This window comes from Eubacterium sp. AF19-12LB (assembly GCF_003479125.1).
GTDB lineage: Bacteria > Bacillota > Clostridia > Lachnospirales > Lachnospiraceae > Eubacterium_U > Eubacterium_U album.
Genome location: NZ_QUGP01000006.1, coordinates 173,014 through 230,684 on the forward strand (window position 1 = coordinate 173,014; position 57,671 = coordinate 230,684).

At 31.4% G+C, this 57,671-nt stretch carries 49 protein-coding genes and 1 pseudogene (2 of these 50 only partly in view); 9 read left to right on the top strand and 41 right to left on the bottom strand.

The genetic code is table 11. The features are described 5' to 3' along the window. From malQ to DWX29_RS07940, 5 genes are all read right to left on the bottom strand, one after another. Positions 1-1,059, bottom strand: partial view of a 4-alpha-glucanotransferase gene (gene malQ / locus DWX29_RS07920; RefSeq protein ID WP_118565570.1) — the 5' portion only. 432 nt of this gene lie to the left of the window's left edge; 1,059 of the gene's 1,491 nt are visible here — the first part of the coding sequence; it begins with the start codon at positions 1,057-1,059; the stop codon falls past the left edge of the window. Positions 1,060-1,079: 20 nt separating this feature from the next. Beyond that, entirely contained in the window at positions 1,080-2,006 is a 927-nt protein-coding gene (locus tag DWX29_RS07925; RefSeq protein ID WP_336305939.1) for a carbohydrate ABC transporter permease, read from the bottom strand. Beyond that, positions 2,006-2,932, bottom strand: coding sequence for a sugar ABC transporter permease (locus DWX29_RS07930; RefSeq protein ID WP_167553901.1), 927 nt, complete (start codon positions 2,930-2,932; stop codon positions 2,006-2,008). Before DWX29_RS07930 ends, DWX29_RS07925 begins: the two co-directional genes overlap by 1 nt. 137 nt (positions 2,933-3,069) lie before the next feature. After that, a complete protein-coding gene (locus tag DWX29_RS07935) occupies positions 3,070-4,359 on the bottom strand; it encodes an ABC transporter substrate-binding protein (RefSeq protein WP_117909789.1) in 1,290 nt (429 codons plus the stop codon). 401 nt (positions 4,360-4,760) lie between these two features. Beyond that, positions 4,761-7,013 carry a glycogen/starch/alpha-glucan phosphorylase gene (locus tag DWX29_RS07940; protein WP_118565571.1) on the bottom strand — a complete coding sequence of 751 codons (2,253 nt, stop codon included), beginning with the start codon at positions 7,011-7,013 and terminating at the stop codon, positions 4,761-4,763. A gap of 130 nt (positions 7,014-7,143) precedes the next feature. Between DWX29_RS07940 and DWX29_RS07945 the strand changes: the two genes are divergently transcribed. Next, positions 7,144-8,022: an AraC family transcriptional regulator gene (locus DWX29_RS07945; RefSeq protein ID WP_118565572.1), complete on the top strand. Its 879-nt coding sequence runs from the start codon at positions 7,144-7,146 to the stop codon at positions 8,020-8,022. Positions 8,023-8,027: 5 nt separating this feature from the next. Here DWX29_RS07945 and DWX29_RS07950 read toward each other — a convergent pair whose 3' ends face one another. Next, entirely contained in the window at positions 8,028-8,918 is an 891-nt protein-coding gene (locus DWX29_RS07950) for an AraC family transcriptional regulator (RefSeq protein ID WP_243053246.1), read from the bottom strand. Between the two features lie 195 nt (positions 8,919-9,113). Here DWX29_RS07950 and DWX29_RS07955 point away from each other — a divergent pair, with 195 nt between their 5' ends. Next, positions 9,114-10,787 carry an alpha-glucosidase gene (locus tag DWX29_RS07955; RefSeq protein ID WP_118565573.1) on the top strand — a complete coding sequence of 558 codons (1,674 nt, stop codon included), beginning with the start codon at positions 9,114-9,116 and terminating at the stop codon, positions 10,785-10,787. A gap of 183 nt (positions 10,788-10,970) precedes the next feature. Here DWX29_RS07955 and DWX29_RS07960 read toward each other — a convergent pair whose 3' ends face one another. The 5 genes from DWX29_RS07960 to DWX29_RS07980 form a co-directional block, all read right to left on the bottom strand. Further along, positions 10,971-13,052 carry a heavy metal translocating P-type ATPase gene (locus DWX29_RS07960; protein ID WP_118565574.1) on the bottom strand — a complete coding sequence of 694 codons (2,082 nt, stop codon included), beginning with the start codon at positions 13,050-13,052 and terminating at the stop codon, positions 10,971-10,973. Positions 13,053-13,194: 142 nt separating this feature from the next. Beyond that, positions 13,195-13,506: a DUF6110 family protein gene (locus DWX29_RS07965; RefSeq protein ID WP_022087928.1), complete on the bottom strand. Its 312-nt coding sequence runs from the start codon at positions 13,504-13,506 to the stop codon at positions 13,195-13,197. 319 nt (positions 13,507-13,825) lie between these two features. Next, positions 13,826-15,691, bottom strand: coding sequence for a heavy metal translocating P-type ATPase (locus DWX29_RS07970; RefSeq protein WP_118565575.1), 1,866 nt, complete (start codon positions 15,689-15,691; stop codon positions 13,826-13,828). Between the two features lie 134 nt (positions 15,692-15,825). Further along, complete coding sequence (locus DWX29_RS07975) at positions 15,826-16,044, bottom strand: cation transporter (protein ID WP_022087926.1); 219 nt, start codon at positions 16,042-16,044, stop codon at positions 15,826-15,828. Positions 16,045-16,099: 55 nt separating this feature from the next. After that, positions 16,100-16,462, bottom strand: a complete 363-nt coding sequence (locus DWX29_RS07980; RefSeq protein ID WP_022087925.1) for a metalloregulator ArsR/SmtB family transcription factor — start codon at positions 16,460-16,462, stop codon at positions 16,100-16,102. Between the two features lie 399 nt (positions 16,463-16,861). On the opposite strand from DWX29_RS07980, the gene trkA reads away from it, so the two are divergent. Both trkA and DWX29_RS07990 read left to right on the top strand, forming a co-directional pair. Beyond that, on the top strand, positions 16,862-18,220 hold the full coding sequence (trkA, locus tag DWX29_RS07985) for a Trk system potassium transporter TrkA (RefSeq protein ID WP_022087924.1): 1,359 nt from the start codon (positions 16,862-16,864) through the stop codon (positions 18,218-18,220). A gap of 9 nt (positions 18,221-18,229) precedes the next feature. Beyond that, positions 18,230-19,669, top strand: coding sequence for a TrkH family potassium uptake protein (locus tag DWX29_RS07990; RefSeq protein ID WP_022087923.1), 1,440 nt, complete (start codon positions 18,230-18,232; stop codon positions 19,667-19,669). Between the two features lie 179 nt (positions 19,670-19,848). Here the strand turns inward: DWX29_RS07990 and DWX29_RS07995 are convergent, their stop codons facing one another. Continuing rightward, positions 19,849-20,091: a DUF3006 domain-containing protein gene (locus DWX29_RS07995; RefSeq protein WP_147339812.1), complete on the bottom strand. Its 243-nt coding sequence runs from the start codon at positions 20,089-20,091 to the stop codon at positions 19,849-19,851. A gap of 346 nt (positions 20,092-20,437) precedes the next feature. Between DWX29_RS07995 and DWX29_RS08000 the strand changes: the two genes are divergently transcribed. Next, complete coding sequence (locus DWX29_RS08000) at positions 20,438-21,298, top strand: patatin-like phospholipase family protein (protein ID WP_118565576.1); 861 nt, start codon at positions 20,438-20,440, stop codon at positions 21,296-21,298. An 898-nt stretch (positions 21,299-22,196) separates the two neighbouring features. On the opposite strand, the gene DWX29_RS08005 is transcribed toward DWX29_RS08000, so the two are convergent. From DWX29_RS08005 to DWX29_RS08040, 8 genes are all read right to left on the bottom strand, one after another. After that, positions 22,197-23,480, bottom strand: a complete 1,284-nt coding sequence (locus DWX29_RS08005; RefSeq protein ID WP_022087920.1) for a GHKL domain-containing protein — start codon at positions 23,478-23,480, stop codon at positions 22,197-22,199. Then, positions 23,480-24,160 carry a LytTR family DNA-binding domain-containing protein gene (locus tag DWX29_RS08010; RefSeq protein ID WP_022087919.1) on the bottom strand — a complete coding sequence of 227 codons (681 nt, stop codon included), beginning with the start codon at positions 24,158-24,160 and terminating at the stop codon, positions 23,480-23,482. Before DWX29_RS08010 ends, DWX29_RS08005 begins: the two co-directional genes overlap by 1 nt. 310 nt (positions 24,161-24,470) lie before the next feature. Beyond that, a complete protein-coding gene (locus tag DWX29_RS08015; protein WP_022087918.1) occupies positions 24,471-24,728 on the bottom strand; it encodes a heavy-metal-associated domain-containing protein in 258 nt (85 codons plus the stop codon). Between the two features lie 447 nt (positions 24,729-25,175). Then, a complete protein-coding gene (locus DWX29_RS08020) occupies positions 25,176-25,976 on the bottom strand; it encodes an ATP-binding cassette domain-containing protein (protein ID WP_022087917.1) in 801 nt (266 codons plus the stop codon). Then, a complete protein-coding gene (locus DWX29_RS08025) occupies positions 25,976-26,911 on the bottom strand; it encodes an ABC transporter permease (protein ID WP_022087916.1) in 936 nt (311 codons plus the stop codon). The genes DWX29_RS08020 and DWX29_RS08025 overlap by 1 nt, the downstream gene beginning before the upstream one ends. A 12-nt stretch (positions 26,912-26,923) precedes the next feature. Beyond that, positions 26,924-27,940 carry an ABC transporter substrate-binding protein gene (locus DWX29_RS08030; RefSeq protein ID WP_118565577.1) on the bottom strand — a complete coding sequence of 339 codons (1,017 nt, stop codon included), beginning with the start codon at positions 27,938-27,940 and terminating at the stop codon, positions 26,924-26,926. A gap of 630 nt (positions 27,941-28,570) precedes the next feature. After that, entirely contained in the window at positions 28,571-29,296 is a 726-nt protein-coding gene (locus DWX29_RS08035) for a hypothetical protein (RefSeq protein WP_022087914.1), read from the bottom strand. 25 nt (positions 29,297-29,321) lie between these two features. Beyond that, positions 29,322-30,404: an iron-containing alcohol dehydrogenase family protein gene (locus DWX29_RS08040; protein ID WP_118565578.1), complete on the bottom strand. Its 1,083-nt coding sequence runs from the start codon at positions 30,402-30,404 to the stop codon at positions 29,322-29,324. Positions 30,405-30,652: 248 nt separating this feature from the next. Between DWX29_RS08040 and DWX29_RS08045 the strand changes: the two genes are divergently transcribed. Further along, complete coding sequence (locus DWX29_RS08045) at positions 30,653-31,594, top strand: AEC family transporter (protein WP_118565579.1); 942 nt, start codon at positions 30,653-30,655, stop codon at positions 31,592-31,594. 218 nt (positions 31,595-31,812) lie between these two features. On the opposite strand, the gene DWX29_RS08050 is transcribed toward DWX29_RS08045, so the two are convergent. The 12 genes from DWX29_RS08050 to DWX29_RS12800 all read right to left on the bottom strand — a co-directional run bounded on the left by DWX29_RS08050 (position 31,813) and on the right by DWX29_RS12800 (position 44,318). Further along, positions 31,813-32,226: an EamA family transporter gene (locus DWX29_RS08050; RefSeq protein ID WP_022087911.1), complete on the bottom strand. Its 414-nt coding sequence runs from the start codon at positions 32,224-32,226 to the stop codon at positions 31,813-31,815. 12 nt (positions 32,227-32,238) lie between these two features. Then, positions 32,239-33,150, bottom strand: coding sequence for an SEC-C metal-binding domain-containing protein (locus DWX29_RS12945; protein WP_118565580.1), 912 nt, complete (start codon positions 33,148-33,150; stop codon positions 32,239-32,241). A 1,368-nt stretch (positions 33,151-34,518) separates the two neighbouring features. Next, positions 34,519-35,748 (bottom strand): GHKL domain-containing protein, encoded by a 1,230-nt coding sequence (locus DWX29_RS08065; RefSeq protein WP_158574520.1) that lies wholly within the window; start codon positions 35,746-35,748, stop codon positions 34,519-34,521. 118 nt (positions 35,749-35,866) lie between these two features. Next, a complete protein-coding gene (locus tag DWX29_RS08070; RefSeq protein WP_022087906.1) occupies positions 35,867-36,601 on the bottom strand; it encodes a LytTR family transcriptional regulator DNA-binding domain-containing protein in 735 nt (244 codons plus the stop codon). A gap of 193 nt (positions 36,602-36,794) precedes the next feature. Further along, positions 36,795-38,678, bottom strand: a complete 1,884-nt coding sequence (locus DWX29_RS08075) for an ABC transporter ATP-binding protein (RefSeq protein WP_118565582.1) — start codon at positions 38,676-38,678, stop codon at positions 36,795-36,797. Then, positions 38,672-40,561: an ABC transporter ATP-binding protein gene (locus DWX29_RS08080; RefSeq protein WP_118565583.1), complete on the bottom strand. Its 1,890-nt coding sequence runs from the start codon at positions 40,559-40,561 to the stop codon at positions 38,672-38,674. The genes DWX29_RS08075 and DWX29_RS08080 overlap by 7 nt, the downstream gene beginning before the upstream one ends. A gap of 198 nt (positions 40,562-40,759) precedes the next feature. Beyond that, positions 40,760-42,019, bottom strand: coding sequence for a GHKL domain-containing protein (locus DWX29_RS08085; protein ID WP_118565584.1), 1,260 nt, complete (start codon positions 42,017-42,019; stop codon positions 40,760-40,762). Next, positions 42,016-42,723, bottom strand: a complete 708-nt coding sequence (locus tag DWX29_RS08090; protein WP_022087902.1) for a LytTR family DNA-binding domain-containing protein — start codon at positions 42,721-42,723, stop codon at positions 42,016-42,018. Before DWX29_RS08090 ends, DWX29_RS08085 begins: the two co-directional genes overlap by 4 nt. 551 nt (positions 42,724-43,274) lie before the next feature. Beyond that, complete coding sequence (locus tag DWX29_RS13050) at positions 43,275-43,400, bottom strand: hypothetical protein (protein WP_260978319.1); 126 nt, start codon at positions 43,398-43,400, stop codon at positions 43,275-43,277. Continuing rightward, positions 43,390-43,776, bottom strand: a complete 387-nt coding sequence (locus tag DWX29_RS08095; RefSeq protein WP_118565585.1) for a hypothetical protein — start codon at positions 43,774-43,776, stop codon at positions 43,390-43,392. Before DWX29_RS08095 ends, DWX29_RS13050 begins: the two co-directional genes overlap by 11 nt. Before the next feature lie 154 nt (positions 43,777-43,930). Then, positions 43,931-44,119: a TetR-like C-terminal domain-containing protein gene (locus tag DWX29_RS12795; RefSeq protein WP_199663682.1), complete on the bottom strand. Its 189-nt coding sequence runs from the start codon at positions 44,117-44,119 to the stop codon at positions 43,931-43,933. Between the two features lie 4 nt (positions 44,120-44,123). Beyond that, complete coding sequence (locus DWX29_RS12800; protein WP_199663683.1) at positions 44,124-44,318, bottom strand: hypothetical protein; 195 nt, start codon at positions 44,316-44,318, stop codon at positions 44,124-44,126. Between the two features lie 179 nt (positions 44,319-44,497). On the opposite strand from DWX29_RS12800, the gene DWX29_RS08105 reads away from it, so the two are divergent. Then, entirely contained in the window at positions 44,498-45,871 is a 1,374-nt protein-coding gene (locus DWX29_RS08105; protein ID WP_117909735.1) for a sodium-dependent transporter, read from the top strand. A gap of 442 nt (positions 45,872-46,313) precedes the next feature. Here the strand turns inward: DWX29_RS08105 and DWX29_RS08110 are convergent, their stop codons facing one another. The 5 genes from DWX29_RS08110 to DWX29_RS08130 form a co-directional block, all read right to left on the bottom strand. Next, on the bottom strand, positions 46,314-46,571 hold the full coding sequence (locus tag DWX29_RS08110) for an HPr family phosphocarrier protein (RefSeq protein WP_117909733.1): 258 nt from the start codon (positions 46,569-46,571) through the stop codon (positions 46,314-46,316). 16 nt (positions 46,572-46,587) lie between these two features. After that, the gene (locus DWX29_RS08115) at positions 46,588-46,893 is read right to left on the bottom strand and encodes a PTS sugar transporter subunit IIB (RefSeq protein WP_243003026.1); all 306 of its coding nucleotides are present in this window, start codon (positions 46,891-46,893) and stop codon (positions 46,588-46,590) included. Between the two features lie 82 nt (positions 46,894-46,975). Next, positions 46,976-48,292, bottom strand: coding sequence for a PTS transporter subunit EIIC (locus tag DWX29_RS08120; RefSeq protein WP_117909731.1), 1,317 nt, complete (start codon positions 48,290-48,292; stop codon positions 46,976-46,978). Further along, the gene (locus tag DWX29_RS08125) at positions 48,279-49,688 is read right to left on the bottom strand and encodes a glycoside hydrolase family 1 protein (RefSeq protein WP_117909729.1); all 1,410 of its coding nucleotides are present in this window, start codon (positions 49,686-49,688) and stop codon (positions 48,279-48,281) included. The genes DWX29_RS08120 and DWX29_RS08125 overlap by 14 nt, the downstream gene beginning before the upstream one ends. Beyond that, on the bottom strand, positions 49,681-50,001 hold the full coding sequence (locus DWX29_RS08130) for a PTS lactose/cellobiose transporter subunit IIA (RefSeq protein ID WP_117909728.1): 321 nt from the start codon (positions 49,999-50,001) through the stop codon (positions 49,681-49,683). Before DWX29_RS08130 ends, DWX29_RS08125 begins: the two co-directional genes overlap by 8 nt. Positions 50,002-50,166: 165 nt before the next feature. On the opposite strand from DWX29_RS08130, the gene DWX29_RS08135 reads away from it, so the two are divergent. Beyond that, entirely contained in the window at positions 50,167-52,062 is a 1,896-nt protein-coding gene (locus DWX29_RS08135; protein ID WP_117909726.1) for a PTS sugar transporter subunit IIA, read from the top strand. An 825-nt stretch (positions 52,063-52,887) separates the two neighbouring features. Here DWX29_RS08135 and DWX29_RS08140 read toward each other — a convergent pair. The 4 genes and pseudogenes from DWX29_RS08140 to DWX29_RS13125 all read right to left on the bottom strand — a co-directional run. Further along, positions 52,888-55,338, bottom strand: coding sequence for a metallophosphoesterase (locus tag DWX29_RS08140; RefSeq protein ID WP_118565586.1), 2,451 nt, complete (start codon positions 55,336-55,338; stop codon positions 52,888-52,890). Positions 55,339-55,580: 242 nt separating this feature from the next. Continuing rightward, the gene (locus DWX29_RS13115; RefSeq protein WP_347497661.1) at positions 55,581-56,249 is read right to left on the bottom strand and encodes a hypothetical protein; all 669 of its coding nucleotides are present in this window, start codon (positions 56,247-56,249) and stop codon (positions 55,581-55,583) included. 6 nt (positions 56,250-56,255) lie between these two features. Continuing rightward, complete coding sequence (locus tag DWX29_RS13120; RefSeq protein WP_347497662.1) at positions 56,256-56,453, bottom strand: hypothetical protein; 198 nt, start codon at positions 56,451-56,453, stop codon at positions 56,256-56,258. A gap of 48 nt (positions 56,454-56,501) precedes the next feature. After that, positions 56,502-56,681: pseudogene (locus DWX29_RS13125) on the bottom strand (5-methyltetrahydropteroyltriglutamate--homocysteine methyltransferase); the annotation flags it as partial. Positions 56,682-56,934: 253 nt separating this feature from the next. Here DWX29_RS13125 and DWX29_RS08150 point away from each other — a divergent pair. Further along, positions 56,935-57,671: the 5' portion of a sulfite exporter TauE/SafE family protein gene (locus DWX29_RS08150; RefSeq protein ID WP_118565587.1), read on the top strand. It continues 40 nt past the right edge of the window; the window shows 737 of its 777 coding nt (coding positions 1-737); the start codon lies at positions 56,935-56,937; the stop codon falls past the right edge of the window.

A 57,671-nucleotide genomic window follows, 5' to 3' on the forward strand; every position in this document is an offset into this window, starting at 1 on the left:
GTCTTTAACCAACTGTCTTACTGTATCAGTTATGTATCCTAAATCTTCTGCTATTATATTTACATCACCAAGACAATATTTAATTGCATTAAATAAGTCAATCCCAGGTCCCTTTTCCCAATGTCCGTTTGTTGCATCTTCATCCTCAGCTGGAATTGAATAATACTCATCAAACCCTCTAAAATGATCAATCCTTACAACATCGTATAGTTTGACACTTCTTTCTATACGCTTTATCCACCAATCATAATTTGTTTGCTTATGATAATCCCATCTGTATAATGGATTTCCCCATAATTGTCCTGTTGCTGAAAATCCATCAGGAGGACATCCTGCAACTGCAACCGGTTTTCCATTTTCATCCATTTGAAATAATTCAGGATGTGCCCATACATCAGCACTGTCATAAGCCACATATATTGGAATATCTCCAATAATCTTTATGCCATTTTCGTTAGCATACTTTTTTAATTTATACCATTGCCTGTAAAACTCATATTGAATGAATTTATAAAATTCAATTTCATCCTTTAATTCATTCTGATAATATTCCATTGAATATTCCCATCTGAGTTTTATATCTTCAGCCCATTTATCAAAGCTTTGACCATTAAATCTGTCTTTTATGGCCATAAACATTGCATAATCATTTAACCAATAACAATTCTCGCTTTTAAATTTGTCAAAATCTTCTTTTTCACTTATATTGCTCTTTTTATAAGCCTTCTTTAAAAGTTTAAATCTACCGTTATACAATTTTTCATAGTTAACTTTGTCTATTCTGTTACCAAAGTCCACCTTATCACATTCTTCCTCAGTTAACAGTCCTTCTTCAATCAATTCCTCTAAACTGATAAAATAAGGATTTCCTGCATAAGTAGAAAATGACTGATAAGGTGAATCTCCATAACTGGTTGGACCTATAGGCAATATTTGCCAATATTTCTGATGGGCATTTTTCAAAAAATCTACAAACCTATATGCTTCTTTTGAAAAACTTCCAATACCATATTTACCCGGCAAACTGGAAATCGGTAATAAAATTCCACTAGCCCTCATAGTTCCTCCTTAAATATCATTTAACCTTTTACTGCTCCTGCAGCCACACCTTTTATAATATGCTTCTGACATGTCAGATAGAATATAATAACAGGTATAATACTTAATATAATAAGTGCCATTATAGCTCCTAAATCAACTGAACCATAACTTCCCTGTAAGTACTGGATATGAATAGGAATTGTTCTATATTTATCTAAGTCAAGAACTAAATATGGAAGTAAGTAATCATTCCAAATCCACATTATTTCAAGAATTCCAACTGATATAAGCGTTGGCTTTAACATTGGGATAATGACAATAAAAAATGTTCTTATTGGTCCACATCCATCAATTGCTGCTGCTTCTTCAATTTCAAGCGGTAAACCTTTTATAAATCCTGTAAACATAAATACTGCCATTCCTGCTCCAAATCCCAAATATATAATTGGAATTGACCAAGGTGTGTTAAGTCCCAATGAATCTGCTGTATTTGACAATGTGAACATTACCATCTGGAATGGTACTACCATTGAAAATACAAACAAGTAATATACTATCTTACAAACCATGCTGTCAACTCTTGCTATGTACCATGCTGCCATTGATGTACAAATCAAAATCAACGCTGTTGATAAAACTGTAATTACAAAACTATATAATACCGATTTAAAAAACGGATAATTTCCAAATGTAAAACCTTTGATATAGTTTGCCCAACCTACTAACGCCTCACCAGTAGGCCATGCAAATGTGTCTGTTTTTACAAAGGTGTTAGCTTTGAAAGAGTTCATTAACACAATAAATATAGGACTAACATAAACTAAAGTTACAATTGTCATTATTGCAGTCAACAGTTTTCCATGTTTTAATGGAATTTCACTTGTCTCTTTCATTTTTTTCTTTTTCGGTGTAGCTTTCACTGTAGAATCTTTAATTGTTGAATTCACTGTTTTCTCATTGTTCATTACTGCTGCACCTCCTTAGATCTTGTTGCCTTAAGCTGGATAATTGATATACCTGCAACTAAGATAAAGAATATAACGGCTTTCGCCTGGGCAACTCCCTTACCTGTAAGAGACTGTCCGTAAAATGTGTTGTAAATGTTAAGTGCCAACATTTCTGTTGTCTTTATAACTGAACCATCCTTTAACTGTTCAAACGGCTGTCCGTTTGTTAAAGCTAAGTTCTGATCAAAAAGTTTAAATCCATTTGTTATTGTTAAGAATAAACAAATTGTAATTGATGGCATAATATTTGGGATTGTAACTCTTGTCAATGTCTGCCATTTTGTTGCTCCATCAATTTTTGCTGCTTCAATTAATTCTCCCGGAACTGCCTGCAAACCTGCAATATATATAATCATCATATATCCTACCTGTTGCCAGCACATAAGAATAATTAATCCCCAAAAGCCATATCTTGTTTCCATAAGAATTGAAGTATTAATTTTTCCTAAAACGCCATTAAAAATCATACTCCAAATATAACCAAGAACAATACCACCTATAAGGTTAGGCATAAAAAATGCTGTTCTGAATAAGTTTGCTCCCTTAATCCCCAATGTTAATAAATATGCTATTAAGAAAGCTAAGACATTTATTATAAATAGGGATACTATTGCATACAAAGCTGTATACCAAAATGCATGTATAAATGACGCATCATTAAATGCATCCATATAATTTCTAAAACCTACAAAAGAAGCATCACCTATTGTAACAAATTCACAAAATGATAAATAAATACCTCTCAAGAAAGGATATATAAATCCAATGCAAAATGCTAAAAATGTAGGTGCTAAAAATAGAAGAAAGCATCTTTGAATAGGTTTGCGAAGAAGTTTAGAATTTACAGATGTTCCACCATTATGTTTTTTCTTTTTTCCTTTCACTTCAATCTCCTCCTAATTCTTATTCAAAATAGAATTTTCAATATTTTTCTATTTTTTAATAAAGGGGCAGACACTGCCTGCCCCACAATGTGTTAATAATTTAATTATGATTTTATACTTATCAATCTAAAACCTTATTACTTGTTAGCTGCTTTGTACTGAGTAGCCCAGCCCTGAACGAATGCTGTCTTAACATCATCCCATGATCCGCCTGCATCATATTTGTTCATTGCTGCTACAAGACTTGCTCTCCATTCATCTACATTTGGTGTGTAGTTAAATGTCCAGTCTACGTTGTAATTTCCTGCTTCAAGTAAATCATTTGCATTCTTTAAGAATACGTTACCACTGTCTGCTGCTTTCTTGTAAGGAATAGCACCGAACTGTTCTGCCATAACTTTTGTTCCTTCTTCTGATGTTACCAACCATTTCATAAATTCAAGTGTTGCCTTCTGATCTTTTTCTGAAGCTTTTGCATTAACTGCCCAACAGTTTTCTGTTCCTGAGCAAAGACCAGCTTTTTCTTCTCCTTCAACTCCACAGTAAATTGGAATCATCTGCATATCATCATCTGAAATTGACTTTTTCAACTTATCATATTCCCATGTACCATTCTGGAAGAATACTGCTTCTCCATTCTTGAATTCTGCTTCAGCATCATATCCACCTGTTGCTAAAGAATTCTTGTCATATTTACTATTGTTAATATATAAATCCCATACTTTTTTGTAATTGTCTAAGTATGTTCCTTTAATTTCTGAAGGAGCTTCTGTCCATCCTTCATCTCTTCCTTCATAGAATAAAGGCATATTTGCTAAATGTCCTGTAAATCTCCATGATGATGAATCATCCATGCCTGATGATGTAAATGCATCAAATCCAAGTTTATCAGCTCTCTTATGAATATCTTCTGCAACTGATTTTAATGAAGCAAAATCTTTAATATCTGTTACTTCATAACCTGCTTCCTTAAGCAACTTCTTGTTTACGATAATTCCATAACTTTCATAACAGTAACCAATTGAGCAAACCTTTCCATCTGCATCTGTTAAGTTGAATGCATCTGTATTCAATTCATTATAAACATCTGTATCCTTAAGATCTAAGCAATAATCATCCCATGTCTTTACTGCTGCCTGATTTCCAACTACGAATAATGTTGGGGCTGCTGATTTTCCCATTTCAGATGTCAATGTTGAATTGTAATTTCCTGAAGCTGCTGTAACTACTTTTACTTTAACTCCTTTTTCTTTTTCATAAGTCTTAGCTATATCCTGTAAAGCTTCATCCGCTTCAGGTTTGAAGTTTAACCAGTAAACTGATCCTTTAGCACTTGACTTATCACTGCTTGAACTGTTTCCACATCCTGCAAATAAACCTGCTACCATTGTTGCGCATAATGCTACGCTAAATAATTTTCTACGCATATTTCTTTCTCCTTTTCAAATAAAAAAATAACTAAAGGTCTCCGTTGTTTCCTTCTCAAAGTTTTTCATTTAACTTCGTTTTGGAAACGTTTCCCATGACTTGATACTAGCACTTTTCGGAAACGTTTTCAATGGTATTCTGACCATTTTCGGTCTTTTCAGCCTTTTAGCTAATTTTTTGTGTATTTTTTGTGCATTTTCCACATCTATTGCAACGTTTTTATATCTTTTTTATACATTTACCACAGTTTTTCTGCATTTTGTCACTCTTGTTAAACACTTTCTTTTTTGCCATTTTGCTGTCTATTTTTCTGACAAATACGCAATAAAAAAGTACCGTAAAAAAGTTTTATAACCAACCATTTTACGGTACTTTTATTTCTATATATTTCTATATATTTTTATAATTTCCAAATATCTCTGTTATATTCTTCTATTGTTCTATCTGATGAAAAATATCCTGCCTTAGCAATATTAACAAGCATCTTCTTTGCCCATTCGTATCTGTTTTCATAATCAGCATATGCCTGCTCTCTTGTCTTTACATAATCATTGAAGTCTGGGAATGTCATAAACCAGTCTTTCCATATAAGTTCATGAGAAAGTCTTTCTAAACGTTCCTTATCACCTACTGCCATAAGTTCCTTACCTGTTATAAAGTCTACAGCTTCTTTTATTTCTGCATTTTCATTATAATATTGTGCTGCATTATAACTTCCTTTTGCATATCTTTCTACAACAGTTTCACTTAAATCGCCAAAAATATAGATGTTATCATCGCCTACAAGTTCATGTATTTCTACATTTGCACCATCTTCAGTTCCTAGTGTAACTGCTCCATTAAGCATAAACTTCATATTGCCTGTACCACTTGCTTCTTTTGATGCAAGTGAAATCTGTTCTGAAATATCACATGCCGGAATTAATTTTTCTGCCCATGTAACATTATAATTCTCAACCATAACTACATTAAGATATGGATTAACCTCAGGGTCATTGTTTATTAGTTCCTGCAAGCAAAGAATAAGGTGTATAATATCCTGTGCAATGATATATGCCGGAGCTGCTTTTGCTCCGAAAAATACTGTTATTGGAGTTGTTGGCTTTTTACCTGCTTTAATTTCTAAATACTTGTGAATCACATATAAAGCATTTAACTGTTGACGTTTATATTCGTGAAGTCTTTTAATCTGAATATCAAATATTGAATTTTCATTAATTGAAATATTCTGTCTATCACGTAATACATTTTTCAATTCCATTTTCTTAGTGTCTTTTATTTCAAGTATTTTATTTAACACTTCTTCATTATCTTTATATTCTAAAAGTTTCTCTAATTGTGTAGCATCCTTTTTATATCCGTCTCCTATAAGTGATATGATAAGTTCTGTAAGCTGCGGATTACTATGAAGTAGCCATCTTCTAAAAGTAATTCCGTTAGTTTTATTATTGAACTTTTCCGGATAAATCTTATAAAAGTTATTTAATTCAATATTTTTTAAAATCTCTGTATGAAGTGAAGCAACACCATTAACACTTGAAGAATAATGAATATCTATATGAGCCATATGAACTCTTTCTTCTCTGTCAATAATGTAAACTGAGCTGTCATCATATTTTCTTCTTACCTTATCATCCAATACTTCAATAATTGGCATAAGCTGAGGTACTGCCTTTTTCAAATAAGAAATAGGCCACTTTTCCAAAGCCTCTGCAAGAATTGTATGATTTGTATATGCACATGACTTAGTAACTGCTTCTATCGCGTCGTCCATTTCTAATCCACGTTCTACCAACAAACGAATAAGTTCAGGAATAACCATTGTTGGATGTGTATCGTTTATCTGGATTACAGCATAGTCTGATAAATCATAAAGTTTGCACCCTTTTTCAATACATTCATCTAAAATAAGTTGCGCCGCACTTGATACCATAAAATACTGCTGATAAATTCTTAAAATTCTACCTGCATCATCACTATCATCAGGATAAAGGAATAACGTAAGATTCTTTTCTATATCTTCTTTATTAAAATTAATTCCGTCTTCTACAATGTTTTCATCAACACTTTCAATATCAAATAAATGAAGCTTATTTGTTGTGCTGTTATATCCTGTAACATCAATATCATACATTCTTGAAGTAACAGTCATTCCTTTAAATTTAACCTTATATGTTACATCTGTCTTATTTAACCAGCTTTTCTTAGTAAGCCATGGATCGGGTACTGTAGTCTGGGCATTATTTTTAAATATCTGCTTAAACAAGCCAAAATGATAATTTAATCCTACTCCATCCCCGTTAAGGCCTAATGTTGCTATTGAATCTAAAAAGCATGCCGCAAGTCTTCCAAGCCCACCATTTCCAAGAGACGGCTCTTTTTCAAATTCTTCTATTTCACATAGATTTTTCCCATTATCTGCAAGTTCTTTTTTTACATCATCATAAATTCCAAGATTTATAAGATTATTTGATAACAATTTTCCTATAAGAAATTCCGCTGAAATATAATATAGTTTCTTCTTAGAATTTTTATGTTGTTTACTTTCAGCCATATTTTTGACTAAAGTAAGCAATGAATAATAAATCTCTTCGTTTGTACATTCTGAAATTGATTTATTATATTCTGTTTTAATAATTTCCGAAAGTTGCATTTTTGTACCTCCTAAAATATTATGGTTTTATTTTTGTGTTTATATTATAATATTGTCATCTTATAATTTATTGCATTATTCTTTCGATTATTTGCACAATACTATCCTTTTTTTATTTTGGAGGTTATTTATGAATAAAGATCAATACAAGATATATCACGAAACTAAAACTCATACACCGGACGATTTCCCATACAACACATATCTCTGTTCTATTCCTTTAGATTTCAAATCTGTTAATTTGCATTGGCATAATGAAGTTGAAATTATAGTAATAAAGAAAGGTTGTGGAATAGTTAATGTTAATTTAGTATCATACTCAGTTGAAGCCGGAAATATAATTTTTGTATTTCCAGGTCAATTGCATTCAATAAGTCAGAATGAAGATAATATTATGGAATATGAAAATATATTATTTAAATCGAGTCTTCTTAAATCTTCAGGATATGATTTATGTAATGATAAATTTGTTCAGTCCTTACTTTCAGGGAGTTTAAATATATATCCTGTTATTAATGATTGTTTTGAATATTATAAGCCTGTTATTACCCAAATTAATGAAATTGACAGATTATGTGATTTTCGTCCATATGCATATCAGTTATCAGTCAAATCTCATCTGTTCCAAATATTTTATATTTTAATTTCAAGCTGTGGCTTAAACGAAGTTAAACCCATCAGCAAAAAGTCTCTTGATAAGGTAAAGTCTATTCTGACTTATATTGCAGATAATTTTCAAAGTAATATTACTATAGAGGAAATTGCAGGTCATTGCTTTTACAGTAAATCCTATTTCATGAAATTTTTTAAGGAAACTATGGGTATGAGTTTTATACAATATCTTAATGATTATCGTTTAGAAGTTGCAGCTAAATTATTAACCACAACTTCTGATGATATTATTGATATCTCTGTTAATACCGGATTTGAGAATTTATCTTATTTTAACAGATGCTTTAAGAAAAAATACGGCACTACTCCGGGAAGATATAGAAATATCAATTCTTAAATACTTTAACTATATTTTTTCAAATCATTTATAAAAGAAAGAGGTGTCATGCGATACTTTTTCTTAAATGCCCTATGAAAATATGAAAGATTGTGAAATCCTACAGATAATGAAACTTCCATTATTGATGAGTTTCCCTTTTCAAATAGTTCGACTGCTTTTTCAAGTCGCAAATTATTAATGTATTCAACACAAGTCATATTCATATGTTTTTTAAAAAATCGCATAAAATGATAATCACTAAAATAACAAAGTTTAGCTAATTGTGACACGGTAATTGTTTCAGAATAATGAAGTTCAATATAATCAAGTACATTTTTTATCTTGTCCGACACCTTTTCTGTCTCCAGCACCGCTACCTTTTTACTATATTGAAGCAATAAGAATATTGTTTGTAAAAATAATGATTTCAATGCAAGTTCATAACCAATTATTGATTCGTCATATGTTGTATTAATCTGATTAAATATTTTTCTAAGAGATACATATGCCGGATAATTTGGTTTTATAACGTATGGCATGGAAAACTCCTGATTCATAATAGGCGCAAGATACCTTGTCGAGCATATATCTGTAGAATTTCCTCCTAAAAATTTCAGGTGAAATACATATGTTTCAGAACTTACTTTTTTATTATTTCCTAATGTTATTGAATGTAAAAACAATGGAGGAACAAATAAAATATCTCCTTCTTCTACTTCATATTCAACTAAATCAATCTTATATATACATTTTCCACTTGTAATCAACGTAAGTTCCGCCTCTTCGTGCCAATGGTTAGTTACTCCCATGTATTCTGAAGAAAGATTTGTTATATATTTTTGTACAGGAAAAAAACTTTCTCCATGTTTAGCATCTTCTTTTTGATCTATCGCAAGTGTATGTACCTTTTTCAAATTTATTACCTCTTATCATTACTCATATATTTTATTTTCAATAGCAGTATTGTGTTATATATTGTTAAAATACTGCAAGATAATTTCATTTTTTATTTTTATAATAGCAGTATAATACATATATTTCAATGTATTTACATTATATGAGTGAAAGAATTTACTAAGCATCAGTTTTAGTAAAAATGAGGTATTTATATGAATAAAAAATGGTGGCATGATAAGGTTGCTTATCAGATTTATCCTAAAAGTTTTCTTGATACTAATGGGGATGGAATTGGTGATTTAAAAGGTATAATATCTAAACTGGATTATTTAAAAGAATTAGGAATTGACATTATATGGCTTTCTCCTATTTACAAGTCACCTTTTATTGATCAGGGCTATGATATTTCTGACTATTATTCTATTGCCAAAGAATTCGGAACTATGGAAGATTTTGATGAATTACTTTCTGAAGCAAAAAAACGTAATATGTACATTATAATGGATTTAGTTATAAATCACTGTTCTGATCAACATGAATGGTTTAGGAAAGCTTTAGCTGACCCTGATGGCGAATACGCTGATTATTTCTATTTCAGAGAAGGCAAAAATGGTAATCCACCTAGCAATTATCGTTCATATTTTGGTGGTAGTTGTTGGGAACCTGTACCTGGAACTGATAAATATTATTTACATATGTTTGCAAAAGAACAGCCCGATTTAAATTGGGAAAATCCAATTCTAAGACAAAAACTTTTTGATATGGTAAACTGGTGGCTTGAAAAAGGTCTTGCCGGGTTTAGAATTGATGCAATTATGAATATCAAAAAAGACCTTGATTTTCCTGATTTTGGACCTGACGGTCCTGATGGCTTGTCAGGATGTTGGCGCATGATAGAGAGTGTTGATGGAATAGGCGAATTGTTAGACGACTTAAAGAAAAACACGTTTGAGAAATATGAAGCATTTACTGTTGCCGAAGCTTTTAATTTAAACAAATCTGAACTTAATAAGTTTATTGGCGAAAACGGATATTTCTCAACTATTTTTGATTTCAGTGCGCAGTGCCTTAGTGACAGTAAGCATGGTTGGTATTATTCACCTGACATCACTTTTAAGAAGTGGCGTGAAACCATCATTAACTCACAACTTGATGTCCAAAAGGTTGGATTTGAAGCAAATATTATAGAAAACCATGACGAACCTCGTGGAGTATCAAGATTTTTACCTGAATATGCCAGAAACGCTGATGGTACAAAAATGCTAGGGACAATAAGTGTTTTGCTTCGTGGAATTCCATTTATTTATCAGGGGCAGGAAATTGGAATGCAAAATGCCATTTGGAAAAGCATTGATGAATTTAACGACATAAACACAATAGACCAATATTACATTGCAAGAAAAGCCGGACTTAATAACAAAGACGCGTTAGCTGCTTGCTGTAAAATGAGCCGTGACAATGCAAGAACACCTATGCAGTGGAGTTCTTGTAATAATGCAGGCTTTACAAGTGGTACACCTTGGTTAAAAGTAAATTCAAATTATAAACTAATTAATGTTGAAAACCAGGAAAAAAATCCTGACTCTGTGCTTAACTACTACAAAAAATTAGTGTCAGTGCGCAAATCTCCTGAATATATAGAAACATTTACTTACGGCGAATTTATTCCTGCATATGAAAACACTGAAACAGTTATGGCTTATTATCGTGTATTTAATAACAAACGTATACTTGTTATTGCAAACTTTGGAAAGGATACTGCTACCGTTCCCGTTGAATATTCCTTTAAACACATTATTCTTTCTAATAAAGGCAGGAGTTCTCTACCGACTACCTCTATTAGCCTTGAAAGCTGTGAAGTTCTTGTTTTAGAGTGTGATAATTAAACTGTAATAATAAAAAGGATTGGTTTATATAATTTTCTTAAAGTTCATCATTCAAGGTTCTAAACTTTACTTCTTAAGATTTAGAGCCTTGAATTTTTCACTTTTATAAAATACTATATACCAATCCGTATCCATCACAGTTGTAAACTTTTGACCAAACATAATTGTTATTGTTTTAACTTATTAGTCATCTAATAAATTCTGCATACTGCGCAAACTTATTAATAAAGTTGATGTATTATGCAAAAGTGCTGCTAATGTAGGCTGAATAATTCCTGCCACTCCAAGAACAATTAATCCTGTGTTAAATATTGCTATATCTTTGTAGTTTTTATGAATTTTCTTCATTAGCCCATTACTAATTGCCTTTAATGTTACGATTTCATATAAACTGTCAGCACCTATTGTAACATCTGCTATTTCACGTGCAATTTGAGCGCCATCACTTATTGCAATTCCTACATCTGCCGCTGATAACGCCGGTGAATCATTTACACCATCACCTATCATTATAACTTTTCGGCCAAGTGACTTTTCCTTTTCTACAAATTTAGCTTTGTCTTCCGGAAGTACTTCTGAATAATATTCATCCACACCAACACGTTTTGCTATAACTGAAGCTGTTCTTTCACTATCACCTGTCATCATAACGACCTTACTTAATCCTGCTTTTTTCAACGAATTAATTACTGCTTCTGCTTCATCCCTTAATGGGTCTTCTATGCAAATTACGCCTGCAAGTTCATTTTCAATTGCAAGATACAGATGAGAACACTGTAATGGCAAATTATTAAACTTTTCTTCCATTCCTTTTGGGACCACACATTTTTCATCTTCAAACACAAAATGCGAACTTCCTATAATTGTTTTTCTTCCGTTATAAAACGTAGAAATACCATGAGCAACTATATATTCAACTTTTGTATGTTCTTCTTCATGTTCAAGGCCTTTCTTTGCTGCTGCATCTACAACAGCCTTAGCCATAGAATGTGGAAAATGTTCTTCTAAGCACGCTGCAATTTTTAACAATTCATCCTGAGACTGTCCGTTGAATGAAATAACATCTACAACTGTAGGTTGTGCCTTTGTAAGTGTGCCTGTTTTATCAAACACAATACTGTCTGCTTCTGCTATTGCTTCAAGATATTTACCACCCTTTACGGTTATGTTATAAATACTTGCCTCTCTAATGGCTGACAATACAGATATCGGCATCGCAAGCTTTAATGCACACGAGAAGTCAACCATAAGCACTGACAATGCCCTTGTTACATTTCTTGTAACAAGCCATGTTACACCTGTTCCAAGCAAAGTGTATGGAACAAGTCTGTCTGCCAAATGTTCTGCTTTTCCTTCTACCTGTGACTTGAGTTTTTCTGACTCTTCAATCATCGTTACAATTTTATCAAATCTTCCTGAACCACTTACTTCTTTAACACAAATTGTAAGTTCTCCTTCCTCAACAACTGTTCCTGCATATACCGAACTGTCTTTTTCCTTTTGTACCGGAAGTGATTCTCCCGTCATTGACGCCTGATTTACCATAGCTTCTCCATCTGTAACAGTACCGTCAAACGGAATAACATTTCCCATATGTACTATAACTTTGTCCCCTGCCTTTATCTTATTTGAATCTACAAGGATTTCTTTTCCATCACTGCCAACAAGCCATACCTTATCAATGTTAAGTGACATACTTCTTGCTAAATCATCAACAGATTTCTTGTGAGTCCACTCTTCAAGAATCTCACCTATTCCAAGTAAAAACATTACCGAGCCTGCCGTTTCCATATCTCCTCTAAGCATAGAAACTGTTATTGCTGTCGCATCCAATACCGGTACTTCAATTTTTCCTTTAAGAAGTGTCTGTATTCCATGTTTAATATATTTTGTCGATTTAACAACTGATATGGCTGCTCTTATAGGATATGGAATAAATAACTTTGAACTATATCTAAGAACTACTTTATTTATAAGTTTTTCTTTGTATTTTTCATTCAATTCTCTTCCTGAATTTTCAAGAAAAATCTTTGGTACTTCTACATTCTCATAAGAGAATGTCTTAATCATTTTAATTATTTCTTCCCTGTCTACCTGATAACATACAGTTACATCACCTGTTCTGTTTTGAACATTTACATGAGTAATATTCTTTCCCATAGAAAAATAATATTGTAGTATGTCTGCCTGTTCATATGACATTCTATTTTGAATGACGTGAAAACGTATACGACCTTTTATTTCATGCATTATTTTAACTTTCATTTTTGTGCCTCCATACAACTATAAAAAGCAACTTAAGCAGTTATTCCCTGCCCTCGCTGCTTTCATAGTACCTATTTCGATATAAAGTTATTTTTATCTGCATTTATGTAATTTAATAAGTTATAAACTATTAACTTCAAATTTACTCTGCATCTTCTGTTGTATCTTCAACTACATCTTCAAATTCATCTTCAATATTTTCTGCTTCCTCTGCTGCAGCTCTTTCTTCATTAATCTGCTGAGCTTCTGCATAAATATCTTCTGCATTTTCCTGAATTGTTGTAGCTGTCTTCATAACACAATCTTTAGCTCTAAGAGCTGCTGCTGTACAGTTTGTATATACTTTTTTAGCATCCTTACTTCCTAAAACTTTTACACCTGCTGTTCCAAACAATACACCTGCTGCAAAAATTCCTGTTTTCTTAATATCAATTTTCTTTAATATGTCTAACATTTTTCTCCTCCTAATTCTACTGCTACCTTAAGACTTCAAAACTATTGTAAAACTTATTAAAATTTAGCAATCCATTTTATTGCCCTATTATGCAAAGCATTACTAAAACGTTTCAACCATCTATCTGTAGTTATTTGTTTCTAACTCATTTTATAGCACACTTGTTTTTTTGTGTCAATAAATGGTAATAAATTATTAATTACAAATTTGCACCATATTATTCCTGTATAATTTTTATATACTTATTTTTTTATATATTATCTTTAAACTCAAAAAACATGGTCAAAATTTAACCGGTCAAGTTTTTCATTTTATTCATCTATTCTTCTTTTAATGTTCGCATCGAGTTAAGTATTGCTATAACCGATACGCCTACATCTGCAAATACTGCTTCCCACATATTTGCAACGCCAAAAGCTCCTAATATAAGCACTAATGCTTTAACTCCTAACGCAAATACAATGTTTTGCTTTACAATAGAAAGTGTTTTTCTTGATATTTTCACAACTGAGGCAATTTTTGTAACATCATCATCCATTAATACAACGTCCGCTGCTTCAATTGCCGCATCACTTCCCATACTTCCCATTGCAATACCTATGTCAGCTCTTGTGAGTACAGGAGCATCGTTAATTCCATCACCAACAAATGCTACTTTATCCTTTTCGTTCTTTTGTTCAAGAAGTTTTTCTACACGGTCTACTTTGTCTGCCGGTAACAATTGAGCATGATACTCATCAATTCCAAGTTCATTTGCCACCCTTTCAACTATTTCCTTCTGGTCTCCGCTAAGCATTACTGTCTTTTTAACACCAACATGTTTCATATCAGCAATAGCTTCTTTAGCGCCCTCTTTTATTTCATCAGAAATTACTAGTGAGCCTGCAAATTTGCCATCAATCGCTACATAAATTATTGTCCCAATTGCATCACATTTTTCATAGGAAATGTTTTGTTTATTCATCAGTTTTTCATTGCCAACAAAAACATCTTTTCCTGCAAACTGTGCATGTATTCCATGCCCTGCAATTTCTTCAACATTCTGAAGTTTTGATGTATCTATTTTTTCTCCATATGCATTTTTAATAGACTCAGCAATAGGATGTGTCGAATACGATTCACTATATGCTGCTACTTCCAACAATTCCTTTTCACTACATCCGACTGCATTTATCCCTGATACTTTAAACTCACCTTTAGTTAGAGTTCCTGTCTTGTCAAATACTATTGTTGACATTTCTGCCAATGCTTCTAAATAATTGCTTCCCTTTACAAGTATTCCAATTCTAGAAGCAGCTCCAATTCCACCGAAAAATCCCAACGGAACTGATATAACTAAAGCACATGGACATGAGATTACAAGGAATATACAAGCCCTCTGAATCCAATCCCCCCACTGTCCACCACAAAACAAAGGCGGTATTATTGCCAAAGCAACTGCACCAATAGTAACTACAGGTGTATAATACTTTGCAAATCTTGTAATAAAGTTTTCAACTCGAGCTTTCTTACTGCTTGCATTTTCTACTAATTCAAGAATCTTAGCTACTGTAGAGTCATCAAATTCCTTTGTAGTTTTTACTTTTAAAGTCGTACTTCCGTTAACACAGCCACTTATGATTTCATCACCTGCACTAACCTTTCTTGGAACAGACTCACCTGTTAAAGCTGCAGTGTCAACAAATGACTCTCCTTCAACTACAACTCCATCAAGAGGTACTTTTTCACCCGGTTTAATTACTATAATACTTCCTACCTCAACATCATCCGGATCGACCTGTTCTAATCCGTTTTCAGTTTCAATATTTGCATATTCCGGGCAAATATCCATCATATCTGAAATTGACTTTCTTGATTTACCAACGGCATATGCCTGGAACAATTCACCTACCTGATAAAACAACATAACTGCTACTGCTTCTGAATATTCACCAACTCCAAATGCACCAAATGTAGCAATCATCATCAAAAAGTTTTCATCAAACACCTGTCCGTGACTTATATTTCTAAACGCTTTAAAAACAATGTCATATCCAATAATAATATATGGTACGAGATAAATAACAAATAATATCCACTTATTTACATCATCAAACTTTCCTGTTTTATCTAATACAAGAAGAACTACAAATAAAATTAATGTTGCTATTATTCGTCCTAACACCTTTTTTTGCTTTTCACTCATAACATGCTCCATTCTTCCGTATTTATTTTACGGATGTATAATCAAAAACTGTCTTTTCTAATTTCTATTTATAAAGCCGGTAACTTTCTTTGACTTATGCATTGAAAATCTGCCGGCTTTATAACTATGGACAATTATAATAAAATCTTGCAGTCAGGTTCTACCTTTGCACAAACCTTTACTACTTCTTTCATAATGCCATCAAATCTTGCATCGTCTGCATCAACCATCATCTTCTGTGTCATAAAGCTTACAGATGCATCATTTACTCCATCAATTTTCTTAATTAAATCTTCCATCTTTGCTGCACAATTTGCACAATCCAAATCCTGTAATTTAAATTTCTTCTTCATAATTAACATCCTTTCCACTAATGCTTTAGTACTAACTCTCTAATCTCTAATATATTTATTTTTCTTCTATATGTTCAATTCCCTGGGAAATTATCGTTCTCACATGACCATCTGCAAGTGAATAGAAAATTGATTTACCTTCTCTTCTATTCTTAATAAGTTTAGCCTGCTTTAAAATTCTCAACTGATGAGATACGGCTGACTGAGTCATATTCAAAGTTTCTGCCAAATCACATACACATACTTCTGATTCAAATAATACAAAAAGTATACGAATTCTTGTAGAATCGCCAAATACTTTAAATAACTCTGCCAAATCATATAATTCATCCTCATCAGGCATATTATCATTAACGATTTTCAACAAGTCTTCATGAGTCTTACATTCATCGCAACATTCTACATTGTGATTTATCATTCTAATTCCACCTTTCTCCAAACATATGAATAATTGTTCATATGTTTATAGTATATTTTTTTTTCATTTCTGTCAACATATTTTTTTCTTTAATGCTATTAAATAATCTACTATATTAATATTGATTTTCTGCTCACTCCCGTTATTTTCACAATAGTTCTTTTCTTTCCTTTTCAGTCGATTTTTTTGTTTATCTAATATCCTATACTTTCCAATCTAACTATGTTATAATCTTTGACGCAAGGAACTTATAATTATTCAAACTAATTATAGGTTTCTTGTATTAAGTTTAAACATTTTTGTTGATAGTTTTAAACTAATATTAAGAAAGGATTTTAAATACAAGTCATTGTCTAATCTTTGATTTGTGTCTTGTTTTTACAAGGTTTGGTACGGAAAATGAATATAATCATAGTTGGCTGTGGTAAAGTTGGAAAAAATCTGGCTGCACAGTTGAGCAAAGAGGATAATAGTATCTGCGTTGTTGACATTGATGGAAATGTTGTTCACAAGTTAGCTGACACTTATGATGTTATGGGAATTATCGGTAACGGTGCAAGTTATAGCGTTTTACAGGAAGCCGGTCTTGAATATGCTGATTTATTAATCGCTGTAACTAAGTCTGACGAAGTAAATCTTTTATGCTGCATGATTGCAAAAAAAGGAAGCAACTGTAACACAATTGCCAGAGTCAGAAATCCTATATATAACAAAGAACGTCATTTTCTTCAGGAAGAATTAGGATTATCCATGATTATTAATCCTGAATTTATTTCAGCAACTGAAATTTCACGTATTTTGTGTTTTCCAAATGCAATTGATGTTGATCTATTTTCAAAAGGACGAGCTGAAATGATTCGTTTTAGAATTCCTAAGGATTCTGTTCTTGATAATGTACATATAAAAGATTTATCATCCCGTATATTTGCAGGTGTTCTTATATGTGCTATTGAAAGGGATAATGAAGTAACAATCCCAACAGGTGATTTTGTTTTAAAATCAGGAGATGTTGTATCAATGATGTCTTCTAGACAGACAACCATTGACTTCTTCCATTTTATTAATTTCCATACTCACGAAGTTAAAAATGCGATGATTGTTGGTGGTGGAAAAATTGCTGTATATTTAGCACAAATGCTTTTGAAGTTAAAGATTTCAGTAAAAATAATCGAACATGACCCTGCACGTTGCCAGGAATTGTGTGAAATGCTACCTAATGCTACTATCATTTGCGGTGACGGAACAGACAATACTCTTCTTATTGAAGAGCGAATTGATCAGACTGATGCATTAGTTACATTAACTAATTATGATGAAGAAAATATACTTCTTGCTTTATTTGCTCAAAAGAGAGTAAAAACTAAAGTTGTGTCAAAAATAAATCGTTCACAGTTAACTGAAGTGGTTCATAATTTAAATTTAGACAGTGTTATTTATCCTAAAAATCTTTGTACTGAACGAATTTTACAATATGTACGTGCAAAGCAAAATGCCATTGGAAGTAATATCGTTACTCTATATAGATTATGTGACGATAAGGTTGAAGCTTTGGAATTTAACATTGCCGAGAAATCAAAACTGACAGGTGTTCCTTTGAAAGACCTTAATATAAAAAAGGGTGTATTAATTTGTTGTATAACCCGTGATGATAAATTAATTATTCCGGGTGGAGATGATGTAATTGCTCCTGGTGACTCAATGATTATAGTTACAACTCTTTTAGGCTTAAAAGACGCTAGGGATATTTTGGAGGATTAACATAAAGTCATGAATTATTCAATTATACGATATATTTTAGGAATTGTATTAAAACTTGAAGGCATATTAATGTGTCTGCCTTTGATTGTGGGCATAATTTATTCTGAAAAATCAGCATACTCTTATGTAATTACCATTGCTATGTGTCTGATTATTGGTACTATTCTTAGTCACAAGAAACCAAAAGATACAGAATTTTATGCAACAGAAGGTTACATAACAGTTTCATTAAGCTGGGTAATTTTAAGTATATTTGGTTGTCTTCCATTTGTTATAAGTGGAGAGATACCTTCAATGGTAGACGCCTTATTTGAAACCATCTCCGGTTTCACAACTACAGGAGCAAGTATTTTATCTGATGTTGAATCTTTATCCTATTGTAATAATATGTGGAGATGCTTTACGCATTGGATTGGTGGTATGGGAGTTCTGGTTTTTATACTTGCGATTCTCCCAATGCGTGGTGGACAGCGAATGTATCTTATGAAAGCAGAGAGTCCCGGACCTTCTGTTGAAAAACTTGTACCAAAAGTTAGAAATACTGCAATGATTTTATATGGGATATATACTGTTATGACTTTTATTGAAGTACTACTTCTTCTTATATCAGGTATGCCGTTATTTGATGCTTTAACTACATCTTTTGGTACTGCCGGTACAGGTGGATTTGGAATAAAAAATGACAGTATAACCGGATATAACTCATCGATTCAGATTATAGTAACTGTTTTTATGATATTATTTGGTTTAAACTTTAATATATACTATCTTATTTTATGTAAAAAATTTAAACAGGCACTACATTCTGAAGAATTAAAAGCTTACCTTTTAGTAATTTTTGCAACTATAGGAATTATTACTTTTAATATTCGTAGTTTTTTCCCAACTATAGGTGAAGCATTAAAACATGCGGCATTCCAGGTTGGTTCAATTATTACTACAACAGGATTTTCGACCACAAATTTTGATTTATGGCCACAAGTATCCAAAACAATTCTTATTATGCTAATGTTTATGGGTGCCTGTGCCGGAAGTACAGGTGGTGGTATTAAGGTTTCACGACTTTTAATATTAATCAAAACATTAAAAAAAGAATTATTTACTATTGTTCATCCTCGCGGAGTCAAAAAAATAACTATGGACAAACGACCTATTGAACATGAAACAGTACGTTTAACAAATATTTTTATGGTTGCATACATATTTATTTTGGCATTTTCAATTTTACTTATCGGCATTGATAATTTAGACTTCACAACTAATTTCACAGCCGTAGCTGCCACATTAAATAATATTGGTCCCGGATTAGAACTTGTTGGACCTACCCGTAATTTTGGAATATTTTCTGATTTTTCAAAATTTATTTTAATGTTTGATATGTTAGCCGGACGACTTGAAATTTTCCCTATGTTAATGCTTTTTGCACCAATTTCGTGGAAAAGACAATAGTTCGAAATGTATGTTTTAAAATAAATTGAATTTGCAGTTAAACATTCATAGAACGTATAAGTATTACGTTTAATATCCTTATACAAAACAGGCACTACATACTGAACAGACCCCCAAAAAGTTAAAATTCCAGTTATAACTTTTTAGAGTCGGCTCACTTGCAGTGCCTGTTTTTATTATCAACTGTATATCGACGGTTCAACAATAACTTTTTCTTCTTTTTCATTCATTTTTTCCATACGATGTTTTCTAAGAAATTCTTCATCTGTGTCCATAGAATATTTTCCCGTTATTCCCTTCTTTATTACATTTCCTTCTGTTGCTTCTTCCGGAATCTTCTTTTTCTGAATAACGTACTCTTTTCCATTCGTGTCTTCACAAACTACCATTGCGTCCTCAAATCTCATTATTATCAGCTTCACTTTTTAGTCCGTCCCTTCCTGCATTTCAAAACACAATGATTAGAATTACCTTTGTGTTTTGCAACATCTATACTATAAATTTACCTATTAATTGTAAATATCTTATAGAATAAATTACTATTGCATAAATTAAATCTCGACATTTTACAATTAATTATAGTAAGTATACTATTTTTTATATTCATTTTCAAGAACGGCATAATCAGGAACAATATGTTTATTAGCATTTTTACTTTTAATAATATAAATTTTTTCTCTTTTCAAAAATTATAATAAACATTACATTTCAGTTCTTTTTTGCTTTTTTAAACATATATTTAATTTATACTTAGTATAAGGATTTAAAATGGATTACGGATTAGCTTTATCTGGTGGTGGTGCAAGAGGAAGCGCTCACATCGGAATTTTAATGGCTCTCGCTGAAGAAAATATGTTGCCCTCTTCAATCGCAGGAACGAGTGCCGGAAGTATTATCGCAGGCTTATATGCTGCAAATATTTCTATTGATACCATGCAAAAAATTGCCCAGATTTTAACTTCTCACCCAACTACTATATTAGACCCGGATATTATTGGAATGCTTTTATTTTTTCCTCAATTTTTAACTTGTCGCAAGCAGCATTTAACGGGGTTATTAAAAGGGCATAAACTTAATAACTTTCTTTGCTCTTATACTGATGGTAAAGAAATTTCTGACTTAAATACTCAACTTGTAATTCCTGCTGTAGATTTAATTTCTGGCAATACGATTGCTTTTACTAATTCCAAAGTAAAATCTCCTCTAGAAAATGTAGTGTGGAAAACTAACGGAAAACTATGTGACATTATTACCGCAAGTTGCTCTGTCCCCGGAATATTTCGTCCTGTCAAAATGAGCAAGTACTACCTGGTTGATGGTGGTGTCACCCACAACCTTCCGGTAAATCTTTTAATGTCCACAGGCGTTGACAAAATTATTGCTGTTGACATTGGTGTAGATTATAAAACTCCTCACAACAATTCTATTACTGAAATTCTCTCTCATTCTTTTTCTATTATGTCTTACAATTTGAAAACATGCCTTTCTCAGGGAGAACGACTTTTACTTGAACCTTCACTTGATAAAAATGCCGGTCTTTTAACTTTTAATATGATTAATGATTGTATAAAAGCCGGATATATTTACGGCAAAAAGATGATTCCTAAAATTAAAGACGCTTTGAAATAACTTTGTTATACGCACGGCTTCGCCGTTCATAACACTTCGAATCCGCTCCGCTTCTTCTCAGTGATTATGCATTCGCCGACTCTTACTCTTTATCTTTTTTTGTTATACCCATGGCTTCGCCATGTAATCACTTCGAATCCGCTTCGCTTCTTCTCAGTGATTATGCATTCGCCGACTCTTACTCTTTATCTTTTTTTGTTATACCCATGGCTTCGCCATGTAATCACTTCGAATCCGCTTCGCTTCTTCTCAGTGATTATGCATTCGCCAAATACTTTCAGCTTTTTTTGCAAGCAAAAAGCTGAAAGTATTTGGCTCATTGCGTATAACAAGAAAAGCCTTTCAAATAGATTACTCTACTTGAAAGGCTTCTTTAGTGAACAGGTCGTTCCACTTGTAATTCCCCAATTACATTATTATTTTGTATACACCTCATACGGAAAACCTGTCTCTTATTAGTCCCAATACATATATTTCCAAATGCTACACTCAACGTGTACCTTCTAATTGTTAATTATTTGTTGACGATTGAAATTAATGTTTTCAAATCGTATCTGTTAAACTTATTCTATTTGAAGAAAAATTTAATTATTCTCCAAATTGTATCCATTGCACATGTATCAATAAACATATCTTTTACCTCTTCCAAACTTACTTGTTTGTTTCTTTCTGAATTTAATTGTATCTAATATTTCTTTTAACTGCAATCCATATGTTCTTAACGCAGTTTTTTTGTTCTTAACGTAGTAAAATCTGTTACGAGTGTAAGTTTTCTGTTCTTAACTTAATCATTTTCGTTCCTAACACATCTACTTCTACATAACCTTCTTACTATCTTTAATTAATCATCAACTTACTTTATCCGCTAACCTTTATATTCACGACCCGTTCAATAAAATTAAATTAGCATTTCTAACAAAAATCTGCCATCAACATATTTGATTTGCATTGTGCCGTTATATTTATCCACTACCCTCCTTATGTTTGAAATACCATATCCATGGTTCTTTTTGTCCTTCTTTGATGTATTTATATTTTTCACATCCACCGGCTGTGATGTATTTTCTATTTTTAAAATTATTCTCTTTTTGTGGTTCTGAATTGTTATTCCTAATTCTTTCTTTCCTTCAAATCGACTAAAAGCCTCTTTAACATTATCCAATGAATTTGCCAGAATAATACATAAATCAGTTTGTTCTATTCCTACTGACTGTGGGAATTTTCCAAGAATCTGAATTTTAACATCATCACCATTTTCCTGTTTGATTGCCTGTACTTCGCCATTAATAATGTAATCCGCAACCACATTTCCTGTCTTATACGTAAAATGTACATCTTTTCTATTTATTAGTTCATTTACATAGTCTCTTGCCTGCTCAACATCATTTTCATTTAACAATGCTGATATTGCATTATAATGCTTATTAACATCATGCCTGAAAGCCCTTAATTCACTATCTTCCGTTATAAGTCTCTCATAATAATTTTTTTGGTATTTCATACACTCTTCATTCAAATCATTAATTTCCATTAAGATTTTTCTTGAGTTTACTACATACACAAACATAACACTCATTGCAATTATTATGACTAAAAATATAACTGCTACAATCATTGCCATTCTTTGAATGCTCAATGTCATTTCACCTAAATAAGCACCCTGAATACATGCAACTACAATTCCTAAAGTTCCCATTACAGCGATAACAAAAATAAGTTCTTTAATCTTTATATTCCTTATTACCTCAGCAATATCTTTTCTTCGTTTATACAAAAATATTGCTGCCATAAAAATTACTATAACTCCTATGCAATTACCATAGATATAAATTTTTCGTTCATAATCAGCATAATCATTTCCAAGTGAAGTAATTCCAACCAGTATCAGCCAAACCATTAAATCTATAAGCGATACTAAAACAAACTCTATAATGAATCCTCTTATAATAGTCTGTATTTTTTCATCAAACAGCACTAAAAGAATTACTATTTGAAATATAACTTCTGCTGTAACAGTAGGCTTATTTACATTAAACAAATAAGCAGCCGTCAAACCTAAAATAGGTATTATTGCATATCTTAATTTACTCTTTCGCAAATTAAATCCCATAATGCCAATTGGAAATACTATGTATTTAATGAAGCTTAAAAATGTGCTTAACACCTTTAATCCATAAATCATTAGCAAAACCTCGCATTCTCTATACAGAAGCTGGTGTATTTTTTCTCAACAGACGCTTTTAATCTGCTACTAATCTGAAGAACTGTTCCTCCATGCATATACACTTTACCATTCTTCATTTCTTCCACCTGTTCCATGTTAACCAGACATCCTCTGAAAATCTTTATAAATCCTACAGTTTCCAATCTGTCCTCTAAGGCTTTCATACTTTCTCTCAGTAAAAATTCCTGTCCGTCTGTAAGATACAAATTACAATAAATATGCTCTGATTTAATGTATTCAATATTTCTACTGTCTATGCCTTCTATAAGAACTGTTCCTCTTACTATCTTTAAAGCTCTCTCTAAAACTACCGGCAACTGATCTTCTATGTATTTCTTTGTAACAAATCCAATAACATTTACTCCAAATGCCTGAGCCATCATCTCTTCATGGCTCGTTGCAAAAATAATTACTGTATTACTCTTTGCATTCTCTAATTTTTCTTTTACTGCAATACCACCTACCATAGGCATTTCGATATCAAGTATTAAAATATCTATGTTCTGATCAGTAATTTCCTGTCCGTCTTTATATTTTTTTATAATTGTTTCTTCGTTGTATTTCTTCGTGACGTCTTTACATACTCTCTCTATTCTTTCCCTCATTATATTATCGTCGTCACATATTCCTATAAACATATTTCATTTCTCCTAAATAAAAATCGTCTATATTTTATCTGTTTGTATTATTTTTATTTTTCGTATCTATAATGCATACACAATGCCAATTGCATCTTGCGACCCATCATTATTTTATTAAAATACCCTACTATATATTTTAATATAAATACAAATATCTTCAACTGTTTTTTATCGACTTTTCCGATTACTTATTACTTTTTCCTACTTTTTTAATCTATCAAAATAAAATCTTTATATAAATATGTTGTTTCTATAAAAAATACCTAAAAAAACACTTTTTTGTGTAATTTCAGGTATCTCTGATTTATTATTTTCTTCCAAATAATGAAAACTTCTTTTTTTCATATGGTTGTGTTTCTATCGACAATACCTTATATCCTGTATCATCAATAGCTTTCTTTACAGCCTCTTCATCTATCTTGTCTTCTGAAATAATTTCCGTTATTCCCTTACCGTGAGAAGATGTTACTTTTTTTAATGGTACTGCTTTTCTTACAGCCTCATTAACATGACTTTCACACATTCCACACATCATTCCATCTACTTTTACAACTGTTTTATACATAATTATGCCTCTTTCTCATACCCTATAGGGGTATAGTTTTTTTTTCATTCCATACTATATCGCTATGATTATGTATTGTCAAGCAAATGTAGATAAGCCTTATTATTGTCTACCTTCTTCTTTCAAATATGCCTTTTCCTATGCAAGGTGCCATATCTAATACGGCACCCGCATAATATTTGAATGAAAAAGAAATGAGTCATTTCCTGATGTAGGTGTTTTTAATGTGAAACTACAACGTAATTTCACTTTAGACATCTTATTTAACACTATTTAGTTTCCCAGACTAATTAATGACACGGAGTTATTAAGATGTCTTCTATCAAAATATGAACTTGTAGGCTTTTAACTGACTTATTTAAGCCTGTGATTGTATAATAACAAAGCTTAGTCAATTTCAAATATATTCCATGTAAAATTTATGGAAAATTTTACATATAAAAATTGCTAGCTTAACAATATCCTATCATTATCAAATTCTTTTTGTTTCTTCATTGAATACATCTTAATCATGTCTTCCATTGTCATGTTGTCTCTTTCATCTCCTGACAAATCAAGAAGTATTTCCCCTGAATCAAGCATAATCGTTCTTGTTCCTGTTGTTAATGACTGCTTCATGTTATGAGTAATCATCATTGTTGTTATATTATTTTCACTTACAATTGTCTTTGTAATGTCCATAACCTTCTGTGCCGTTGCAGGATCAAGAGCTGCTGTATGTTCATCTAACAGTAATAATTTAGGAATTGACAAAGTACACATAAGCAGTGTTACAACCTGTCTCTGTCCTCCTGAAAGCAAACCTATTTTTGTTTTCATTCTGTCTTCAATCCCCATATTATAACGTGCAAGATTTTCTCTGAAAAATTCAACTTTCTTTTTAGTAATTGCTCTTGCAAATGGATTTGAACCCTTAGATGCTCTTGAATATGCTAAAGCAAGATTTTCTTCTATTGTCATATTAGGAGCTGTTCCTTTCATTGGATCCTGAAATACTCTTCCAATAACTTTAGCTCTTGAATGTTCACTGTCATAAGTTATGTCTTTCCCATCAAGCAAAATATGACCTGAATCAACCATAAAACTACCACATATAGCATTGAACAATGTACTTTTACCGGCTCCGTTTGAGCCTACAATTGTTACAAATTCGCCATCTTCTAACTTAAGGCTCATATTGTTAATTGCTACATGCTCATTTACTGTCCCTTTTTCAAATGTCTTTGAAATATTCTGAATATCTAACATTATTTCGCCGCCTTTCTCTGTTTTGTCTCTGCAATTTTCTGTTTTATTGCAGGAACCGCCAGTGTAATTGCTACGATTAATGCACATGTAAATTTCATAAGATTACTGCTCAAATCTCCAAATAAATTTTCTCTAATTACAAATGCAACAATTATTTTGTAAACAATTGAACCTACAACTGCTGAAATCATTCCAATAGTTGCTCCTCTTTTTCCAAATACGGCTTCACCTATAATAACTGCAGCCAAGCCATATATAAGTGTTCCATTTGCTGTATTTATATCTGCATATCCAACACTTTGTGATGCCATTGCTCCTGCAAGTCCTATTAAGGCATTTGCAAGCATAAGTCCTATAATCTTTGTTCTGTCAACATTAATTGAAGATGCTCTGACCATATCAGGATTATCTCCTGTAGCTCGTATACAAAGTCCAATATGTGTCTTAAAGAACCATATTATTAATGATAAAACTACGATTACAATTATCAAACTAACTACTGATTTTACAACACTTGTTTCAAATTGTCCTCGAATTGCAAATATCTCTTTTACTTTTTCAAATATAGTAATCTTGTTATAACTTAAGTTCGTTGTTGCACCTTTTTCCGTAAGGGAATAACATACAAGATTTATCGAGTACAATCCACTCATTGTTATTATTCCCGCAAGTACAGGATGTACCTGCAACTTAGTCTGCAATAAACCTGTAATTGCTCCTGCTACTGCTCCTGCCACAATTCCTGCAAATAATGCAAGAATAGGGTGTCCGTTTAATGCAACTAATACTGAAATAACTGCTCCGAATCCAAAACTTCCTTCTGTTGTCAAATCAGGTATATCTAATATTCTAAGTGATATATATATTCCCATTGCCAACAATCCATAGATCAAGCAATCCGGAATGTTTGATATATAATACTGTAATTCAATCATCTTTGTTCCTCTTTAGTTCTCAATTAACTTAACTTCATAATCTGTTTTAATGTTATCTTCGCTAATTCCTAATACTTCCATTGTAGCTTTGTTAACTGTGCAATAATCAATTCCTACAACCTGTGCCGGAATATCTTCAACTTTCTTTCCATTTACATAGTCCATTGCAATATCAACTGTTTTCTTACCAATTCCCTTATCATCAATTGCTAATGTTGCAAAACAGCCTGAAACAACTGTTGTTGCTGATGAACAATATGTTGGAATTTTCTTTTCTTTGCAAATATCTGTTAATGTACTAATTCCGTCCTGAATAATTGAATCATTTGGAATAAATATCATATCTACACCTTCTGCTACTAATGCATTTGTTGCAGATTCTACATCATTTGATGTTGGTGCTGTTTTTTCAACATATTCAACGCTTGTTTTGTCTAAATATTCTTCACACTGCTTTGCTGTGTTTGTTGCATTATCCTCATTTCCGCTATAAATGATACCAACCTTCTTTGCCGGTGTTACTGACTGAGCAAAATCAATAATGTCTGATACAGGAATTGCATTAGATGTTCCTGTTGCATTCTTATCCGGTTTATCCATGTCTGTAATTACTCCTGCTGCTACAGGTGCTGATACAGCACAGAAAAATACAGGTGTATCTGTTTCTGTATTAACCATAGCCTGTGTAGGAGGTGTGGCAATAGTAAATACCATATCATATGTTCCATCTGTCATATTTGTCACAATTGTTGTAAGTGCTGTTGAATCGCCTGCTGCACATTTATATTCTATCTGTGAATCCTCATATCCCTGTGCTTTTAATTCATCAATAATACCATCTCTCATATCTGTAAAAGCTCCATTTTCAATCATTGAAACTACACCAACTTTTACTTTTCCATCTCCATTAGTGTCCTTTGAATCAGTCTTTCCTGAACTGTTGCTTCCGTTTCCTCCGCATCCTGTAAATGCTGTTGCTACCATTCCTACTGTTAATAAAACGCTCAAAACTTTCTTCATCTTTCTCATCTTTTTTCTCCTTTTCTTCACTTTGAGTTTTTTAACAATCTGGATAACCTCTAGAGTATTTATTGCATAAAAAAATCCTTAACAATAACACTTAACAAAATGTTATCATCAAGGACGAAAATACTAAAATAATATTCCGCGGTGCCACCTTGATTCGTAAGAAAAATATCTTACACACTCAACGAGTACTATCATACTCTGTGCAACTTACGTATGCCTTCACGTCACAGAATACTAACAAATATAATGCTTTGTTCTGTGCCCTCTGCGGTCCATTTATGTGAGCTGCGTTCTGCAAGGATTCCACCAGCCCTTGCTCTCTGTAAGTGCACGATTCACTTTTACCTCCGCATCAACGGTTTTAATGGTCATCTATATCGTTGTTTTGAATTATAACGCTATAAAAAATACAAGTCAATTATTTTTTTATATTTTTGCCACCTAAAATTTTACACTAACTTATATTTTCTATACGTTTAAATTTTTGCCGTGAAGCAAAATTTATTTCTACTTAAAATTTGTGATAGTGGATTTTAGGCTTACATTATTTTCAAATAAAAATTAAGCATATACTAAAAGATGCCGAAACTATTGAGTGCTACGCACCACAATTCCGGCATCTTTTTTTAATTACTTAACGAATTTATTATCTATATCTTTTACAGATTTTACTTTTTTGTACTTCTGCTCTTTTGCTGCTTTTTCTTTAATTTTATCTAACTCTTTGTTCCACGCTTTTGTACCCGACTCATTGTTTACATCCGTACCTGGCTTCTTAACATAATCACTTTCCAATGATTCAACGTACTTTTGAATTGGCAACTGCTTCTGATATACTTCTTTTTCATAAGCCCAATACTCATCTTCTGAATCAAACTGTGCTATCACTTTTTTTACATCATCGGCATTCTCAGCTTCATCTGACATTTTCTTCAAATCAGCAATATAATTATCCACTTCTTCATCTGTAACATCAAAACCTGCTTTTATTGCCTTAACATACATTGCATTAAATTCTTCCATATATTTTACAGCTTCTTTTTCTGCCGTCTTCTCACTTTCTCCCTTAAGCATATAAAAAGCCTTTGAAACTTCTATTTCCCTTTTAGTTATTAAAATATCTTTCCCACACTCAAATATTTCATCTGATGCAGAATATGTTTGTGCTGCCGGTCCGTCAGTTGCAATTCTAAATTTACCTTTACTTCCTGATGTTTCATTTTTGCTGTCATCACTTAAAATTTTACCCCATTGTGACATTACATCATTACCACCAAGTGCAGTCTTTATTGGAAAATAAGCTATAACTCCTGCAACAGCTACACATAATGCAATAATACTGATTTTCTTTTTCATAAAACCACCTCCAAAGTTCTTCCTACTATTTCATTTTTTCTAATTTGCCCATTGAGCAGGCAACCATTTCTTTTGTAATTTTATAAGGATTATGCTCTATATCTTTCATGGCAACTGCATTTTCAGCCAATTCTTCTAACTTGTCCTTTCCAAATTCTAAATCTGCAAGGCATGTTGGAAGACCTACATCTTTACTAAACTTATACACTTTTTCAAAGTCTTCTTCATTCTTATCTACAAGCAGCAAATTTAATACACCATAACTTACTACTTCTCCGTGCAAATGATTCTTTTCTATGTGCGGATATGCCGTAAGAGAATAAAATATTGCATGGGCAAGTCCTGTGTTGTAATCAATTATATGCTCCGCTGTCAAAAATATAGATGCAATACCTGTTGAAACTATAATTGCTAATACAACCTGTTCATAGGCATATGAAACTTCCTGCGCATTATTTGATTCCATTGCTTCTTTTCCATATCGAAGAACCGGTTCATAACACATTTTACTTACATCTACACCCATCTGTGTATAGTGATTTAATTCTTCTCCTCTTGAAGACATTGTACTTTCAAAGTACTTTGCCATAGTATCACCCATTCCTGCCCACATATATCTTGAAGGGGAATGTACTAAAATATCCGTATCAATAAATGCATGTACCGGTGGTGCCTGAAAGAAAAACGGTTCTTTAAATCTTCCATCAGGATAGTACATAATGGAAACACTTGTGCAGGCAGAACAGTTTGACGCTATTGTTGGGAATGAAAATACAGGTTTACCACATTTTACCCCAAGACATTTTCCAGTATCTGTTGATTTTCCTCCACCAATTGAGAAAATCATATCTGCCTGTTTTACCAAATCATTTTCCATTAATTTTTCTACATTTTCGTAAGTTGCTTCTCCACCATACCAGATAAAATCTAACATTTCTAATTTTGATTCTTTGCAGGCTGCTATTATTTTATCCTTTGCGGCTGCAATTGCTTTATGCCCACCTATAGCAATAACCTTTGTACCATATGGCTCACAAATTTCAGGTATTTTATTATATATTTTATCTCCAATTGAATAACTTGGAAGATGCATACTGTAATTTTCCATTTATTTTATGTCTCCTTTGCTAAAGTAAAATTAATATTATAGGTAAAGGCAGATTATAAATAGCTCTGTGAATATTCCTAAGTCATTCACAAAATGAGCATCAATCCTTTATGCTTTTGCCCTATCATATAAAGTATAGCACAAATCAGAGAATTTTTTCGCTTAATAAAAACATTGCTTATTTAACGTTTTAGCGATAATATTTTTAATGACTATCTACACATTTACAAATTCCGGAGGTTTTTCAAATGATAAATATATCCGTTCTTTTTAATCAGCTCATTATGCTTTTTTTAATTATATGTACCGGATATCTTGCATATAAATTACAATATTTTGACGAACTTACTAATAAGAAATTAAATAAACTGGTTGTAAATATAACCCTACCCATGACAACAATAGATTCTGTTTTGTCTATGGCACAACGTCCTAAAGGTTCAACTGTGTTATTCGTATTTATTGCTTCAATTGTTTTATACGCAGTATTACCTATTATCAGTTTTATAATAATTAAATTAATTAAAATGCCTTTCAATACACAAGGCATATATACTTTTATGCTAACTTTTTCAAATGTAGGATTTATGGGTTTTCCTGTTATTCAGGCTGCATTTGGCTCTGAGCAGGGAACTACCGCTGTATTTTATGCAGCCATTCTCAACATTATATTTACCTGTTGTACATTTACTTATGGAGTAGTTTTAATAGGATATGGGACTGCGAAAAAGATGGCCTTTACGTTAAAAAGCATATTATCTCCAGGTATAATATGCTCTTTGCTTTCCATTGTAATTTATGCATTAGACATAAGTTTTCCTATTCCTATAACAAATGCAATATCAATACTTGGTAATCTGACCTCACCACTTGCAATGATGTTAATTGGTTCAACGTTAGCATCTATGAAAATAGGTGAAATATTTAAAGATAAAAGAGTTTACTTATTTACATTTGTCAAGCTAATTATTATTCCACTAATTTGTTATCCATTATTTCAACTATTCATTAAAGATACTTTAGTTAGAAATGTCTTTTTTATTGAATCACTAATGCCTGTAGCAAATACAGCACTTATATTTGCCACAGAATATGATTTAGACAAAAAATTAACTTCAAGAACTATTTTTTTAACAACACTTTTATCTCTATTTACAATCCCTGCATTTTTATATTTATTTGCAGTTTAATCTATTTTATAATATAGAATCTTCTAATTATTTTGTGTTTGGTGTCTTTACAAAAAAAATCAGAATCAATATTGCGTTTATTAAATTCACAATATTACTTCTGATTTTTTTACTAAAAGTGTATTTTATATTTATAAATTTTTATAAAATTGTTGTTCGTTATAGTTAATATAAACTTATTTGGTATATTAAACTGCTTATTCTATATCTTATATTCTCTAAATAACCATGAACAAAGTTCCTGACGTGATAAGTATGCATCCTATAATTGATTTTGATGTAAAATCTTCATGTAAAAATACAAAAGCCATAATCAAAGTTATTACTACACTTAATTTGTCTATTGGAACTACCTTTGACGCATCTCCCATCTGTAATGCTTTATAGTAGCACAACCATGAAGCTCCTGTGGCCAGCCCTGACAAAATCAAAAATATCCAACTTTTCTTTCCTATTTCCGTAATTCCCGATTGATTATTAGTCAGAAATACCATTGCCCATGCCATAATTAAAACTACCAGAGTTCTTATGGCTGTAGCCAGATTAGAATTAACTCCATCTATTCCAACTTTAGCAAGTATAGATGTTAAAGCTGCAAATACAGATGACAAAATTGCAAATACCAACCACATTGTCATTCACCTCTATCTTCCGCAACAATATTTATATTTCTTTCCACTTCCGCAAGGGCATTTATCATTAGGATAAACTTTCTTTGTCTTAACAACCGGCTGATTAACTAATCTTTTGCCCATATTGTCAAATGTCCAAGGAATTGAATCATCTATTCTGCTAGGATTAGAAATTACCTTTCTTGCTGCTTTATTTTCGCCGGTGTTTTCTTTAACTACAGAACTTACTAATTCAACATTAGAAGGGCCATTAGGAAGTTCTCCATAAACACCTATTGTATTTATTTCCTCAACAGTTGGAATATAATATTTACTTTCATCTTTTATAGAATTGTCTTCTGAATCAGACAATCTCTTATGAGATACAACGTTATCATTAACTTCAAATTCATTATATACTTCCGGTATACTTTCAATTCTGTTAATTAACTCTTCTGTGCTTTCATTATAATTAATTCCATCTTTCATAATCTGCATAAGCAAATCTATCGAAATCTTTCCATATAATACACACATTGTTCTCAAACTGCTTAATAAGAAACTGGTCACTTTACGTTTCTCATTAAACTCTTTATTTTCTATTTTTTCAAGTACTGCCTGAACTTCTACCGGCACTACTATTTCACCATTATTCATTCCGCCTAAATAACCGGCTGCATATAATTTTTCATATAAAGCATCGTTAGACTTTCCACCTTCAGTTGAAGTAATTTCTTTTTTAACTGCTTCAATTTCTTCATTTGTAAGATATTGGAAATATTTTTCTACTTCTTCGTCATTCAACATATGTTCTACAATTTTATCAATCAATTGTTCTTTATTAAGTGTTGAATAACCTCTTATCTTTTTCTGCTTAGCAATGTCTTTTAATTCATTTTTGAGAAAATCATTAAAAATTTCTTTTAAAGCTGTACCTTTTTTCATTAATTTAAATCCTCTCTTCTAAACGTTTAATATTTCCCTAGTTCGCGTTGATAAGCTCTTATATTATCTGCTATTTTCAACTCTAAGAACGCTTGTTTGCCGATAAAAGTATAGCAAACTCAATTATTTTTTTCAATTGTTTTATTAAATTGAAGGTTATCATTCATATAAACCATTAGTTAATTTTTCAAATTTTATATTTCCTATTTCTAAATTTTATACTTATTTGATTTTTAATTCGTCAAATATTGAGTATGTATCACCAATATTTCTTTTAAATTATATGTTTTTTTACTAAAAAACGCACATTTTTTCATATTATCAGCAATTTCCTGTATTTTTTCATTTAAACAACATACCTTTTACTTTTTTTCTTTAATTCGACAAATATCTTTCTATACTCTACACATCTTTGGGTGTGGTTTTAGTGTGAATTTATTTCATTACTATTCCTGCCGTAAATCTTATGGCAGAAGAATGGAGAATTAATATGCAAAGTCTTATCGATGAATTAAAAGATGAATACGGCTACAGCAGTTATGATATAGCAATGGTAAAATATGTACTTACAAGCATCTTTTATGAATTTTCAAAACTTATTATTTTCGGTATATTTTTTGGATTTTTAGGTTATTTTAAATCATTCTTAGTTTCTTTGATTTTGCTTTTATTTTTAAGAATTAACATCGGCGGAATTCATTGTAAACATTATATTACATGTTTTTTATTAACATTTGTCGTTTTATTTTCTTCAATTATACTACTTCCCAAACTTTTATTTGTAGCACCTATATTAATAATTTCCATATGTACAATATGTATGATTATCAATTATAAAATAGGTCCAATAGCGTCACCGTTCAGACCTTCGCCTGACAGTATTTTGATTAAGAAATGTCGAAATACCGGATTTGTTATAATTTTTATTTTTATTATTTTTGTTAGCTTTTTCCATGAATTCAGCTTATTTGCTACATACTTTCAAGTTGGATTCTGGACTATTGTGTTACATACAGCGCAATTATTTATTGCTAAAATCTCAAAAAAGGAGGAATGTGCTAATGCGTAAATTCAAACTTTCTACTTTAAACACACTTTGTACATTGTGTTTAGCATTATCATGGGGTTTTAAATTTTCAAAAGTTAGCTTTTGTTTCTTTGGGGAACCTAAACTTCCTCGCAAAGAAGACTTTGAATAATTAACCTTCATAATCTTTTACTCCAAAAAATCTGCCTTCATTGACACACCCGACAGTCTGTATGACCGTCATTACAATGAAAGGCAGATTTTTATTTGTTGATTATTACGATGTAGACACAAAATTATTATGTTGTGGCAAAAGGCCTCAACTTTGATGCCTATGGAATTTATTTTTCAATTATTACTGAAAACTTTATTGTATTTCCAATTTTAGTCATTATGTTTTCTACTAAAATATCAAACTTATATTTATCCTGATATTCTTTTATTTTGTTAAGACCAATTCCTCTATCTTCACCTTTTGTAGAATATCCTTTTTCAAACATCTTAATTATCTCATCCTCCGTACAATATGTATAAGGATTTGAGACCTCAACTATTACTTTCTTTTCAGTTTCAGCTATTTTAATTGTAATGTTTTCTTTTTTTTCACAGTCATTATTGCCCTTTACACTTCCTTCATTTCCACACTCATTATTATCTTTTATATTTTCCCGGTTATTTTGTGTAGTTTTATTTGAAAGAATTGCATCTCTTGCATTATCTATTAATATTCCAAGAATTTCTATGAAATCATAAACTGATATGTATTTAAATTCTCCAGTGCATAAATTTACATCATACGTTGTTTCTACACCCATATTTTCAGTTTCTTTTAATTTGCCAAATAAAAATCCTGCGATAATAGGTTCATTAATTCTATATAAAATACTATTATACTTATTTTCTTCAGAGATTCTGTTCTTATATTCATTCTTTCGCTGTTTTATCTTTTCATTGTTTTCTTCATTTTCCAGAGCTGATAAAGCAAGCAAATGATTATTAAAATCGTGCTGATTTTTACGTACAACATCTATCAGACTTTTAAAGGAATCATTATATATTCTAGTCATTTCTAACTGCTTTTGCTTTAATTTAACTTCGTAAGTTGACTGCTGCCATCTATAGATGGCAAATATTACTATAACAAACAATAATCCTCCTGTAAGATATGCATCTGTCATAATAAAATTGTCTTTTTTGAACTTATAAAGATAATATGCAAGAATTAATCCATTTACTAATATACACACCATCCCCCTCTTTTCTTTATCAACAATTATATTGTGTAATATCCTATATAATTTTGATTTCTGTGAAAAGAATACAAATATCAGAACAGCTATGTTTATAAACAATGCCATAAAATTTTCATTTTTAATGAACTTATAAATAAGAAGACTTGCAGGTATGTACATTATCATTTGCGTAACTGATACAATGAGCATTGTCAACATGCAGTTATAAACAGAATTTACAATACTGTCACCAAACTGAAGCATCGAATAAATAATGAAAAACAAATACATTATTAACATTGTCTCTTTAAAAAGCACTTCTTCATTAACTAAATACATATAAATTATCTCTAAACTTATAAAACTTAATGTATAAATGGAAATTATATTTTTTCGACCATATAAGTTATGTATGCATATTATTACAGATATTATTTCAAAAAAATAAATTAAAATCTCACTCATTTTTCAACCTGCTCATAAATTCTTTTTTTAATCTAGGGCCTATTTCAAGTTCTCCATAATTATTTATAAGTTTAATATATCTGTTAACTGAGTCTATACTTAAAATATAGTTCATATTTACAACAACATGTTTATTACATTGTGCAAAATTGTTATCTCCTAACTCCTGAATAATACTCTTACATGACGCATATGGTGCCTTATGTACTCCATCTGTGCAATGATATTCTATGTACCTGTTTCTGTTCTCTACATATACAATATCTTTTGTCTGAAGTGAGAACAAAATTCCGTCTCTTTTATAATATATTATCTTCGATTCTTCCTTCGGAGTTTCAAATTCTAATACTTCTTTAACTGTATCCATAAGTTCATTGATGTCATAAGATTTTTCAAAGTAGCGATAACAGTGCAAATAACTGTATGAATGTAACTTAGGGTCTTCTAAAGATGATGTGATTATAATTGGTGTAAATTTGTATTCAGGTATGGTTCGTATTCTTTCAACGAATTTAATTCCTGACACATCTCCTAAAGCATTTGTATCAAGAATTATATCCACTATAAATACGCTTATATTTTCTTCTAACGCATATTTATATGCCTGCGCACTATCTTTTGCCTTGTAAACATTTATGTCGGTAATATTTGATAATTTGCTACAAATCATATCCATGTATTGTTCACTATCTTCTATAACCAGAATATTTTTCTTCTGCACTGTCATTGATTATTTTCCTCTTCTTTTAGGTTTTTACTCATATTGGTTCTGTAAAATTCAGCTCATTTATCAATGATACTATGGATGTGTGCGTTTTTTCAAGTTACAATAATTTTTTATTTTTCTTTTTTAATAAAATACTTGCTCTTATTCCAATATGGCTATCTATAACTCCGATACTACTTAAATCCTGTAGCAATTAATTCTGGTAGTGTTTAGCCTGAGTATTGTACATATTAAAATAAAATCCGTTTGTATTTTCCATTAATTTGTCATGACTTCCGTCCTCAATTATTGTACCACCATCAAAAACTATTATTCTGTCGCAAAATCTACAGGATGAAAGTCTATGGGATATATAAACTGCGGTTTTTCCACCAACAAGCTTATCAAAGTTGTTATAGACTTCAAATTCAGCGATTGGATCTAAGGCTGCTGTAGGTTCGTCAAGTACTACTACCGGTGCATCCTTATACAATGCCCTGACAATTGCAAGCTTCTGAGCCTGACCACCTGATGGTTCAACTCCTGACTCATCAAACATTTTATAAAGGTTTGTATTTTGCTTATTTTCCAAAGAATTAATCCAACCGTCAATCTCTACTATTTTGCACAGTTCATTAATCTTATTTTCAACATTAGAATATTTATTCTGTCCCATATCGCCATTGGCATATTCTTTCTGTCCTATATCGCCATTGGCATATTTATTCTGTCCCATATCAATATTATCCTTTATGGAAAATGCCATAAGCCTGTAATCCTGAAAAACTACTGAAAGTAAATCTAAATATTTAGAGTATTCTATATCATTTATATTTACTCCATTTACAAGAATTTCTCCTTCTGTAACTTCATATAATCTGCAAAGAAGTTTTATGAAAGTTGTCTTTCCTGCACCATTTTTTCCTACTATTGAAAGATGTTCTCCCGGATGTATTGATGTATTTATGTTTTTTAAAATATAAACATCTGTATTAGGATATTTAAAACTTACATTTTTAAATTCTATAGATACACCATCATTAACATTTGGAACTTCTGCATTTTTACTTTTCTCATATTTTATATCAATTTCAGCTTTTTCAATATAATCAAGATAATATTTTAGAATTGATGCTGTATACTTTAATCCCATTAATCCTCTTGAAATATTATAAAGTGCTTCCGTAAACTTAATAACTGCCTGTGTAAGGCTGCTAAAATCTCCGATTGTAATCTTTCCTGTTAATGTATTTACACCAAGAATAATATAAACTGCTATATTACAAATCTCCGTTGATGTTATTGAAATTTTTTCATTATTCCATATTTTTTTCATGCTTCTTTTTGAAAGATTATATTGCTTAGTACTTTGTTCCTTCTGGTTATCAATAATCATATTATCTGCATTATAAATTCTAATATCCTTGGCATACTCACCTGTTGTAAGTTCATCCAGATAATAATCAACAACACGGTCTATTTCCATTGCTTCAGAGAAATAATTTTCCTTTAATTTTGTTGTTTTCATTGTCATATATGTATTAATAACGAAACTTAAAAATACAGGAATAAGTAACCATACTGAGCAATTAACAACTATATACATAACCCCTGCAAGCACTAATATATTACTTATAAGTCCTACGATTCCGTCTGTAAGTCCCTGTATAAGGTTAGTTTGTTCAAATGCGCGGCCCGCTTTATTTACACTGTCTAGCATTTCAGAATTTTCAGTATACTCAAACTTCATTTGCATAGTATTAAAACTTATTTCCATTTGAAGCATTCTGTCAAAACGGTCATTACAATAATTCTGCTTCTCATTTGCAAACTTTCCTACTACTGCATAAAGATAAGTTCCAATGCAGATAAAAGCTACCCAGAAAATTATCATACCAATGTTTCTGTTCTGCTCATATACGATTTCATTAATTAAATATTTTGAGCCGATAATAGAAACAAAAGGTCCTGCTGTGTTAACTATAACTGACAACAAAATATAAAAGTAATAGATTGGAAGCTTTTTCCATGCAAACTTTGCAAAATATCCGGTGCAAAAAGCTATGTCTTTAATTCCACTAAATAATTTTTTTAGCATGTTACTCCCTCCTTCTCACTTTTGTAATACTGTGCCTGAATCTGAAACATATCACTATATTTTCCGCCAGTTTTCATTAATTCATCATGTGTTCCCTCTTCAATAATTTTTCCATCCTCAAACATAACTATTTTGTCACAAAATCTTGTACTTGAAAGTCTGTGTGAAATGAAAATTGCAGTCTTTCCCTTTACCATTTCATTAAATTCCTGATACATCTTATCTTCTGCAAGTGCATCAAGTGCTGCCGTAGGTTCATCAAGTACAAGTACATCCCTGTCACTGTACAATGCTCTTGCCATAGCAAGTCTTTGTCTTTCTCCACCGGAAAGATCCACTCCGTCAGGATCAATAATTCTAAGAAGTTTTGTGTCGATTTTGTTTTCGTACCTGTTAATCTTCTCATCTAAATCACTTCTTTTTAATGTTTCCATAACCTTGTCTCTATCAGTTTCATTATCAGATTTCATTGAAATGTTCTGCCATACAGGGAAAGCAAATATTTCTATATTCTGAAATACCGGAGCAAAGATATTAAAATATGATTCTCTGTCAAACTGTTTTATATCAACTCCATTAAGTAAAATTCTTCCCTCTGTTGGTTCATATAGTCTCATAAGAAGCTTTGTGAGAGTAGTTTTTCCTGCACCGTTTATTCCTACTATTGCAAGCTTACTTTCTGCCTCTATTGTGAGGTTAAGATTTTTAAGAATAAATTTATCATGTCCCGGATATTTAAATGAGACATTTTCAAATTTAAATTCGTATTTTTCTAATTTGATATTCTTTATTGTTCCCTCACCCTTTTGATAGTCAGGTATATCCTCTGTCCAATCCATAAATGTTCTAAAATCATCTAACTGCATTCTGTTCATATTCATCCACACAAGATTGCAAAACAGATCAGTCATGGCTGTTGAAAATGCAGCCACTAATCCAATATATAAAACAAAATTAGAAATACTCATGCCCCTAAACATAATCATGTAAATAAGCACTGAATATAGCAATACATTTTGAATTAACCTAAGCATACTCATTTTTGCTTCACACATAATCCACTTACTGTGATGTTTTTTGCAGGCAGCATAATATATTGTGTTAATGTCATTCCACATATTCTGTATAAACTCCTGCATTTTAAACAGTCTTATGTCCTTAGCGTACTTAAAGTCTCTTGCTGTATTTGAAAAATAACTATTTTTTCTATAATTAGATGCCATAGCATCTCTAAATTCTGTCTTGCTCCACTCCATTGTTGAATCTAAAATTTTATAGATAAAAAACGAAAGTGTAATTATAACAAGTACAAGCACCGGATTAACTAAAGCTATGGCAAAGCCGGAAATAAATACCATGGTAAGATTGGCAATTATGTTCTGCCCTCTCATGCAATATCCATGAATTCCCTGATATGTATACAATGCCTGTTTTGATCTTTGAGTTAAATCAAGGAAATCCGGATTTTCCATATTTTTAAAATCCGTTGTAAATGATTTTCTAAGATATTTTGAAACTATACCTTTGTACACGTTTTCCCACTGATATTCGCAAATATAACTAGCCTTATAGGCAATAAGATTAAGTATAAGAGTTGCCACTCCCACTATTACCATCACCTTAATCATTACGTCTGTACTAACCTTTTGCTCTACCAATGCTAAAGCAATTTTTGGTATATAAATTCCAATAAGATTGTATAATGAGATTAATATTCCACCGGCAATAACCGCTATAATAAATATTCTGCTAAAACTCCACGTCAGCTTAACTGCAAACATGAAATTATTAAGCATTCCATGCTTAGTTGACTGAATTCCTTTTTGTTCCCTATCATGGGATGCAGAAAAGAAATTTTTAAACCTCTCCAATATTTTATTCATAACCTCTCCTTTTTTGTTTTCAGAATATAATTTTCCAGTAATTATTTTGCTTCAGATTTTTCTATCATACCTTAAATTTTTTCTTTTTTTGCCACAATGTAATCATTTGTGTTTTATATGTAATCATTTGTAAAATATTTTTCGCATTTACAAATATCAATATAATAATTGCCCGATTGCCATTTTTATTAACAATTCTTATATTCCATACAAACTTACAGCTACTTCAAATTCTTCTCCTTTATCAATAAATTCTACATACCCACCATATTTTTTTACAATATTCTCTATACTTGATACTCCAATTCCATGATTATGCCCATCATGTTTACTAGTTTGTTTTATATTCACTAACTCCTTTATCTTGCTGTTGCAGATTTTTATAAACATTGTATTCTTCTTATAAATTATGTCTATTTTAATCCATCTGTCTTCCATATTAATTTTTTTGCAAGATTCTATTGCATTATCTAATATATTTCCTAACAGGATTCCTGCATCTTTATAATCAAGATTAACGGATTTTGGTACTTTAATGTTTACATATGTCTTTATTTTCAAATTTTCTGCCAGGCACATCTTGTGATTTATTATCGTATTTATAACTATATTAGATGTATATAATTTTTTGTTACTCGCATCTAACTCATTAATGATTTTATATATTTCTTTTGAAATCTCATTATTCTTTTGTGCCTCTGAGCATATCGCTAATAGCATATTTTTCAAATCATGCTTAATTCTTCGTATCTCTTTATTACTTTTTTCCACTTCATTATAATATTGTTCTTTTGCCTGTGCCTCTTGTAACAACATTTCCTTTTCATAATTATCCGATAATGTTTCTGTTACTTTAACAAACATTTTAAACATTAAAACATTACTCGAAATTGTCATAACTATTATCATTAAACACATTATAATAACCGGATTATTCTTACTGTTTTGAATAATATTCATAGTTATACAACATATACAAACACATGTAAGTGGAATAATAACCAGATATTTACTTATATCAAAAGACAATTTAGGGAATTTTATTTTCCTAACTTTACAAATTGCATAAACTATTAAAAAGCGGATAATTTCGCAGATAAAAGAACTTCCATAGTAACGGATAAAATATGGAATTGCCTGTCCTAAAAAATTCAAAACAAAAAATCCTATCAGTTCCGCTACAATTCCAAATCCTATGTACAAAACCGGTAGAATTATATGATACGAAATACTATATGAAAATGAGCAACTATATAGATAAATCATCAATATACATAAAATCAGATTTGCATTTGGATTGTGAAACTGATTTACAACACTAATCCAAATTATGCATCCACAAAAAAGAATCGTACAATATTTCTTTTTCATAGTTCTTTTTTCACTAAAACTCTTAAAATATTTGAAAATAATCAAATAATCAATTATATTTATTATTAAATCATAAATTAAATTCATACCTGCCCCCTTAAATAATTCAAGTGTTTTTTCTTAATTTCTTTTCTATAATCTCTGCTTACATATAGCATCCTGTCATCTTGCAAAATTACATTTTCTCCTATAATCCCTTCGATTTTTGAAAGATTTACAATCAACGATTTATTTAACATTCCAAACATTTCATCATCTAATTGTGACCATATTTCTTTCAATGTCATATTACATTGATATTTTTTATCATCAATTGTATATATCCATACTTTTCTACCATCTTTTTCTAAATAACAAATATCTGAAAATGCAATGTTGTAATTATTTTTTTTGTAAGAAAATACAAAGCTCCTTCTCTTTATTTCTAAATAGTTCTTTGTTTTCTCTAATGTATTTTTTATTTTTTCGAAGGTTAACGGTTTTTGTATAAAGTCAAATGTTACGGTTTCAAACACATCAAACACATATTGCGAATGACTGGTCATAAAAATAATTAAAGAATCAACATTTTTCTCTCGAAGTTTTTTTGCAAAATCTATCCCTGACATTTCTTTCATTTCAATATCTAATATAAACACATCAAAATTAACATTATTTTCTGTTATGTATTTCTGTAATTCTTCCGCACAAAAAAACACCTCATATTCCAATGATTTATCGTGAATAATTTGAAGAAATTCTTCAATCTGTTCAATAATCACCCTATCATCATCACAAATTGCAATATTCATTTTCTGACCTTCTCTTTCTTAATTAGTAGGGATTTTGTAATTATATCATAATTCAATTTCAAAAGCATCTTTATTTGGGCTTAGGTAAACTCGTGCAACTTGCCCTATATTTAACTTATTTTTAAATTTGTAGGGCTTTTAAAATGCTTTGAGCTTAGTTCCACATATTTATGTACTTAGGAAATTTTATTTTAAACGTATAAACTATTTCCAATTATCCCCTATTGTTTAAATATTACGAAATTGTTACAATTCATCTTGTAATTGGCCAGTACAAATCTAAAATAAGGAGGACGAAACTATGTGTTTTAAATTCAATAGCTGTTCCGAGTTATTTAATGCTCTTTGCAATTTTTTTAAATTCGGTTGTTAGTTAGTAAAAGGTAATATTTATCATTTATAAATTACCTATACAATTGCAATATGGCTAAAATGAAAAAGCCCTTTTCATTTTAGCCATATTTTTTAACCATATAAATTCTATTCCTCTGTTTTTTCTACTGCAGCAATTGCTTGAGAAAATTGTCCTACTCCTACGCTGTTTATCTTTTCTAAAATTTAATCACAACATTAAATGCTTCGTCTGACTTTGATGCCTTTTCTATTGCTTCGTCAAGTTTTTCTAACGGATATTCATCCGTGATAATTGATTCAATATCCCATCGTTTACTTTTCATTATTTGCTATATTGCATGTTTCAAATCCAAGTTTTTTTGCAATATTCAATCTGAAATCTGATAAATCTGCTATTATAACTTGATCTAATCCAAAATATTTTAGCGTAATTGCAGCTGCAATTCCAATTGTTCCACATCCAAATACAATTGCTTTTTCTCCTTTTTGTGGTTGTAAACGTCTTGCAGCTCTGCATCCCACTGTAAAAGGCTCAATTAAACTTGCTTCCCTGTCACTTATTTCAGCCGGTATAAAATAAAGTGAATGCTTTAACTTTGCCTCCGGTACTAAAATATACTCTGAAAAGCCGCCTATTGTTCCTGCTCTCTTTGTATCATTTTTTACAAATCTTAGATACGGATATACTCTCTTTTCCAAGATAAATTCCTGCTTTCGTAAAATTCTTCTCCAAATATTCATTACTGCTTATTATAATAATTTAAATTTGACCATAATATTAAATTGTTTTGTAATTACTAAATTTAACTAATATTAATATTTTTAACACTGCAAGATTACATTAAATAATTTATTAATTAGATGTATTTACACATTTTAAAATTATGTCACATATATGTTCTTCTGACATTTTGCAATCATTTTGTAGCCATTCTTTTACAACAGCAATCATTCCATTTATGTAAAATGCTGCAATATATGTTTTTTCTTCATTTGAAATACTATACATATCCATTGTCGGACTAAAAATGTGTTTAAACATTTTTTTATAAATCGGATAATTTACTCCCATTCATGCCAATTATTATTTCCAAAATAAACATCAGGTTTCCATTACCTATTACCTTCATTGACAGACACATCCCTATTCCTGTAATTAATGCTGATAAAATACCAAAAGTATAAGTAAATATCGTTGCCGGCATTTTTGCCTTTCTGTCAAGTTTTCTTAATGCCACCACTTTTGATGTATCCTTTGGTGCATATTCATTTGATTTCTAACTGTTTTTACTCTTTGTTTCATAGCGATTTATTTTACTCTTCTGTCAGACGATTTTATTCTACTCTTATTGTGTTTTTTTCTGCTCTATGTTACACTTTTTATACTTGCGATTAAAAAGTATATGAGAGGTAAAAAATTATGAAAAAACACAATAATAAAAGGAGTTCTTTTTCCGGAAAGCTGGGATTTGTATTATCTGCTGCCGGAGCTTCTGTAGGTCTTGGAAACATATGGCGATTTCCGTATTTAGCTGCTAAATATGGCGGCGGGATGTTCTTATTAGTATATATCATTCTTGCCCTGACATTTGGATATACAATGATTGTTGCTGAAACATCTATTGGACGTATGACTAAGAAAAGTCCTGTGGGTGCTTTTAAATTTTTTGGCAACTCTAAGTTTGCATCTTTAGGCGGATGGATTAACGCTATTATTCCTATTCTCATTGTTCCATATTATTCTGTAATTGGTGGATGGGTTATTAAATATTTAGCCGAATATATAATTGGCGGCAGCAAATTATTAGCGGGTGATGACTATTTTACTAATTTTATTACAGGTGGTTTTTCCGCTGAAATCTGCTTTATAATATTTACATTTATTACTTTAGCCATTATTTATGCCGGAGTTAGAAATGGTATTGAACGTGTATCAAAATTTATGATGCCTATTTTAATTGTTTTATCAATTATAATTACAATTTATTCTATGACACGACCTGGTGCTTTAGCCGGAGTAAAATATTTCCTTATTCCTAATTTTGAGAATTTTTCATGGATGACTGTTGTTGCTGCAATGGGACAGATGTTTTATTCTTTATCAATTGCTATGGGAATTTTAATTACATTCGGCTCATACATGAAGAAGGATTTATCAATCGAAGATTCTACTAAAAATGTAGAAATATTTGATACCGCTATTGCGATTATGGCTGGCTTAATGATTATCCCTGCAGTATTTGCTTTCTCTGGTGGTGACCCTGATGCCTTAAATGCAGGTCCTTCATTAATGTTCATCACTATTCCTAAAATGTTTGAAAGCATGGGACTTAGCACGGTTGTTGGAATTTTATTCTTTACATTAGTTTTATTTGCAGCACTTACGAGTTCAATAGCCTTAACTGAAAGTGCTGTTTCAACTTTTCAAGATGAATTTGGATGGGGCAGAAAGAAAGCTACTTTCATTCTTGGTGGAATAATGCTTGTTCTAGGAAGTTTATCAGCTCTTGGTTATGGACCTTTAGCCTGTGTAAAAATCATTGGAATGCAATTTTTAGATTTCTTTGACTTTTTAACAAACTCTGTAATGATGCCAATTGCAGCATTTGCCATATGTATACTCGTTTCAAAGGTAATTGGTCTTAATAAGATTGAGGAAGAGGTTCTTAACGGCGAGGGAAAATTTCGCAGAAAGAAAATTTTTAATTTTATGATTAAATATCTTTGTCCTATATTTGCAACAATTATTCTTCTTAGTTCAATCGCAAATGCATTTGGATTGATTACAATATAAAAAAGGGATACTATATTATTGAAAAAGTAATTAGTTTATATGCTACTTTTTCATGTAAAAATTTTCAAAAAATAACTGCCATGCCTCAAAAGACTCTGACAGTTGATGTAAAATTAATGTATGAACTCAAACATTAACTTACAGAAAATTTATAATTTAAATCAGTGCAACTAAATATAACATAGAAGAAAACAGTAACAAAGAATCAGACTAAACGTCGTATAAATTTAATAAGCCGCTAATAACGGCTTATTAAATTACACCATAAAAAGTGACAGAAAAGATTAAAACTTCAATAGAAACCTCAAAAAATGCATAAATGAAACTGTCACTTCACGAATTTTCATTCGTTAAAGCGACAGCCCCTCTAAATAAGAAAGATAAAATAAATATATTTAAGGCCAAATTATCCTTCATATATTATCAAACCATATTATTTAATTTATAGTTTTTCTTCTATATATTTTTTTATAGTCTTTAATGATTTTTTTTCATTATCTCCATTAATTAATATTGATATTTTCTGACCATATTTAGCACATAAACCTACAACTTCAGTTATATTTTTTATATTTGCTATCTTTCCATCTTTGTTTATATACACTTCAATTGCATACTCGCTTGCAATGTTTGCTAATTCTGCGGCTGGTCGTGCATGTAATCCATCTATGCAACTTATTATATGGTCAATTTGAATCATATTTGCCTCCTTAACATTATATTTCCTTTAATGCCTCATCCAAAACTTTTTTTGCATTCATCATTCCAAAATCCTGAGCAGCAATTGCCATTACCGGAATTCCTTCTGCCTGTTTTTTTATGTCATCTAATGCAAATCTTATTTGTGGTCCAAGAAGTATAACACTTGTTCCTTCAAGATTATCACCTAACTCTACCATTGGGATAGCATCTACACTGGCATCTAACCCTCTTGTTTTTGCTTCCTGCTCAAGTTTCATTTTCATAATCCCGGTACTCATACCTGCATTACATACTAACAAAATCTTCATATTAATCTTCATTCCTTTCTCGTTGTTTGGGCACAAATAGTAATGAAAAATTTTATTTTTCAACCTATTATCCTACGATGTAAAATTATCTATTTTATGCCTGCGTGCTCTCTTCCATCACTTCTTCTTTTATTTTCTGTTTTTCATATATTTTGAAGAATGGGAAGTATATAATTATGTCAATTACAATTAAAGCACAAATTAAAATTAATGCTTTAATATCCATAGTATCAATAAGTCCACCTATTGGACAAAACATATTCCAACTTGCATATGCAAAAGTTTTTGCTACAATTCCCGTATTCATTGCTATATATGTAATTACACCATTTAACGGCATAACCAATATGAAAGGCAACATCATTGTTGAATTGTACATAAGTGGCAAACCAAAAATCAACGGTTCATTAATGTTAAATAATGAAGGAATAATAGCTATTTTTCCTATTGTCTTAAGTTGTTTTGATTTACTGAACAATGTTAAAATAGCAAGTCCAAGTGTTGCACCACTACCTCCAATAGCCATAAATGTCCACCAAAATGGCTCAGTAACAATATACGGAAGTGCTACTGCTGCTGTACCAGCTGCAAAGGCAGCCTGATTAGCTGTAAAATTATTCATTAAGAATGTATCCAACGGACCTGTTATTACTGTATCATGAATACCAAACCACCAGAAAATCATAACTATTAATGCTAATATAACAACTCCCCAAATACTGTCAACCATATTAACTATAGGTGTCATAATAAGTTGCATTATTGCCGGAATTCCTACTCCCGTAAAGTTTAATAATACTGCGTCAACTGTTGCAACTGCTACCAAAACAATCACTATTGGAACAAGGTTTCCTATCGATTCGGCAAGTGCAGGTGGAACTCCACCACCTTCCAAATTGATGTATCCAACCTTTCTGTCAGATAAAAATCTGTATAATTCAAAAGATACAATTGTTACTAATATTGCAACAAATAAACCTTTTCCATCCAGATAATCAAAAACTAACGTTCCCTCTTTGTTCATAGTTGCTGTTATCATAAATGACGCAACTGAAACTGCAACTGTAACCCATGATTTGTCCATCTTATAATGTTTGCCTAAATTAATTGCTAATCCAATTGATGTCCACAATGCAATCAGAGACATTGTTACCGAATAAACATACCCCAGTGCTGGACTTGTAAACGATGCAATATTTGCCCATCCGTGCATAATAGCCTTAAGCACACCTGAATCCATTGTTGTATAATCCATTGGCGGTGATATAATAATAAGAGCAAAACTTCCTATAGTGAATAGTGGAATTAAAGCTAGGAATGTGTTTTGCAAAGCTTGAAGATATTTCTGTCTTGCCAATTTATTTGCAAGTGGAGATATCTTCTTTTCAATCCAATTACTAAATTTTTCCATTGTAACTTCCTCCTTTTTCTTTTATAAATTCTTTATACCAATGATAACTGTCTTTCGGTATTCTCTTGCAGTTATCATCAAAGTCTATATAAACTAAACCATAACGTTTCTTATAACCGTTAATCCAACTGTAAACGTCCATTGTTGACCATACAAAATATCCTCTACAGTCACAACCTTCAACTATAGCTTTTTTAATCCAATCTACATATCCCTGTAGAAAATTAATTCTATACTGATCATGTATTTTTTCACCTTCAACTATGTCATACTCTCCCAAACCATTTTCCGTAATAATAATTGGTGTATCAGGATATAATTCCTTAAATTCCATCAACATATCATATACTGATTTAGGATATATTTCTGTTCCCCAAGGTGTTTTCTTCGTATTTGGATCATCATCCAGCGCACACCAGTCTTTTATTTCCATTTCCTCATTTTTTGATGAGTCTCCTGTATTATTCACCTCCATTACAGTTTCTCTTCCTGTACAAGGTTTAACCAAAAATCTGCAATATGCATTCACACCAAGATAATCTACTGTTCCTGCCTTAAATATTTCTTTGTCTTCTTCTTTCATATATGACAAATCATAACCTAACTCTGTTAAATGTTCTATATATTCATCAGGATAATATCCCTTTATGCATGTATCATTAACTGACGTGTTAAAAAATATATTTGCAAGCTTTTTCGCCTTCCTATATTCTTCATTATCCTTTAATATTTCAATTGGATAGCTATCACTTACAAGTCCTATCATTCCCTTATATCCCATATTTTTATATGCTTTAACAGCTCTTGCGCTAGCTAACATTAAATGATACATAGCTTTCCACCGTCTCTCAAGATTCTTTACATTAGGAGGATAATTTCCAAAACCATAACAGCAAAGTGTTTCGTAATTTGGTTCATTTATTGTTGCCCAATAATTTACTTTGTCTCCAAATTCCTTAAAGCAAACCTTTACATATTCTTCATACGCATCAACTGTTGCCCTGTTTTCCCATCCACCATTTTCAAATAAGGATTGTGGTAAGTCATAATGATATAATGTTACTAACGGTTCTACATTATATTTTTTACATGTGTCAATTAATCTATTATAAAAATCAATACCTTCTCTACTGATTTTTCCTACACCATCCGGTATTATTCTTGTCCACGCAATGGAGAATCTATATGCATTCTGATTTCCATCTGCTATCATTTTTATATCTTCTTCATATCTATGATAATGATCACATGCTACATCTCCTGTTACAGGATTTATATTGTTTTTTTCACTATGACAAAAAGTGTCCCAATTGGACATTCCTTTGCCACCTTCTTTCCATCCTCCCTCACATTGATAAGCTGCTGTAGCACTTCCCCACAAGAATTTTCTATCCATTAATTTTCTCCCTGTACAATGTTATAAATTCTTTTGCAACACGTTCATACATTATTGTCGTCATTAAATGATCCTGTGCATGAACTAACATTATGCTATATTCAATATCCTTTCCCTGAGCCTCCTTTGCCAGCAATTCTGTCTGAGCGTTATGAGCGTTAGTTAACTCACTTTCTCCTTTTTTTATTAGCTCATCAGCTTCATCAAACTCTCCATTTCTTGCTTTTTCCACTGCCTTAAAAAAAGATGAAAACGCATCTCCGGCATAGCTTATAAGTTGAAAAGCTACCATTTGTGCTTCTTCTCTATTCATATTTTTTTCTCCTTTCGTTTCTTTATGCTGCTATTATATTTCACTTGATTTGCGATTACAAATCGACTTTTGCGGTATACACCGCATTGAAGTATTTGCCTGTACTTTATCAATATTGTATAATTTAATTACTTTTATAACGTATTTTTTATTAAGGAGATTGTTATGAACAGATTCACTAAGCGGCAAAAAAAAATAATTAAAGAAATCAGTAGTTCTAATGATTATATAACAGGGAAATCACTAAGTTTGATTTTAAATGTTTCTTTAAGAACTATTCAATCTGAAGTTGCTGAAATAAATAAAGTCCTACCGTTAATTTTATCAACTAACAGAGGATATTCTCTTGATTACAATATGTATAAAGCATTAACTTTCCAGCTATCTGAAGATGAACAAAATTTGGAACATATAATTTTGAAAAAAGTATTTTTTCACACGCCTCATTATAATATTGATGACCTGGCGGATTCTCTATATATTAGCACTACTACCTTGGAAAAATACTTTAAAACAATAAATAAAACTTTAGAAAATTTTGATTTAAAAATATCAAGAAACAACAACACTGTTTTTGTTGTTGGCAACGAATTAAATAAGCGCAAATACTTAAACAAAATTATTTTTGATGAAATTAATCCGGCTTTTAACAGTATTGACAATCTGACCAATTATTTTGAAGGCATCGATGTTGATAAAATAAAGATAATTATTCTAAACTCAATAAATAAATATGACTACTATATTGATAATGCTTACTATAACAATTTAATTGTAAACATTACTATAGCATTATACAGAATGCGTACGGATCATTATGTTTCACAACCGATTAATAATATATCCGACCATTCTGATAATATAGAATCGAAAATTGCAAACGAAATTTGTACTCAGTATTCAGCACATTGCAATATTGCTCCTACAAAAGATGATATTTTTTATATTTCATCATTATTAGAGGGAATAATAAAACCTATAAACCAAAATCATCTGATAAGTTCTAAAGATATCTTGTCGGAAGATTTTATAGAAGATATCCGAGAGATTTTATTAAATGTATTTTCTTATTACATGTTAGAAATTAATTTTGATGAGTATCTTTATAGTTTTGCTCTACATATACATGGTTTAATTAAAAGAGCTAACAGTATTCAGTCATCAGGAAACGATTTTCTCTATAATATAAAGAAAAATTGTCCTTTTATATATGATGTATCTGTTAATATTGCTCAAAAACTAAATAAAAAATACAACATTCATATTGCTGATTCTGAAATCGGATACATAAGCATACATATTGGATATCTTATTGAATCATCTAACACTGATTCTGATAAAGTTTCTATTTTGCTTTTATGTCATGATTACCACCATATTGACTCTAATATTGAAAAAAAACTTTTAGATAATTATGACAATTTTATAACACTAAAATTATTTAACACTAATAACAGTTCTACTTTAATTGATGCATACTCTGATTTGATTATAACTACACAACCTTTAAATCTCATTGGAAAAGAAGTTATTGTGGTATCACCATTTTTTACTATGATGGATCAAATAAACATAGATAATGCCATTCATAAATGTTTAGAAAACAAGCAAAAAATTAAAAGAAACAATATGTTATCATCATTTTTTGATAAAAAGCTTTTCTTTAAATCAAACAATTTTAGCAATAAGGAAGATGTTATTAAGTTTTTGGGACAAAATGTTATAGATTATGGTTTGTGTAAAGATGGTTTTATTGAATCTGTTTTAGAACGTGAACAATTATCTTCAACATGTTTTTTTGACACCTTTGCAATTCCACATGCTTTAGACATGAACGCTACCCATACTATGATTTGTGTTCTTACTAGTGAAAATGGCATTAAATGGGACGAACATACTATTCATATTGTTTTAATGTTAGCCGTCCAACAAAATGACAGGAAAAAATTCATGGAATTATATAATGGTATAGTCCAGACATTAGAAAAGCCTGAAAAAGTTAACAAACTTGTATCAGCTGACAGTCTAATGTTCTTTCTTGAACAATTGTTAGAAAAATAAAATTATGAATGTCAAACATAACTTATGAGATTTAAATACATAAGATTGAGGCTGTTCATACCTCGGATATGCTTCCTTCTAAATAGACAAGTGAAAAATCACTTAATATTTAGAAGGGAGCATTTTCTATGTTAAAATCCACAATCAGTCCATAAGATAATCTTGATTCTATTCATATAATTAAATCTGTAAAGAAAGTATGACTCATATGGCCAATAGACTAGAAATTACACTAACTTCTATTTAGCAATGGATAACTATTTACAACAATTCTAGTGAAGATGAATTTTACGTATCTACATATAAACATTACCCAAAATAATTAAAAGAGCAAGCTGTATTGAATTATCTTTCAGACAATCAAGGAAGGAAATAGAATTTATGGATATTCCATTAATGCACTATGCAACCTTGGAAAAGTAAGTTGAGCTTCCTATTATAAATGACTTAATAGGAAAATCCCGGCTACTGAAACTAAAAACATATTAAGCCGTGAATTTTCTGCCTATACACCAAATAAAAATAGTTAACTGCTGTTACAGAATTTAAGTATTATATTTGAACTGAAAAATATAATGTGTACTTGAGTGCAATACTCGATTTATATGACAGAAAAATTGTTGCTTACGTAGTCAGAGACAGCAATAAAAGATTACAAAGAAATTTAGGAATATTAACACTTATTGAAAACACAAAAACTATTTAAAAGTAGAATAAAAACATCCAGCAGGAATATCCTGCTGGATAGAAAAATTTTTTATTGTTTTAATTGTCTACTTAACATGAAGCAATTCACCCATTAATAGCATCCTTTTTTTATTGAAATTATTTAACTATTTTGATTAATATCTTTGACCATTTTCCTGTTTTTTTGCCATTTATTGCTCTAACCCTAATGTAGTAATTCCTGATTTTAAGTTTCTTTAATACATATACTTTTTTACTTGTCATATATGTAGTTGTTTTTGATTTTTTGAACTTCTTATTTGCTGAAATACTTACCTCGTATTTTTTAACATTCTTACTCTTTGTCCAGCTTATTTTTATTGAACGTTTTTTTACTTGCTTTACTTTAAGATCTTTTACCTTTGCAGGTACTTTTTCTTTAATTATATCTGTTGTCTTTAAAGTTTCATTATTTGTTGTTTCGGCATTAGCTGTCGTATTGATACCTTCAATTTTTGTTGCAGGTTCTGTTGCTGACTCATTTTCTTTTGTTGCAGGTTCTGTCGTCGACTCATTTTCTTTTATTGAATGATTCTTAGGCAAAACCTCAAATTCAATTTTAGCATCAGGGTTTACGTAATTTATGCTTCCCGTATCCTGTAAATCTGAAATTGTGTCAGTTGATTCATCTACTGTTACTGTCTTAACCTTTATACTTTCATCTGTTACTGTAATAACATCATATACAGGCATTCCCGGTGTTCCAGTAATTTCTGCATATCCCGGAATTGTGCTGTTAGCTGAATCCTGTTTTGATGCACAGCCACCGCACTCAAGATAAACTGTTCCGTTTTTATCTTCTACTCCATTTTTTAAAGCTTTTGTTCTAATGTATGAGTGGTCATGACCGAATAATACTAATTCTACATTGTATTTGTCAAAAACAGGTGTAAATGCTTCTGAAACATCTCCTGCAATTCCTGCTCCGCCATATGGTCCTCTGTGTATTGCTGCGATAATATATTTCTGTTTTGTTTTTGACATATCATCTGCTGCCCACTTAGCCTGTGACTTTAAGCCTTCACCCTTACATTCTGAATTCAAAACTACGAAATGTACTTTTCCGTAATCGAAAGAATAAACTGTTCCCGGTGTCACACCTTCTTCTGTACATTCATTTGGAACTGAAAAATGTTCTCTAAAAGCCCATGCATCATATGAAGATGTCTGTTCATGATTGCCTACTACCGGAATATATGCTGTACTTCCAAACATTCCCTGAGACTTTCCTATAAACCATCTCCATTCATCTTCAAAATAATTTGTATCTACAAGATCTCCTGTTTCCATAATAAATACAGGGTTATATGTATTTGCTATTTTTGTAACTGCTTTCTGGAAAATATCATATCCCGACTCTGTTTTAGACTGACTGTCTGATGCTCTTACAAAAGTAAAATCATCAGATAAACTTCCTGTTGTAAATGAATAAACCTCTGATTTTACATCTCCACATACTGCCTGATAATAATATTTTGTATTCTTTGAAAGTTCTGTTGCCTCTGCTCTAAACACACTTGCACTTTCCTTGTGGTTTAAAGCTTTTGTAGCATTAAATTTCTTAGCATTTGTCATATTTTCATTTACAGATACATTTACATAGCCTTCTGAAAAACTAGCCGGCATTTGCCATGTAAACTTTCTGGTACTTTCAACATTGTTGCCAAAAGTATTTGTTAATACGTTAATTTCACTACTGCTTAATGATGTAGTTTCCTTAAATTCCGGCATTGGTGTTGCGTACCATGCACCATCTGCTGTTGTTCTTGGTCTTGCCCACTGAAGATAATCAGCATCTGTTGCATTATATTCAATTATTACAAAGTCACCATCATCTTCACCAATTGCATTACAGTCAGTATCCTGAAAATCAATTCTTCTAACAGCCTTCTTAGTTGACTGACTGTCTGTTGCATAACCTTCAAAAGCAAAAGCCTTTTCGCTTTCCATTGAATCATTGCCATGAACACCTACAAGGTCAACATATCCTTCTTTTAACGGTTTCTTCGATGTGTTATCAAAAATATTATTATCTGTTAAAAGCTGTTGATTGCTCATTAATGTAACTGCTACACCTTTGCCATTAATTATAATATCATCCCACTGCATGTCACCTGTAGGAACCTGAAAATTAGCCGGTGTAGTGTTATCCTTATACTTCTTAGTTCTTATTAAATAAGATGAATGTGCCGGAATACTTCCATTAAGATCAAGCTTATGCCATCCCGGATCATTCTTGTCATCGCCTGTAGCACCTTCATACTGAACAGACCATGTGGATAAGTCTACCTCTGAATCTGTAGGATTGTATAATTCAATAAAACCATGCGAACCTGCACCCTTATTATTTCCGCCACCATACACCTGGTTAATAATTACATGATTTACTGCTACATTATAATTTCCTGCCCCGTCATATGGAGTTCCTGCTTCAACAGTTGCCGCATTAATTTGATTTACACTATTATTTAATGGCATTCCATTTAATCCTGATGCCACAATACCGGCAATAAGAACTGCCCCTATTGCTTTACTTGTATTTTTTCTCATAATTTCCTCTCACTTTTCTAAACTTAATTTACGTGTACTCACATATAATAATTCGTAATATTAAAGCCTCTGTATACTTTATGTCAAAGTTACGTAAAAAATAAAAAAGTGAAATTAAAGTCATTAAAAATATCTGAATATTAAAAAAATGCAAAAAATATATAGAAAACAATACACTTATCCAAATAACAAAAAGAAACCAGAAGCTCCCCATAAAGGTTAGCTTATGGTTACATATTCAACTATCCCCAAACTTCTTTAGCTATTTCTTTAACAAGCTTAAGCTTTGCCCACTGCTCTTCTTCTGTAAGCTTGTTTCCGATCTCGCATGATGCGAATCCGCACTGAGGACTTAAGTAAAGTCTGTCTAATGGAATATATTTTTCTGCTTCGTGTATTCTCTTTATTACTTCTTCCTTGTTTTCTAACTTAGGTGACTTAGTTGTAATTAAGCCAAGGACTACCTTCTTGTCCCCTGAAACCTTGGCAAGTGGTTCAAAGCCGCCTGAACGTTCGTCATCAAATTCAAGATAATATGCATTGACATTTTCTTCGCCGAACAATATATCTGCTACCGGATCATATGCTCCGCTGTTAGCATATGTTGAATGGAAGTTTCCACGACATACATGTGTGTTAATTACTATGTCCTTAGGTGCATTTGCGATAACCTTATTATTTATATCCTTGTGTGCTTTCTGGATTTCAATTAATCCTGACTGTGTTGTTCCGTATGCAAGATGTCCTGACTTATCTGCCATCATTTCCCATGTACAATCATCTAACTTAATGTTTCTGCATCCTGCTTCATACAAGTCATTAATAACCATGCCGTATGCTTTTACAATATCGTCTGCTAATTCCTTATCTGTAGCATAATATTTTAATGTGTGTTCTCTGCTAAATGGCATTGTAAACTATGCTAAAAACTGTGCAGGTGATGGAATAGTTTGCTTTGCTATAGTATTTTCATCTTCAAACTGTTTCACGAATTTGAAATGTTCAACAAAAGGATGCTCTCCTTTTATGCCAACTTTTCCTACTAAATATGTGTCGTCGGCCATTGCGTCTTCACCGTGGAAAGGTAAGCCTGTCTTAGTTGGTGTGTTTCCCACTCCGTCGAATCCCCACATAAAATCAAGATGCCATGTTGCACGTCTGAATTCTCCATCTGTAATTACGTTATATCCTAAATTTTTAGTTTTTATAATTAACTCTGTTATGCTTTCATCCTCAACCTTTTTCAGTTCTTCGTACCCTATATTTCCATTGTCGAACTGTTTTCTTGCTTCCTTAAGCTTCTCCGGTCTTAAGAAACTTCCTACAAAGTTGGTTCTAGATATTCATTGACCCATTAAACAAAATTAAAGTTTTTCATCCCTCTATTTTACGTCTCTGTATAACGGTAACATTTTTTGTAGCATTTTTCCATATATTTTCACAGCTTACTGTAACATTTTTTATATCTATATATTTACATATATTTATGTAACTGTATTTACATATATTTCTGTAACCTGTTTGTTTTCACAATACGTATCTGTTATAATATTTTCCAGTTTCATTATACTTAATGCTTAAAGGAGGACTTTTACAATGTCTTTATTTATTACAATACTAGTTACTTTTTTTGCTGGAATGGGTGCCGGACTTGGTACAGGATTTGCCGGAATGAGCGCCGCCGCAGTTATCAGTCCTATGTTAATCACTTTTCTTGGTATGGACCCTTATATGGCGGTAGGTATAGCACTTTCATCAGATGTTCTTGCCAGTGCTATCTCTGCTTACACTTATGGGAAAAACAAGAATCTTGACATTAAAAATGGTATTATTATGATGGTCAGTGTTCTTGCATTTACAGTTGTCGGAAGCTATGTTTCCAATCTTGTTCCTTCAACTACAATGGGTGGATTTTCAGTATTTATGACTTTTATTCTGGGTATTAAATTTATCGTAAAACCTGTTATGACAACTAAGGAAGCTATGGAAAATGTATCTGCAAAAAAACGTGCCATCCAGTCAGTTATATGTGGCGTTTTAATTGGATTTATATGTGGTTTCATCGGTGCAGGAGGTGGCATGATGATGTTACTTATACTAACATCTGTTCTTGGCTATGAATTAAAAACTGCAGTCGGAACAAGTGTATTTATTATGGCCTTCACTGCATTTACAGGTGCTGCATCTCATTTTGCCATAGGTGGCGTACCTGATGTGAAAGTTTGGATTTTGTGTATTTTGTTCACATTAATCTGGGCTAGAATTGCAGCAGTTTTTGCAAATAAAGCAACACCTAAAACCTTAAATCGTGCAACAGGTATTATACTTGTAGT

Excerpts from the sequence above, each read along its gene's own strand:
- DWX29_RS07925 (WP_336305939.1), bottom strand. The coding sequence starts at position 2,006 with ATGAACAATGAGAAAACAGTGAATTCAACAATTAAAGATTCTACAGTG.
- DWX29_RS07935 (WP_117909789.1), bottom strand. The coding sequence starts at position 4,359 with ATGCGTAGAAAATTATTTAGCGTAGCATTATGCGCAACAATGGTAGCA.
- DWX29_RS07940 (WP_118565571.1), bottom strand. The coding sequence starts at position 7,013 with ATGCAACTTTCGGAAATTATTAAAACAGAATATAATAAATCAATTTCA.
- DWX29_RS07945 (WP_118565572.1), top strand. The coding sequence starts at position 7,144 with ATGAATAAAGATCAATACAAGATATATCACGAAACTAAAACTCATACA.
- DWX29_RS07955 (WP_118565573.1), top strand. The coding sequence starts at position 9,114 with ATGAATAAAAAATGGTGGCATGATAAGGTTGCTTATCAGATTTATCCT.
- DWX29_RS07960 (WP_118565574.1), bottom strand. The coding sequence starts at position 13,052 with ATGAAAGTTAAAATAATGCATGAAATAAAAGGTCGTATACGTTTTCAC.
- DWX29_RS07965 (WP_022087928.1), bottom strand. The coding sequence starts at position 13,506 with ATGTTAGACATATTAAAGAAAATTGATATTAAGAAAACAGGAATTTTT.
- DWX29_RS07970 (WP_118565575.1), bottom strand. The coding sequence starts at position 15,691 with ATGAGTGAAAAGCAAAAAAAGGTGTTAGGACGAATAATAGCAACATTA.
- DWX29_RS07975 (WP_022087926.1), bottom strand. The coding sequence starts at position 16,044 with ATGAAGAAGAAATTTAAATTACAGGATTTGGATTGTGCAAATTGTGCA.
- DWX29_RS07980 (WP_022087925.1), bottom strand. The coding sequence starts at position 16,462 with ATGATAAATCACAATGTAGAATGTTGCGATGAATGTAAGACTCATGAA.
- trkA (WP_022087924.1), top strand. The coding sequence starts at position 16,862 with ATGAATATAATCATAGTTGGCTGTGGTAAAGTTGGAAAAAATCTGGCT.
- DWX29_RS07990 (WP_022087923.1), top strand. The coding sequence starts at position 18,230 with ATGAATTATTCAATTATACGATATATTTTAGGAATTGTATTAAAACTT.
- DWX29_RS08000 (WP_118565576.1), top strand. The coding sequence starts at position 20,438 with ATGGATTACGGATTAGCTTTATCTGGTGGTGGTGCAAGAGGAAGCGCT.
- DWX29_RS08005 (WP_022087920.1), bottom strand. The coding sequence starts at position 23,480 with ATGATTTATGGATTAAAGGTGTTAAGCACATTTTTAAGCTTCATTAAA.
- DWX29_RS08010 (WP_022087919.1), bottom strand. The coding sequence starts at position 24,160 with ATGTTTATAGGAATATGTGACGACGATAATATAATGAGGGAAAGAATA.
- DWX29_RS08015 (WP_022087918.1), bottom strand. The coding sequence starts at position 24,728 with ATGTATAAAACAGTTGTAAAAGTAGATGGAATGATGTGTGGAATGTGT.
- DWX29_RS08020 (WP_022087917.1), bottom strand. The coding sequence starts at position 25,976 with ATGTTAGATATTCAGAATATTTCAAAGACATTTGAAAAAGGGACAGTA.
- DWX29_RS08025 (WP_022087916.1), bottom strand. The coding sequence starts at position 26,911 with ATGATTGAATTACAGTATTATATATCAAACATTCCGGATTGCTTGATC.
- DWX29_RS08030 (WP_118565577.1), bottom strand. The coding sequence starts at position 27,940 with ATGAGAAAGATGAAGAAAGTTTTGAGCGTTTTATTAACAGTAGGAATG.
- DWX29_RS08035 (WP_022087914.1), bottom strand. The coding sequence starts at position 29,296 with ATGAAAAAGAAAATCAGTATTATTGCATTATGTGTAGCTGTTGCAGGA.
- DWX29_RS08040 (WP_118565578.1), bottom strand. The coding sequence starts at position 30,404 with ATGGAAAATTACAGTATGCATCTTCCAAGTTATTCAATTGGAGATAAA.
- DWX29_RS08045 (WP_118565579.1), top strand. The coding sequence starts at position 30,653 with ATGATAAATATATCCGTTCTTTTTAATCAGCTCATTATGCTTTTTTTA.
- DWX29_RS08050 (WP_022087911.1), bottom strand. The coding sequence starts at position 32,226 with ATGTGGTTGGTATTTGCAATTTTGTCATCTGTATTTGCAGCTTTAACA.
- DWX29_RS12945 (WP_118565580.1), bottom strand. The coding sequence starts at position 33,150 with ATGAAAAAAGGTACAGCTTTAAAAGAAATTTTTAATGATTTTCTCAAA.
- DWX29_RS08065 (WP_158574520.1), bottom strand. The coding sequence starts at position 35,748 with ATGTATTTAGTTAATGAAGAAGTGCTTTTTAAAGAGACAATGTTAATA.
- DWX29_RS08070 (WP_022087906.1), bottom strand. The coding sequence starts at position 36,601 with ATGACAGTGCAGAAGAAAAATATTCTGGTTATAGAAGATAGTGAACAA.
- DWX29_RS08075 (WP_118565582.1), bottom strand. The coding sequence starts at position 38,678 with ATGCTAAAAAAATTATTTAGTGGAATTAAAGACATAGCTTTTTGCACC.
- DWX29_RS08080 (WP_118565583.1), bottom strand. The coding sequence starts at position 40,561 with ATGAATAAAATATTGGAGAGGTTTAAAAATTTCTTTTCTGCATCCCAT.
- DWX29_RS08085 (WP_118565584.1), bottom strand. The coding sequence starts at position 42,019 with ATGAATTTAATTTATGATTTAATAATAAATATAATTGATTATTTGATT.
- DWX29_RS08090 (WP_022087902.1), bottom strand. The coding sequence starts at position 42,723 with ATGAATATTGCAATTTGTGATGATGATAGGGTGATTATTGAACAGATT.
- DWX29_RS13050 (WP_260978319.1), bottom strand. The coding sequence starts at position 43,400 with ATGAAAAGTAAACGATGGGATATTGAATCAATTATCACGGATGAATAT.
- DWX29_RS12795 (WP_199663682.1), bottom strand. The coding sequence starts at position 44,119 with ATGTTTAAACACATTTTTAGTCCGACAATGGATATGTATAGTATTTCA.
- DWX29_RS08105 (WP_117909735.1), top strand. The coding sequence starts at position 44,498 with ATGAAAAAACACAATAATAAAAGGAGTTCTTTTTCCGGAAAGCTGGGA.
- DWX29_RS08110 (WP_117909733.1), bottom strand. The coding sequence starts at position 46,571 with ATGATTCAAATTGACCATATAATAAGTTGCATAGATGGATTACATGCA.
- DWX29_RS08115 (WP_243003026.1), bottom strand. The coding sequence starts at position 46,893 with ATGAAGATTAATATGAAGATTTTGTTAGTATGTAATGCAGGTATGAGT.
- DWX29_RS08120 (WP_117909731.1), bottom strand. The coding sequence starts at position 48,292 with ATGGAAAAATTTAGTAATTGGATTGAAAAGAAGATATCTCCACTTGCA.
- DWX29_RS08125 (WP_117909729.1), bottom strand. The coding sequence starts at position 49,688 with ATGGATAGAAAATTCTTGTGGGGAAGTGCTACAGCAGCTTATCAATGT.
- DWX29_RS08130 (WP_117909728.1), bottom strand. The coding sequence starts at position 50,001 with ATGAATAGAGAAGAAGCACAAATGGTAGCTTTTCAACTTATAAGCTAT.
- DWX29_RS08135 (WP_117909726.1), top strand. The coding sequence starts at position 50,167 with ATGAACAGATTCACTAAGCGGCAAAAAAAAATAATTAAAGAAATCAGT.
- DWX29_RS08140 (WP_118565586.1), bottom strand. The coding sequence starts at position 55,338 with ATGAGAAAAAATACAAGTAAAGCAATAGGGGCAGTTCTTATTGCCGGT.
- DWX29_RS13115 (WP_347497661.1), bottom strand. The coding sequence starts at position 56,249 with ATGCCATTTAGCAGAGAACACACATTAAAATATTATGCTACAGATAAG.